General features: G+C 72.5%; 57 protein-coding genes and 1 tRNA gene (2 of these 58 running past the window's edge). 23 read left to right on the plus strand and 35 right to left on the minus strand.

What is annotated here, in order from left to right:
- Together ACFPFQ_RS15205 and ACFPFQ_RS15210 are read right to left on the minus strand one after the other, a co-directional pair.
- Positions 1-769: the 5' portion of a glutathionylspermidine synthase family protein gene (locus ACFPFQ_RS15205; RefSeq protein ID WP_379619107.1), read on the minus strand. The gene continues 398 nt to the left of window position 1, outside the view; only the first 769 of its 1,167 coding nucleotides appear in the window; its start codon is at positions 767-769; its stop codon lies beyond the left edge, outside the window.
- Positions 769-1,452, minus strand: coding sequence for a hypothetical protein (locus tag ACFPFQ_RS15210; RefSeq protein WP_379619109.1), 684 nt, complete (start codon positions 1,450-1,452; stop codon positions 769-771). Before ACFPFQ_RS15210 ends, ACFPFQ_RS15205 begins: the two co-directional genes overlap by 1 nt.
- Positions 1,453-1,628: 176 nt before the next feature.
- Between ACFPFQ_RS15210 and ACFPFQ_RS15215 the strand changes: the two genes are divergently transcribed.
- On the plus strand, positions 1,629-2,945 hold the full coding sequence (locus ACFPFQ_RS15215) for a septum formation family protein (protein ID WP_379619111.1): 1,317 nt from the start codon (positions 1,629-1,631) through the stop codon (positions 2,943-2,945).
- Complete coding sequence (locus ACFPFQ_RS15220; RefSeq protein WP_379619113.1) at positions 2,942-3,301, plus strand: metallopeptidase family protein; 360 nt, start codon at positions 2,942-2,944, stop codon at positions 3,299-3,301. Before ACFPFQ_RS15215 ends, ACFPFQ_RS15220 begins: the two co-directional genes overlap by 4 nt.
- 13 nt (positions 3,302-3,314) lie before the next feature.
- Here the strand turns inward: ACFPFQ_RS15220 and ACFPFQ_RS15225 are convergent, their stop codons facing one another.
- Genes ACFPFQ_RS15225 through ACFPFQ_RS15235 form a run of 3 tightly spaced genes read right to left on the minus strand, consistent with a single transcriptional unit; the run spans position 3,315 to position 5,800 of the window.
- Complete coding sequence (locus ACFPFQ_RS15225; RefSeq protein WP_379619115.1) at positions 3,315-3,953, minus strand: histidine phosphatase family protein; 639 nt, start codon at positions 3,951-3,953, stop codon at positions 3,315-3,317.
- A complete protein-coding gene (gene pheA, locus ACFPFQ_RS15230; RefSeq protein ID WP_379619117.1) occupies positions 3,950-4,903 on the minus strand; it encodes a prephenate dehydratase in 954 nt (317 codons plus the stop codon). The genes ACFPFQ_RS15225 and pheA overlap by 4 nt, the downstream gene beginning before the upstream one ends.
- A gap of 30 nt (positions 4,904-4,933) precedes the next feature.
- Complete coding sequence (locus ACFPFQ_RS15235) at positions 4,934-5,800, minus strand: hypothetical protein (RefSeq protein WP_379619119.1); 867 nt, start codon at positions 5,798-5,800, stop codon at positions 4,934-4,936.
- A gap of 119 nt (positions 5,801-5,919) precedes the next feature.
- Between ACFPFQ_RS15235 and ACFPFQ_RS15240 the strand changes: the two genes are divergently transcribed.
- Positions 5,920-6,726, plus strand: coding sequence for a DUF2470 domain-containing protein (locus ACFPFQ_RS15240; RefSeq protein ID WP_379619121.1), 807 nt, complete (start codon positions 5,920-5,922; stop codon positions 6,724-6,726).
- 6 nt (positions 6,727-6,732) lie between these two features.
- On the opposite strand, the gene ACFPFQ_RS15245 is transcribed toward ACFPFQ_RS15240, so the two are convergent.
- Together ACFPFQ_RS15245 and ACFPFQ_RS15250 are read right to left on the minus strand one after the other, a co-directional pair.
- The gene (locus ACFPFQ_RS15245; RefSeq protein WP_379619123.1) at positions 6,733-7,068 is read right to left on the minus strand and encodes a DUF3817 domain-containing protein; all 336 of its coding nucleotides are present in this window, start codon (positions 7,066-7,068) and stop codon (positions 6,733-6,735) included.
- 10 nt (positions 7,069-7,078) lie between these two features.
- Positions 7,079-7,537, minus strand: a complete 459-nt coding sequence (locus ACFPFQ_RS15250) for a hypothetical protein (RefSeq protein ID WP_379619125.1) — start codon at positions 7,535-7,537, stop codon at positions 7,079-7,081.
- A gap of 24 nt (positions 7,538-7,561) precedes the next feature.
- On the opposite strand from ACFPFQ_RS15250, the gene ACFPFQ_RS15255 reads away from it, so the two are divergent.
- Positions 7,562-8,392 carry a CPBP family intramembrane glutamic endopeptidase gene (locus ACFPFQ_RS15255; protein ID WP_379619127.1) on the plus strand — a complete coding sequence of 277 codons (831 nt, stop codon included), beginning with the start codon at positions 7,562-7,564 and terminating at the stop codon, positions 8,390-8,392.
- Between the two features lie 19 nt (positions 8,393-8,411).
- On the opposite strand, the gene ACFPFQ_RS15260 is transcribed toward ACFPFQ_RS15255, so the two are convergent.
- Both ACFPFQ_RS15260 and ACFPFQ_RS15265 read right to left on the minus strand, forming a co-directional pair.
- Complete coding sequence (locus ACFPFQ_RS15260) at positions 8,412-9,329, minus strand: SDR family NAD(P)-dependent oxidoreductase (RefSeq protein WP_379619129.1); 918 nt, start codon at positions 9,327-9,329, stop codon at positions 8,412-8,414.
- A gap of 136 nt (positions 9,330-9,465) precedes the next feature.
- Positions 9,466-10,407, minus strand: coding sequence for a DUF5926 family protein (locus ACFPFQ_RS15265; protein ID WP_379619131.1), 942 nt, complete (start codon positions 10,405-10,407; stop codon positions 9,466-9,468).
- Between the two features lie 34 nt (positions 10,408-10,441).
- On the opposite strand from ACFPFQ_RS15265, the gene ACFPFQ_RS15270 reads away from it, so the two are divergent.
- Positions 10,442-11,632, plus strand: a complete 1,191-nt coding sequence (locus tag ACFPFQ_RS15270; RefSeq protein WP_379619270.1) for a cytochrome P450 — start codon at positions 10,442-10,444, stop codon at positions 11,630-11,632.
- Between the two features lie 78 nt (positions 11,633-11,710).
- On the opposite strand, the gene ACFPFQ_RS15275 is transcribed toward ACFPFQ_RS15270, so the two are convergent.
- From ACFPFQ_RS15275 to ACFPFQ_RS15335, 13 genes are all read right to left on the minus strand, one after another.
- A complete protein-coding gene (locus tag ACFPFQ_RS15275; protein WP_379619133.1) occupies positions 11,711-12,619 on the minus strand; it encodes a DUF4328 domain-containing protein in 909 nt (302 codons plus the stop codon).
- Positions 12,620-12,671: 52 nt separating this feature from the next.
- Entirely contained in the window at positions 12,672-13,007 is a 336-nt protein-coding gene (locus tag ACFPFQ_RS15280; protein WP_379619135.1) for a rhodanese-like domain-containing protein, read from the minus strand.
- Positions 13,008-13,099: 92 nt separating this feature from the next.
- Entirely contained in the window at positions 13,100-14,743 is a 1,644-nt protein-coding gene (locus ACFPFQ_RS15285; protein ID WP_379619137.1) for a cation acetate symporter, read from the minus strand.
- Positions 14,740-15,072, minus strand: a complete 333-nt coding sequence (locus ACFPFQ_RS15290; RefSeq protein WP_379619139.1) for a DUF485 domain-containing protein — start codon at positions 15,070-15,072, stop codon at positions 14,740-14,742. The genes ACFPFQ_RS15285 and ACFPFQ_RS15290 overlap by 4 nt, the downstream gene beginning before the upstream one ends.
- Positions 15,073-15,329: 257 nt before the next feature.
- Entirely contained in the window at positions 15,330-17,048 is a 1,719-nt protein-coding gene (locus ACFPFQ_RS15295; RefSeq protein ID WP_379619272.1) for a cation acetate symporter, read from the minus strand.
- 86 nt (positions 17,049-17,134) lie between these two features.
- The gene (locus ACFPFQ_RS15300; protein ID WP_379619141.1) at positions 17,135-18,919 is read right to left on the minus strand and encodes a cation acetate symporter; all 1,785 of its coding nucleotides are present in this window, start codon (positions 18,917-18,919) and stop codon (positions 17,135-17,137) included.
- Positions 18,920-18,939: 20 nt separating this feature from the next.
- Complete coding sequence (locus ACFPFQ_RS15305; protein WP_379619143.1) at positions 18,940-20,532, minus strand: hypothetical protein; 1,593 nt, start codon at positions 20,530-20,532, stop codon at positions 18,940-18,942.
- A 37-nt stretch (positions 20,533-20,569) separates the two neighbouring features.
- Positions 20,570-21,442: a LytR/AlgR family response regulator transcription factor gene (locus tag ACFPFQ_RS15310; protein ID WP_379619274.1), complete on the minus strand. Its 873-nt coding sequence runs from the start codon at positions 21,440-21,442 to the stop codon at positions 20,570-20,572.
- A 135-nt stretch (positions 21,443-21,577) separates the two neighbouring features.
- A complete protein-coding gene (locus tag ACFPFQ_RS15315; protein ID WP_379619145.1) occupies positions 21,578-22,456 on the minus strand; it encodes a S49 family peptidase in 879 nt (292 codons plus the stop codon).
- Positions 22,457-22,709: 253 nt separating this feature from the next.
- Positions 22,710-23,915, minus strand: a complete 1,206-nt coding sequence (locus ACFPFQ_RS15320) for a sensor histidine kinase (RefSeq protein WP_379619147.1) — start codon at positions 23,913-23,915, stop codon at positions 22,710-22,712.
- An 8-nt stretch (positions 23,916-23,923) separates the two neighbouring features.
- Entirely contained in the window at positions 23,924-24,799 is an 876-nt protein-coding gene (locus ACFPFQ_RS15325) for an Fpg/Nei family DNA glycosylase (RefSeq protein WP_379619149.1), read from the minus strand.
- 11 nt (positions 24,800-24,810) lie between these two features.
- The gene (locus ACFPFQ_RS15330) at positions 24,811-25,251 is read right to left on the minus strand and encodes a hypothetical protein (protein WP_379619151.1); all 441 of its coding nucleotides are present in this window, start codon (positions 25,249-25,251) and stop codon (positions 24,811-24,813) included.
- 65 nt (positions 25,252-25,316) lie between these two features.
- Complete coding sequence (locus ACFPFQ_RS15335) at positions 25,317-26,537, minus strand: cytochrome P450 (RefSeq protein ID WP_379619153.1); 1,221 nt, start codon at positions 26,535-26,537, stop codon at positions 25,317-25,319.
- Between the two features lie 167 nt (positions 26,538-26,704).
- Between ACFPFQ_RS15335 and ACFPFQ_RS15340 the strand changes: the two genes are divergently transcribed.
- The 3 genes from ACFPFQ_RS15340 to ACFPFQ_RS15350 are packed head-to-tail and all read left to right on the plus strand — an operon-like array spanning position 26,705 to position 30,830.
- On the plus strand, positions 26,705-27,235 hold the full coding sequence (locus ACFPFQ_RS15340) for a MarR family winged helix-turn-helix transcriptional regulator (RefSeq protein ID WP_379619155.1): 531 nt from the start codon (positions 26,705-26,707) through the stop codon (positions 27,233-27,235).
- Positions 27,235-30,033 (plus strand): MFS transporter, encoded by a 2,799-nt coding sequence (locus tag ACFPFQ_RS15345; RefSeq protein WP_379619157.1) that lies wholly within the window; start codon positions 27,235-27,237, stop codon positions 30,031-30,033. The genes ACFPFQ_RS15340 and ACFPFQ_RS15345 overlap by 1 nt, the downstream gene beginning before the upstream one ends.
- Positions 30,030-30,830, plus strand: a complete 801-nt coding sequence (locus ACFPFQ_RS15350; RefSeq protein WP_379619159.1) for a YceI family protein — start codon at positions 30,030-30,032, stop codon at positions 30,828-30,830. The genes ACFPFQ_RS15345 and ACFPFQ_RS15350 overlap by 4 nt, the downstream gene beginning before the upstream one ends.
- Positions 30,831-30,856: 26 nt before the next feature.
- Here ACFPFQ_RS15350 and ACFPFQ_RS15355 read toward each other — a convergent pair whose 3' ends face one another.
- The 6 genes from ACFPFQ_RS15355 to ACFPFQ_RS15380 form a co-directional block, all read right to left on the minus strand.
- Positions 30,857-31,393 carry a methylated-DNA--[protein]-cysteine S-methyltransferase gene (locus ACFPFQ_RS15355; protein ID WP_379619161.1) on the minus strand — a complete coding sequence of 179 codons (537 nt, stop codon included), beginning with the start codon at positions 31,391-31,393 and terminating at the stop codon, positions 30,857-30,859.
- Positions 31,394-31,442: 49 nt separating this feature from the next.
- Entirely contained in the window at positions 31,443-32,069 is a 627-nt protein-coding gene (locus ACFPFQ_RS15360; protein WP_379619162.1) for a TetR/AcrR family transcriptional regulator, read from the minus strand.
- Between the two features lie 92 nt (positions 32,070-32,161).
- Positions 32,162-32,803 (minus strand): TetR/AcrR family transcriptional regulator, encoded by a 642-nt coding sequence (locus ACFPFQ_RS15365; RefSeq protein ID WP_379619163.1) that lies wholly within the window; start codon positions 32,801-32,803, stop codon positions 32,162-32,164.
- A 110-nt stretch (positions 32,804-32,913) separates the two neighbouring features.
- Entirely contained in the window at positions 32,914-34,707 is a 1,794-nt protein-coding gene (locus ACFPFQ_RS15370) for a gamma-glutamyltransferase family protein (protein ID WP_379619165.1), read from the minus strand.
- A 74-nt stretch (positions 34,708-34,781) separates the two neighbouring features.
- Positions 34,782-36,086 carry a UDP-glucose dehydrogenase family protein gene (locus ACFPFQ_RS15375; protein WP_379619167.1) on the minus strand — a complete coding sequence of 435 codons (1,305 nt, stop codon included), beginning with the start codon at positions 36,084-36,086 and terminating at the stop codon, positions 34,782-34,784.
- A 72-nt stretch (positions 36,087-36,158) separates the two neighbouring features.
- Complete coding sequence (locus tag ACFPFQ_RS15380; RefSeq protein ID WP_379619169.1) at positions 36,159-37,859, minus strand: TM0106 family RecB-like putative nuclease; 1,701 nt, start codon at positions 37,857-37,859, stop codon at positions 36,159-36,161.
- Between the two features lie 162 nt (positions 37,860-38,021).
- Between ACFPFQ_RS15380 and ACFPFQ_RS15385 the strand changes: the two genes are divergently transcribed.
- Genes ACFPFQ_RS15385 through ACFPFQ_RS15405 form a run of 5 tightly spaced genes read left to right on the plus strand, consistent with a single transcriptional unit; the run spans position 38,022 to position 41,537 of the window.
- Positions 38,022-38,552 (plus strand): DUF6474 family protein, encoded by a 531-nt coding sequence (locus tag ACFPFQ_RS15385; protein ID WP_379619171.1) that lies wholly within the window; start codon positions 38,022-38,024, stop codon positions 38,550-38,552.
- Between the two features lie 52 nt (positions 38,553-38,604).
- Positions 38,605-39,150, plus strand: a complete 546-nt coding sequence (locus ACFPFQ_RS15390) for a hypothetical protein (RefSeq protein WP_379619173.1) — start codon at positions 38,605-38,607, stop codon at positions 39,148-39,150.
- Between the two features lie 56 nt (positions 39,151-39,206).
- On the plus strand, positions 39,207-39,968 hold the full coding sequence (locus ACFPFQ_RS15395) for a YcnI family protein (RefSeq protein ID WP_379619175.1): 762 nt from the start codon (positions 39,207-39,209) through the stop codon (positions 39,966-39,968).
- Positions 39,968-40,513 carry a copper resistance CopC family protein gene (locus ACFPFQ_RS15400; protein ID WP_379619177.1) on the plus strand — a complete coding sequence of 182 codons (546 nt, stop codon included), beginning with the start codon at positions 39,968-39,970 and terminating at the stop codon, positions 40,511-40,513. Before ACFPFQ_RS15395 ends, ACFPFQ_RS15400 begins: the two co-directional genes overlap by 1 nt.
- Positions 40,514-40,538: 25 nt before the next feature.
- Complete coding sequence (locus ACFPFQ_RS15405) at positions 40,539-41,537, plus strand: copper resistance D family protein (protein ID WP_379619179.1); 999 nt, start codon at positions 40,539-40,541, stop codon at positions 41,535-41,537.
- 4 nt (positions 41,538-41,541) lie between these two features.
- On the opposite strand, the gene ACFPFQ_RS15410 is transcribed toward ACFPFQ_RS15405, so the two are convergent.
- From ACFPFQ_RS15410 to ACFPFQ_RS15420, 3 genes are read right to left on the minus strand one after another with little or no spacing between them, the layout of a single operon-like run.
- Complete coding sequence (locus tag ACFPFQ_RS15410) at positions 41,542-42,939, minus strand: dihydrolipoyl dehydrogenase family protein (RefSeq protein WP_379619180.1); 1,398 nt, start codon at positions 42,937-42,939, stop codon at positions 41,542-41,544.
- Positions 42,936-43,592: an NAD(P)H-binding protein gene (locus ACFPFQ_RS15415; RefSeq protein ID WP_379619182.1), complete on the minus strand. Its 657-nt coding sequence runs from the start codon at positions 43,590-43,592 to the stop codon at positions 42,936-42,938. Before ACFPFQ_RS15415 ends, ACFPFQ_RS15410 begins: the two co-directional genes overlap by 4 nt.
- 19 nt (positions 43,593-43,611) lie before the next feature.
- Positions 43,612-44,064 carry a DUF4442 domain-containing protein gene (locus tag ACFPFQ_RS15420; protein ID WP_379619184.1) on the minus strand — a complete coding sequence of 151 codons (453 nt, stop codon included), beginning with the start codon at positions 44,062-44,064 and terminating at the stop codon, positions 43,612-43,614.
- Between the two features lie 129 nt (positions 44,065-44,193).
- On the opposite strand from ACFPFQ_RS15420, the gene ACFPFQ_RS15425 reads away from it, so the two are divergent.
- The 4 genes from ACFPFQ_RS15425 to ACFPFQ_RS15440 all read left to right on the plus strand — a co-directional run bounded on the left by ACFPFQ_RS15425 (position 44,194) and on the right by ACFPFQ_RS15440 (position 47,863).
- Positions 44,194-45,222 carry an NAD(P)-dependent alcohol dehydrogenase gene (locus ACFPFQ_RS15425; RefSeq protein WP_379619186.1) on the plus strand — a complete coding sequence of 343 codons (1,029 nt, stop codon included), beginning with the start codon at positions 44,194-44,196 and terminating at the stop codon, positions 45,220-45,222.
- Positions 45,223-45,258: 36 nt separating this feature from the next.
- A complete protein-coding gene (locus ACFPFQ_RS15430; RefSeq protein ID WP_379619188.1) occupies positions 45,259-46,323 on the plus strand; it encodes an amidohydrolase family protein in 1,065 nt (354 codons plus the stop codon).
- On the plus strand, positions 46,320-47,006 hold the full coding sequence (locus ACFPFQ_RS15435) for an iron-sulfur cluster assembly protein (RefSeq protein ID WP_379619190.1): 687 nt from the start codon (positions 46,320-46,322) through the stop codon (positions 47,004-47,006). Before ACFPFQ_RS15430 ends, ACFPFQ_RS15435 begins: the two co-directional genes overlap by 4 nt.
- A gap of 155 nt (positions 47,007-47,161) precedes the next feature.
- A complete protein-coding gene (locus ACFPFQ_RS15440) occupies positions 47,162-47,863 on the plus strand; it encodes a haloacid dehalogenase type II (protein ID WP_379619192.1) in 702 nt (233 codons plus the stop codon).
- Here the strand turns inward: ACFPFQ_RS15440 and ACFPFQ_RS15445 are convergent.
- Entirely contained in the window at positions 47,826-48,560 is a 735-nt protein-coding gene (locus ACFPFQ_RS15445; RefSeq protein ID WP_379619194.1) for a class I SAM-dependent methyltransferase, read from the minus strand. The genes ACFPFQ_RS15440 and ACFPFQ_RS15445 overlap by 38 nt on opposite strands.
- Before the next feature lie 65 nt (positions 48,561-48,625).
- On the minus strand, positions 48,626-49,747 hold the full coding sequence (locus ACFPFQ_RS15450; RefSeq protein ID WP_379619196.1) for a 5-methyltetrahydropteroyltriglutamate--homocysteine S-methyltransferase: 1,122 nt from the start codon (positions 49,745-49,747) through the stop codon (positions 48,626-48,628).
- Between the two features lie 49 nt (positions 49,748-49,796).
- Between ACFPFQ_RS15450 and ACFPFQ_RS15455 the strand changes: the two genes are divergently transcribed.
- The gene (locus tag ACFPFQ_RS15455; protein WP_379619197.1) at positions 49,797-50,633 is read left to right on the plus strand and encodes an LLM class F420-dependent oxidoreductase; all 837 of its coding nucleotides are present in this window, start codon (positions 49,797-49,799) and stop codon (positions 50,631-50,633) included.
- Positions 50,634-50,709: 76 nt separating this feature from the next.
- Here ACFPFQ_RS15455 and ACFPFQ_RS15460 read toward each other — a convergent pair whose 3' ends face one another.
- A complete protein-coding gene (locus tag ACFPFQ_RS15460; RefSeq protein WP_379619199.1) occupies positions 50,710-51,501 on the minus strand; it encodes an IclR family transcriptional regulator in 792 nt (263 codons plus the stop codon).
- 86 nt (positions 51,502-51,587) lie between these two features.
- On the opposite strand from ACFPFQ_RS15460, the gene ACFPFQ_RS15465 reads away from it, so the two are divergent.
- Together ACFPFQ_RS15465 and ACFPFQ_RS15470 are read left to right on the plus strand one after the other, a co-directional pair.
- The gene (locus ACFPFQ_RS15465) at positions 51,588-51,830 is read left to right on the plus strand and encodes a DUF2630 family protein (protein ID WP_379619201.1); all 243 of its coding nucleotides are present in this window, start codon (positions 51,588-51,590) and stop codon (positions 51,828-51,830) included.
- Between the two features lie 198 nt (positions 51,831-52,028).
- Entirely contained in the window at positions 52,029-52,649 is a 621-nt protein-coding gene (locus tag ACFPFQ_RS15470) for a uridine kinase (protein WP_379619203.1), read from the plus strand.
- Between the two features lie 75 nt (positions 52,650-52,724).
- On the opposite strand, the gene ACFPFQ_RS15475 is transcribed toward ACFPFQ_RS15470, so the two are convergent.
- A tRNA-Leu gene (locus ACFPFQ_RS15475) sits at positions 52,725-52,807 on the minus strand.
- A gap of 141 nt (positions 52,808-52,948) precedes the next feature.
- Between ACFPFQ_RS15475 and ACFPFQ_RS15480 the strand changes: the two genes are divergently transcribed.
- The 3 genes from ACFPFQ_RS15480 to ACFPFQ_RS15490 all read left to right on the plus strand — a co-directional run.
- Entirely contained in the window at positions 52,949-54,199 is a 1,251-nt protein-coding gene (locus ACFPFQ_RS15480) for a DUF3662 and FHA domain-containing protein (protein ID WP_379619276.1), read from the plus strand.
- 35 nt (positions 54,200-54,234) lie between these two features.
- Positions 54,235-54,690 (plus strand): FHA domain-containing protein FhaB/FipA, encoded by a 456-nt coding sequence (locus ACFPFQ_RS15485; RefSeq protein ID WP_379619205.1) that lies wholly within the window; start codon positions 54,235-54,237, stop codon positions 54,688-54,690.
- A gap of 67 nt (positions 54,691-54,757) precedes the next feature.
- Positions 54,758-56,108, plus strand: the 5' portion of a protein-coding gene (locus tag ACFPFQ_RS15490) for a PP2C family protein-serine/threonine phosphatase (protein ID WP_379619207.1). The gene runs 8 nt beyond the window's last position; 1,351 of the gene's 1,359 nt are visible here — the first part of the coding sequence; its start codon is at positions 54,758-54,760; its stop codon lies beyond the right edge, outside the window.

Genomic DNA, 56,108 nt, shown 5'->3' on the forward strand with positions numbered 1-56,108 from the left:
TCTGGGGCTGGCTGCGCAGCACGTGCTTGCCGAAGTCCTCGGTGAGCACCCACTCCCACGGGTACAGCTTGAAGATCGTGGCCATCATCGACTCCTCGAGGTCGACGAAGCGGTCGAGAGCGGAATCCCAGCCGATGTCCTCGATCGTGAGCCCGATGGTGTTGAGGCCGGCCTCGGCCGCGGTCTCCTGCAGGTACCCGACGGTGACGTGGTCCTCACCGCTGGTGTCGGCGCCCGACCAGGTGAAGTACACCTCGTCGCTCGGCAGCCGGGACTTGATCAGGCCCCAGCGCTCCACGAGCTTCTCGTGCAGCGAGTTCCACTGGTCGTCGTCGGGGTGGGTGTCCTTGAGCCAGTTCCACTGCAGGATCGATGCTTCCAGCAGCGTGGTGGGCGTGTCGGCGTTGTACTCGAGCAGCTTCGCCGGCCCCGTGGCGTCGTAGCGCAGGTCGAAGCGGCCGTAGATGTGCGGATCACTGCGCTTCCACGATGCCGCGACGCCCTCCCAGGCGTATTCCGGGATCGCGAAGTCGCGGTACCGCTCGAGGGTGACGACCTGCTCGACGGCCTCCAGGCACATCGAGTGCATCACCTCGACGTCGGCTTCCAGCGAGAGGATCTCGTCCATCGAGAAGACGTAGTGCACCGACTCGTCCCAGTACGGGCGCGGCCCGCCGCCCTGGCCCCGCCCGGGCGTGCCGTAGACGAGGCCCTGCTCCTCGACGGTGGCCTCCCACCCGGGCCGCGGGGTGCCCCTGTGCCGTTCCATCAGCTGCCGCTGCTCTTGGAGCCGCCGCTGCTGGAGCTGCTGCCGCCGCTGCTGGTGACGCCGAGCCCGCCGCGCGAGACGCTGCTGCTGCCCGCGCTGGTGCCGCTCGACGAGCCGCCGGTGCTGCCGACCTTGCTGCTGCCGCCGGAGCCGTCGACCGTGCGGGTGCCCGACGACGTGCTGATCCGGGTGCCGCTCTTGGGCACGACGGTGGTGCCGCCGATGGCGGGCTGACCGAGCGAGCCACTGCCACCGTAGTTGTAGTAGTACTGGCGGCCGCCGCCACCGAGGAAGATCGGGTAGAAGCCGCCGCCGCCGTAGTAGTGCGTGCTCGCGGCGGGCGCGGGCGTGGCGCAGTTGGCGTCGTCGACCACGACCTTGGTCTCCTCGTCGACGCACTGCGCGTTGACGGAGGTGTCGGGCCGTGACACGGCGTAGCCGACCGCGATGACCGCGACGACCCCGACCGTGACACCGGCGCCGATCAGGATCCGCTTGCGCTTCTTGCGCGACCGGGCCGCGGACTCGTCGGCCTCCCGCTGCTCCTCCTCGACGCGACGAGCTGCCTGTTCACGGGCTCGCGCCTCGGCGAGAGTGGGCTCGCGCGGCGTCGTGGACCCGTCCTGGAACTGCATCCGCCCCGGTTCGGGTCGACCGTTGCCGGTCCCGTCGTTCTCCGCCACGGTGCCCCCTCGCCTCCGCCTACCCGCCGCTCGCAGGTCCACCCCGCGCGCGAACCGTACCGGCCCGCCGCCGACCGGCCAACGCTGGACGTTCGCAGCACGACGACGACCGATGGTCGCGCAGAAACCCCCAGAAGGCTGATCTTGCCGTGAGTAACGGCATGATGACGGCCGACATGGACCGACTCCTCACAGCGCCCAGGCCAGCCGAGCGCGGCGTCGACGGACCCGGCGGGCCCGGCAACGCCCAGCACGGCCACCGGCACGGGGCTCCCTCGCTGCTCCCGCCGTCGTCCCCGTTCCGTGCCGCAGGCGGCTCCGACCGCCCGCAGCCCGGCCGTTCCCGGCCGGAGCCACGCCCGGTTCGGCGCGTCGTCATGGGCGTGCTCATCGGCGCGCTGACGATGCTGGGTGTCGCCACCCTGGACACGTTCGCGGGCGCCACGGTGCCCGTCCTCGGCACGTTGGCCTCGCTGCCGGCCCCCGCCGGTGGTCGCAATGTCGTCGAGGTGCCGGCCCCGCCCGCCACGCCGGGCACCTGCCTGAACTGGAGCCGTCCGGACGCCGCCGACGCCGTCGTCGTCGACTGCGCCGCGCCGCACCTGTTCGAGCAGATGGGGTCCATCACGCTGGTCGACCAGCCGACGCTGCCCGACGACCGCCAGTGGCGCCAGCTCGTCAACGAGCGCTGCAACCCGGTCGTGGTCAAGTACCTGGGCGGCAAGTACGACCCCGACGGCAAGCTGCGCGTCGGCGCGCTGAAGCCGTCGGCCGCGAAGTGGGCGGAAGGCGACCGGGAGCTCCGGTGCGGCGTGCAGAGCTCGTCCCACTCCGGTGCGCTCTACCCGATGGCGGGCAAGGCCGCCGACAGCGACCAGTCGTCGGTCCAGCAGCCCGGCACCTGCCTGGCGATCGACGGCCGCACACCCGGCGACCCCGTCAGCTGCTCCGGCCCCCACGCCGTCGAGACGGTCGGCATCGTCGACACCGCGGCCAAGTTCCCCGACGCGTTCCCCGCAGTCGGCGACCAGGACGCGTACCTGCAGCCGGAGTGCACGAAGCTCGCGGCCGAGTACGCGGGCAGCGCCGATGTGATCGCGGCGAAGAAGCTCACCGTCTACTGGGACAACCTCACCGAGGAGTCCTGGAAGGCCGGCACCCGCAAGGTCAACTGCAACCTGGCGGCCCTGCTGCCCGACCGCAGTGGCTTCGCGCCCGTCACCGGCTCGGTGCGCGGCGACGTCGTCGTCGGTGAGAAGCCGGCGCCGCCGGCCACCAACACGCCCGAGCCTGGAGCTCCGGCCCCGCCCACGTCGGCCAACCCGACTCCGGAGCCGTCCGCGGAGCCCACGAAGCCGCCGTCCGACTCGAACGCACCCGCCACACCGACGAAGCCGCCCACGGGTGGCACGCCGCCCGGCGGTGGTGCGCCGTCGGCCACACCCACCCCCGCCGGTGGCATCGGCTCCATCCCGCTGCCCGGTGGTGGGTGACCGTCACCGCCACACCGATCACCCGGCGCCGGTTCGAGGAACTCGTCGCCGACGCGCTCGACTCGATCCCGCCCGAGCTCACGGCGGCGATGGACAACGTCGTGGTGCTGGTGGAGAACCGCAACGACGACGACCCCGAACTGCTCGGGCTCTACGAGGGTGTGGCGCTCACGGAGCGCACGTCGTCCTACGGCGGGGTGCTACCGGACCGGATCACGATCTACCAGGACGCCATCGTCGACATGTGCGAGGACGAGGACGAGGTCGTGCGTGAGGTCGCCGTGACCGTGGTGCACGAGGTGGCCCACCACTTCGGCATCGACGAGCACACGCTGCACGAGCTCGGCTGGGGCTGACCTCACCCTCGGGTCAGGCCGGACCGATCGGGTCGCCTGCCGGGGCGTCGCGGTCGGTGGACGGCGCCGGATCCCAGTGCTCCAGCACCCAGCCCGACGGCTCCGCACGCAGGATGACGAGCGCCGTGTTGTCCAGGTACTGGCCCGGCACCGTGTTGTCGAGCATCGCGACGGCAGCCAGCCGGATGGCGGCACCGTGGCTGGCGACCACCACGGTGTCGGTGGCGCCCTCCACCAGCTTCTCGACCGCGGGGATGAACCGCTCGTGCAGCTCGCGCGCCGACTCGCCGCCCGGCATCCGAGCATCCAGATCACCGTTGCGCCAGGCGTCGGAGACCCCGACGAACAGATCCCGGGCCGATTCGACGCTGGCGCCCTCGTGATCGCCGATGAAGACCTCGTGCACGTCGTCGATGACGACGACGTCAAGGCCGTGCGCAGCGGCGATCGGTGCCGCCGTCTGCTGGGCGCGCGTGGCCCGGGACGCGTACACGGCCGTGACGGGCTCGCCTGCCAGCCTCCTGCCCAGCGCGGCGGCCTGGGACAGGCCGTTCGCGTTGAGCGGCGCACCGGGGGGCCGGGAGTCCAGCGCGTGCGTGACGTTGGCATCGGTCTGACCGTGCCGGGCGAGCACCAGCCGCACCGCCGTCACGCGACGCTCCCGCTGCGCAGCGCGGCCAGCCACTCCTGGGCCGCGGCGAACCCGGCCGGATCCGATTCGCCGAGAGGGACGGCCGGACCGGCCGCCGACTCCGTGACGGTGCCGGCGGCCTTTCCGGCACGCGGGAACGAGCCGAGGAACCGGACCCGGCTGCTGCGCCGGTGCAACGCGGCGAGCGCCTCACCCATCGCCGGCTCCGCGACGTGACCGGTGCAGTCGAGGTGGAACCAGTACTCGGCGTGCACGTCCTTGATCGGGCGCGACTCGATGCGGGTGATGTCGATGCCGCGCACCGCCAGCTCGGTGAGCAGGCCCAGCAGCGCCCCCGGCCGGTTCTGCGTGGTGACGGCGATGGTGGTGCGATCGTTGCCCGTGGGGGCCGGCGGCGGGCCGGGCGGCGCCACGAGGGCGAAGCGGGTGACGGCGCCGGGGTTGTCGGCGATGTCGTCGGTGAGCACGTCGAGCCCGTGCTGCTCGGCGGCGATCGGCGCGGCCACCGCGGCGTCGAACTCACCGCGCGCCACCTGAGCGGCGGCCTCGGCCGTGGACGTGGACAGCAGCACCTCGGCATCCGGCAGGTGCGCGGCGATCCAGCCGCGGGTCTGCGCGATGCCGTGGGTGTGTGAGGCGACCGTGCGGATCCCGGCCGCCGTGGTGCCCGGTCGCACCATGAGCGCGAACCGGACGGCGACCAGCGCCTCGCGGATGATCACCAGCGGCGGGTCGCTCAGCAGGCCGTCGAGCACCGCGGGCACGGCACCCTCGACGCTGTTCTCGATCGGGACGCAACCGGCGGCCACGGAACCGTCACGGACGGCGGCGAGCACGGCCGGACTGCCCGCGCAGGGCACGAGCTCGGCACCGGACGCCTCGGGGAGCGACAGCAACGCCTGCTCGGTGAACGTGGCGTGCGGCCCGAGGAACGCGATTCGGGTGGGCACGGGACCGACACTAGTGCGGGGACCCGACGATCAGGCGAGCAGGCCGAGCTCGGCCAGCTGGGCCGCCGGCAGCGGTTCGGGATCCGAGCCGCACCGCGGGACCAGCGCGCGCACCTTCTCCACCGCGTCCGGGGTCAGCGCCGCGAGCTCCTTGGCGAGCACGGCACCGTCGGTGACCGCGAGCGCGCCCTGGACGTCACCGCCCGCCAGCGCCCGGGAGACGGCGATGAGCAGGTTGAGGATCCCGTGCCTGCGGTCGGTGCGCACGAGATCACGCAGCCCGAGCGCGGTGAAGCCGCGGCCCGTCTCGACCACTACGCGCAGGAACGACTCGACGTCGGCCGCCTCGGGCACATCCGACGCGCGGAGCCCGCCGCAGCGCAGCTTCGGCGAGCAGCCGTGATCGGCGACGCGGCGCACGGCCTCGAGCCACGCCGCGGTGCCTTCGGGGTCGTCACGCTCGGGGCGCCGCGGCTCGACGACCGCGACGACGTCCTCTGGCACGAACTCCGAGACGCGCTCGAGCCAGACCGCATCGACGTCCGGTGGCGCGGCGGTCTCGACCGTTCGCGGCGTCAGCAGGCTGGAGCGCGACATGGCGGTGGACAGCGCCTTCGGCACCGCCCCGAGGCCGGTGTCGACCACGAGTGCGAGGTCGACCGGACGCGCCGGCACCGACCGAGCGAGCTCCGCGATCACCGCGGCCAGCCGGGACACGGGGCACACGAGCTGACCGACCAGCCCGCCGTAGCGCCCGTCGCGGGCGCCGAGGTAGCGGGTGACGACGGCGTCGACGCCCGGGGCGGTGGAACGGGGCTGCAGCAGGCTCGTGTCGTCGACGAGCTGGGCGAACAGCGGAGGAATGGCCCAAGGTTGCGCACCAGCCGCCGTCGTCACGGTCCGCAACGCTAACGGTAGGTGACTCATCACTCCAAAACGGCTGATCGGAAGCGGGTTGCTGGACACGTCAACGACCAAGCTATAGCTTAGGCTCACCTAACCTGGAGGTGACTTCGTTGGGTTCGACCCGCCCCCGGCGCCCGCCCGCTCCTGCCGACGCCGACCGAGCCCGCAGCATCGCTGCGCGCGGCGGCACGGCGTCGCTCGTCGGCACTGGCGTCCCTCCGACGGCCCCGCTGGTGCACCACGTGCGCGCCGACGGATCCGCCGTGCTCCTGCTGTCCGACGACGAGCCCGTGCTCGACCTCGTACGCGCGGGCGGTGGTGCCGGCTGCGCCGTGATGGTGGAGCTCACCGACCGCGCACCCGTCGACCTGCGGGAGCCGATCCGCGCGCTGCTGTGGATCACCGGAACGCTGCGCGAGCCGCACCCGGTGTGCGCCCGCCGCATCGCGCTCGGTGTCGCGGAGGCGCATCCGCATCCCGCGCTGCTCGATCTCGGCCACGGCGCCACCCTCGTGCGGCTCGACCCGGGCTCCGCCGTGCTGTCGGACGCGGAAGGCACCGCCGCACTCGCACCGGTCGACCTCGCGGCCGCGGCACCGGACCCGTTCTGCCGCTACGAGGAGCGCTGGCTCTCCCACCTGGAGGACACCCACCCGGAGGTGTTCACCGCGCTGGGCCGCCACCTCCCGCATGCGCTGCGCGACGAGCAGGGAGCCCGGATCCGCCCGCTCGGCGTCGACCGCTTCGGGCTGCGCCTGCGCGTGGAGGCGCCGACCCGCGACCACGACGTCCGGCTGGCCTGGCAGCAGGAGGCCACGACGGTGGAGGAGCTGCGCGCGCAGCTGGGGCTGCTGGTGGGCTGCCCCTTCCAGGGCGCGGCCGAGCAGCCGGCGCGCGCGCTCGGCGACGGGACCTGAGAGCGGCTACGAGGCTGCGGGCGGCGGCGCGAGCTTCGCGAACTGCCCCCGCACCTTCGCCGTGACCTTGCGCTCGGCGACGAACGACGCCACCGGGATGGTGCCGGCGATCAGGATGACCAGCGCCTCGAGCGGCTTGAACCGGCACCGCTCGGCCAGCAGCAGCGTGCACACGATGTAGATCATGTACAGGAAGCCGTGTGCCACGCCGACGACGGCGACGAGCTGCGGCTGCCCGAAGAAGTACTTGAGCGGCATGGCCACGAACACCAGCACGAGCAGCCCGACGCCGGTGACGTAGGCGGCGACGCGGTAGTTGCGCAGCAGTGTCTCGGTCTGCACGGGGCGCCCTTCAGTCGTCGGGGTACCGGGCGGCGAGCAGCGCCAGCATCCGGTTGTAGGCGGCCAGCTCGGGATCGTCCTCGTCGGTGATCACCGGGCGGGTCGAGGCAGGGCGGGGCCCGAACGGCGACGGGCCGGTGGCGGCCGGGCGCGGCTCGGGTGCGGGTTCGACGGCAACCGGCTCGGCGGCGTCCGGGACCACCTCCGCCGCGGGCTCCAGGCCCGCGTCGACGCCGTCCGGACCCGCCGTCACCTGGCGGATCTCCATGCGCAGCATCCGCCACCACATACCGGCGAAGAACAGGGCGAACAGCGGCCACTGCAGGCCGTAGCCCACGTTGAGGGCGCTGCCCATCGCGGACCCGGCACGCTGCCACTGCCACACGGCGAGCCAGGCACAGGTGGCCATCGCGCCGAGCGTGAGCAGGTGCCACATGATCCAACGCGGGGAGAGGACCAGCCGTAGCACGAGGCCAGCGTACGCCCAGCGGTAATGTCGGCGATCGTGTCCCGGCCCGTCCCGATCGTCCTCCGGAGCTGGCTGTCGCCCACGTCACCCGGCACCGTCGTGATCACCGACCCGCGGGCCCGCCGGCTCGTCGGCACCGAGGTGCTCGTGGTGCTGACCGTGACGCTCGGGCTCTCGGCACTGCGCAGCGCGCTGAGCCTGCTCGACGCGGTGCTGCAGCCGGTGCCGCTGGCCCAGCAGCAGGTCACCCTGAACGCGCCCGGCGCGCAGGCCGACCTCGTCGACCTCGCCGTGCAGCTCACGCGCGTCCTGCAGCTCGTCGCCTGGGGCGGGCTCGGCGCCTACCTGCTGATCCGCGCCGGCTTCGCCCTGCGCGCCATGGGGCTCGACGCCCGCAGACCGTGGCGCGACGCGCTCGGCTCGGCCGGGCTGGCCGCGCTCATCGGCATCCCCGGGCTCGGCGTCTACCTGGTGGCGCGCGCGATCGGGGTCAGCGTCACGATCGCCCCGTCCACGCTCGGGGACACGTGGTGGCGGTTGCCAGTACTGGTGGCATCGGCCGCGGCCAACGCGTGGGCCGAGGAGCTGGTGATGATCGCCTACCTGCTCACGCGGCTGCGCCAGCTGGGCTGGTCGGAGAACCGCGCCGTGTTCGCGCAGGCGCTGCTGCGCGGCAGCTACCACCTCTACCAGGGGCTCGGCGGCTTCTTCGGCAACATCGCCATGGGGCTGGTGTTCGGCCGCGTCTGGCAGCGCACCAACCGGCTGTGGGCGCTCGTCGGCGCGCACGCGCTCATCGACATCGTCGCCTTCACAGGGTACGCGCTGCTGGCGGGCCGGGTGGGGTGGCTCTGAGCCACCCCACCCGCTTCGCTCAGTGCTCGGCCAGGATCTGGTAGCGCATCTTCGCCATCATGTTCTCGGCCCCCGCCTGGATGCCCGACGCCGTGAACAGCTCGTCGAACCGGCCCGGCAGATCCTCGGGGTCCCAGCGCTTCCCGTCGTTCTTGATCTCCGCGACGCTGGTGAACGGCTGGAAGATCTCGACGCTGTCACCCTGCACACCGAACACCTTGCCGCTGACGTGCGCCGAGGCGTCCGAGCAGAGGAACGCCACGAGCGGCGCCACGTTCTCGGGAGCGAAGAAGTCGAACTCGCCGCGGGCGATCGAGGCGTCGCGCTGGTCGCGGAACTCCTGGGGCATGAGGTCGAGCGTCATGCGGGTGAGCGCGGTCGGGGCGATCGCGTTGCTGGTGATGCCACCGCGGGCACCCTCCATCGCGACGATCGTGGAGAACGCGGCGATCCCGGCCTTGGCGGCGCCGTAGTTGCTCTGGCCGAAGTTGCCCAGCAGCCCGGACGTGGACGCGGTGTGCACCACGTGCCCGGGGCGCTTGGCGTCCTTCCAGTACTGCACGGCGGCCCGCGTGGGCAGGAAGTGCCCGCGCAGGTGCACGCGCACCACGGCGTCCCAGTCGTCGTCGGTCATCTTCGCGATGGTGCGGTCGCGCAGGATGCCGGCGTTGTTGACCAGGGCGTCGAGCTGCCCGAACTCGCTCACCGCTGCCGCGACCAGCGAGTCGGCCACCGCGGAGTCGGCGACATCACCGCTGGCCGCCACGGCCCGGCCGCCGCCCGCGATGATCTCCTTGGCCACCGACTCGCCCGCGTCCGGATCGAACTCGGCCACCACGACCGCCGCACCCTGTGCCGCGCACTCGAGTGCCTCACCGCGTCCGATGCCGCGCCCGGCGCCCGTGACGATGACCACCTTGCCATCGAGAAGTCCCATGCTCCGGAGCATATGACCCGTCAGTAACCGACAGACGTGGAGCTGGTCACACCCGGCCGGACCAGCTGACGCACACCGTCAGTGGCCGGCGCACACCGTTGACGGTGTGCGCGACCACCTGATGGTGTGCGTCAGGTCAGCGGAGGGTGACCTGCTTGCCGGCGAGCGCGTCGCGGGCCCGGCGCTCGGCGTCGGTCAGCGGGGCCTCGTCGGCCAGCGCGGCGTCGAGGCGCGTGGCGAACGCCGCGGCCGGCGCGGTCCACTCCTTCGAGTGCAGCTCGCGGTCGAGGTCCCAGACGGGTACGAGCAGCCCGTGCGCCCGGAACGACCCCGCGTAGCGGGCCTCCTCGGTGAGCGCGAGCTCCCCGCGGGCCTGCAGCCGGGCGAGGGCGGCCTGCAGCTTCTCCTCGGGCTCCGGGCGGACCCAGCGCAGGTGCGCCTTCGTGCCGGTGTCCACCCAGTAGGCGGACCGGACGCCCTCGGCGACCACCGGTTCGGTCGGGAGGATGACGGCGTTGGCGCGCTCCAGGCTGGCCGCCACCTCGGGCGACGGGCCTGCGCCGCTCTCGTCGACGGGGATCCACCACGCGAAGTCGCTGTGCATCGTGAGATCCAGCGACGCCGCCGGATCCAGCACGTCCTGCAGGCGCGTCAGCTCACCGGCGACGCCGGGGCCCACCACCTGCAGCGACTCGCCCGGCTCCGCCTCCTGCGCCCAGCGCAGCGCGCGGGCCAGATCGGCCGACAGATCACCGGAACGGGTCTGCACCTGCAGCCCGAGCAGGATCTCGCCATCGGCCCGGACCACGGCGGCGGCCGCCCCGGGCAGCACGGTGGCGAGCGTGACCGGGCGCTCCCCCTGCGTGCGCAACGGCAGCGGGGCGGTGGCCGACGGGAGGAACTCGCGCATCGCGACGAGATCGCACTCCGCGGCCAGTCCCTCGAACGGCCGGGTGACGATCACGTCGTCGCCCGCGCCGTGACAGGCCTTGTAGCGCTTGCCGGAGCCGCAGGGGCAGGGACGGCGCGGGTTCTCGCCTGCGGGGGCTGCCGCGCGCTCACGTGTCTTCTTTGCCATGGTTCCGCCGAGGTTAGCGGTCCGACGGGGCAGGATTGCGGGGGTGTCCCGTAGCGATGCGTGGTTCGACCCGTCCGATCCCGGCTTCCTGATCGACCCGTACCCGCATTTCGCGTCGCTGCGGGCGCTCGGGCCGGTGCACGCCCATCCGCAACTGGGTCCGGTGGCCGTCACGCATGCGGCGTGTTCGGAGCTGCTGCGCGGCCGCGATCTGGGCCGCATCTGGGTCGACGCCGAGCCGGCCGCCGACTTCCCGGCGTTCAACCTGCTGCACCGCAACTCGCTGCTGGAGCGCGAGGGGCCGACGCACGCCAGGCTGCGGGCGCTGGTGGCAGGTGCCTTCAACCGCGGCCACACGGCCCGGCTGGAGCCGTGGGTGCGCACGGTGGCCGACGGGCTCGTCGCCCGCCTGGCGGAGCGGATCCGCGACGAGGGCAGCGCCGACCTGATCGCCGATGTCGCCGCCGCGCTGCCCGTCGAGGTGATCGCGGAGTTGCTGGGCGTTCCCGAGCCGGGCCGCTCGGCGCTGCGCGGCTGGTCCAACGCGATCGTCACGATGTACGAGCCTGACCCCGGCGCCGAGCGGCGGGCCGCCGCGGAACGCGCCGCCGCCGAGTTCGTGGCGGAGCTGCGCGAGCTCACCGCGTACCGGCGCGCGCATCCCGGCGACGACCTCGTCACCGGGCTGCTCGCCGCCGACCTCGACGCCGACGAGCTCGTCGGCACGGCAGCGTTGCTGCTGATGGCGGGTCACGAGGCCACCGTCAACGTCATCGGCAACGGCACGCTCGCCCTGCTGCACCACCCCGACCAGTGGAAGCGGCTCGTCAGCGACCCGGGGCTGGACGCCACGGCCGTCGAGGAGCTGATCCGCTTCGACCCGCCGCTGCAGCTGTTCGAGCGCACCGCGATCGTCGACACCGCCGTGGCGGGGTTCCCGGTACCAGCCGGCACGAAGGTCGCCGCGCTGCTCGGCGCCGCGGCGCACGATCCGCAGGCCTTCGACGGCCCGGACGTGCTCGACGTCGGGCGTACCCGCAACCCGCACCTCGGGTTCGGGCTGGGCGCGCACTACTGCCTCGGCGCCCCGCTGGCCCGGCTGGAGGTGGCCGCCACCCTCGACGCGCTGCGCAGGCACCTCCCCGACCTCCAGCTCGCGGCCGAACCGCCACGCCGTCCCGACTTCGTGATGCGGGGCCTGCGCGAGCTCCGCGTGACGGCCTGACGCCGACTGACCGCGCCAACGCGACAGCCACCGCGCCGACGTCAAGACGTTGGCGCGGTGGCCACCGGGTTGGCGCGGTCAGGCGGCGGGCGCCGCGATCCGCACGAGCAGCTCCCGGCGCACCGCACGCGCCGGGCCCAGCAGGTTGGTCAGCCGCACCAGCAGCAGGGCCGTGACGGCAGCGGTGGCCGACGCGACCAGGTCCAGCACCGCGTGCAGGACGACACCATCGGCACGGGCCTGCACGCCGGTGCGCAGCGACCACAGCACGACGACGGCGGCGAGCACCCCACCGACGGCCCACAGCGCCCACCAGGCCAGGAGCAGCCGGGAGGGACGCGGGCGCTGCCGGGGCGCGCGCCGCAGGGCGGTGTGCTCGATCTCGGCCAGCACGGAGCCTGCCATCACCAGGTTCCAGCCGGGGACCAGCCAGCCCAGCACGATGCTGCGCACCCGGCGGGCGGGACGGACCGCGGCATCGGCGGCCGCCGCCCGCGACGCGCGCACCGTCCAGATGACGATGAGCAGTCCGGCGAGCCCGCCCAGCACCGGAGCGATGGTGCCGGCGGCCGACACCAGCGCATCGGACGCGGCGACGACACCGGCAGACAGCGCCCCGTCGCGGCTCAGCAGCAGCAGGATGTAGCGCCACACCTCGGCGCCGCCCGCGATGAACGTGACGGCGGTGGTGGCCCACAGCAGCGGCACCACGGTGGCCAGCAGTGAGCGCGCGGCCTGCAACGGGCTGCGGCCCGCAGGCTCCGGCTCGGCATCGGCCACCCACGGGCCGGGGGTGAACCCCCAGCGCGGGATGAAGCGGTAGCGCGGCGCGCCCGTGTAGGGGACCCGGATCGGCGCCGGCACCGGCGGGGTGGCCGACGGCGGTGGCTCGGCCACCCAGCGCAGGGTGGCCAGGTAGCGACCGCAGTGGGGGCAGAACGGCCCGCCGGACGGCACGGCGCGCATGCCGCAGCGCGGGCACGTCATGGGCACTGCTGTCGTCGGCACTGCTGCGGGTGGCGGGGCCATGGGGGCCGGATCAGATCACGGTGGGCGCGACGCCGTCGTGCTCGCCGACCAGCGGGCGGCCCAGCGCCTCCCAGGACTGCATGCCCCCGTCGACGTTGATGACGGAGTGGCCCTGCTGGCCGAGGAACGCCACGACCCGCCCGGAACGGCCGCCGGAGCGGCAGATCACGTACAGCGGATCGGCGTCGGGGAGCTCGCCGATGCGGGCGGTGAGCTCGCTCATCGGGATGTGGTGGGCGTCGGGCGCGTGCCCGGCCGCCCATTCGTCGTTCTCACGCACGTCGAGCAGCGTGGCGTCGGTGGGGAGATCCGCCACCTGGACGGCGTTGGCGCCGGGACCGGTCATGCCCCAATCCTGCCACGCGGGGGCGTCACGGCCCGGTGAACGCCGGCAGCGCCGGTCGACGGGATCGTCGACCGGCGCTGCGATGGCGGTGCTCAGCGAGCGGTGGGGGCCTGGGTCACGGCCTTCTCGGATCCGGCGCCGGTCAGCGACCGGACCTCCATCTCCGCGTACTTGGCGATGTCGACCTTGCGGTTGGCGCCGATGTAGGTGCCGATGACACCGAGCAGGAACGACGCCGGGATCGAGATCAGGCCCGGGTTGTCGAGCGGGAACAGGTGGAAGTCGACGCCCTGGAGCATCGACGCGCTGCGCCCGGTGGCCGCGCTGACCGGCTTGCCCGACACCGCGGGCGAGAAGATGATCATGATCAGGCAGATGCCCAGCCCACCGTAGATGCTGAACAGCGCCCCGGTGGTGTTGAACTTCTTCCAGAACAGCGTGTACAGGATCGTCGGCAGGTTGGCCGACGCCGCCACCGCGAACGCCAGCGCCACGAGGAACGCCACGTTCTGCCCGTTGGCGAGGATGCCGCCCGCGATGGCGACCACGCCGATCACCAGCGCGGTGGTGCGGGCTACCCGCACCTCGGCGTCCGGGGTGGCACGCCCCTTCTTGATGACGTTGGCGTACACGTCGTGCGCGAAGGACGCCGACGCCGTGATCGTCAGCCCGGCGACGACGGCGAGGATCGTGGCGAACGCGACGGCCGAGATCAGGCCCAGCAGGACTTCACCGCCGAGCTGGTAGGCCAGCAGCGGCGCCGCGTTGTTCTGGTTGGCCGCCGTGATCGTGCCCTTCGGCAGCAGCGCGGCGGCGCCGTACCCGAGGATCAGCGTGAACAGGTAGAACAGGCCGATCAGCCAGATCGCCCACACCACGGAACGGCGGGCCTCGGTGGCCGTGGGCACCGTGTAGAACCGCATCAGGATGTGCGGCAGGCCCGCGGTGCCCAGCACGAGCGCGAGTCCGAGCGAGACGAAGTCGACGGGGTTCGTGTACTGCAGCCCCGGCGCCAGCACCGCGTCGCCCTTGGGGCTGGCCGCCGCGGCCTGCCCGAGCAGGTCCGACACGTTGAAGCCGACGATGCCGAGCACCCACGCGGTCATGACCGCGGCCCCGATGATCAGCAGGATCGCCTTGATGATCTGGACGTACGTGGTGCCCTTCATGCCGCCGACGAGCACGTAGACGATCATCAGGATGCCGACGACCGCGATCACGATGCCCTGGCCGAGCTGGTTGGTGGCGGGGATCTGCAACAGCAGCGCGATCAACCCGCCCGCCCCGGCCATCTGCGCGAGCAGGTAGAAGAACGACACCACCAGCGTCGATGTCGCGGCGGCGGCGCGCACGGGCCGCTGCCGCATCCGGAACGCCAGCACGTCACCCATCGTGAACTTGCCGGTGTTGCGCAGCAGCTCCGCCACCAGCAGCAGCGCGACGAGCCACGCGACGAGGAAGCCGATCGAGTACAGGAAGCCGTCGTAGCCGTTCAGCGCGATCGCGCCCGCGATGCCGAGGAACGACGCCGCCGACAGGTAGTCACCGGCGATCGCGACGCCGTTCTGCGGACCGGTGAACGACCGGCCGGCAGCGTAGTAGTCCGACGCCGTGCGGTTGGTGCGGCTGGCGCGGTAGACGAAGATCAGGGTGAAGCCCACGAAGACGGCGAAGATACCGACGTTGAGGCCGATGTTGCCGACGGCGGCGGCGGGCGCCTGGGCGAGTGTGTTCACGCCGCACCCTCGATGTGCTCACGCAGCCGCTTGGCGGCCGGATCGATGTGCTTGGTGGCGTACCGCACGTAGATCGTGGTGATCAGGAACGTCGACACGAACTGCAGCAGGCCGATGATCAGGCCCACGTTGATGTTGCCGGTGATCTTGATCGCCATGAAGGCGGGCGCGTAGGACGCCAGCAGTACGTAGACCAGGTACCAGATCAGGAACGCCGCGCTCATCGGGAAGACGAAGCGCCGCAACCGGCGGCGCAGGTCGACGAACTCCGGGCTGCGTTGTATCTCCTGGTAGATCGTTCCTGTCGAGTGCTCGCCCGTGGTACTCACGGCGTCCTCCCCGTTCAATGTCCTTGTGCGCACTGCGCTTCGCAGCACCCTTGTCGGGCTCCACTACTGAAGCGAACGACGGCGGGCCGGTGCAGCTACTCCGATCGGACACTCGATCCGAAGTCCACCCGTTCGTGGTATCGCCTCCTCGGCGCGCCACCCGACTGCCGCACCCACCTGGGGCACGGTGCGCGACCGCGGCCCACGATTCCGGTGGACGACCCCGAACGGGAACGTCGAGCCACCCGAACGTGTGCTCACTCGGTGGAGCGACGCATCCGATCGGCGAGCCGATCGCGGCTGAGCCCGAGCCGCTCCGGCGCGTGCAGCCGCAGCATCACCTGATCGGCGTCGGCCGGGCGGCGCTTGCTCGTCAACTTGCTCACCAGCACCATCGTCAGGAACGCCGCCGGCACGCTGACCAGCGCAGGCCGGTAGAGCAGCACGCCGACCCATCCGGTGCCGCCCCAGCCCGCGAGGCTGACGGCCACCGCGCCCGCCGACAGCGTGCCGCCCGTGAGCACGCCCGCGATCGCGCCGGGAGCGGTGAGCCCGCGCCACCAGATGCCCAGCACCAGCAGCGGGCAGAACGTGGACGCGGCGACCGCGAACACGAGCGCGACGGCCTCGGAGAAGTCGAGCCTCGTGACCAGCAGCGACAACGCGAGCGGAACGGCACCGGCGATCACCGCGGCGATCCGGAAGTCACGGACGCGGCCGGTGCCCAGCACATCGGTGGACAGCACTCCGGCGATGCTCACCACCAGGCCCGACGAGGTGGACAGGAAGGCCGCCCAGGCGCCGGCCGCCACCACCGCACCCAGCAGCGCGCCGGCCCAGCCGCTGCCCAGCACGGCCGACGGCAGCAGCAGCACGGCCGCGTCCGTGTCCCCGGTGACCAGCAGTTGCGGGGTGTAGAGCCGCGACAGCGCCCCGAGCAGCGTGACGACCATGTAGAACCCGCCGAGCAGTGCCAGCACCACCACGGCGGTGCGACGGGCCGCGCGACCGTCCGGGTTGGTGTAGAAGCGCACCAGCACGTGGGGCAGGCCCATCGTGCCCAGGAACGTCGCGATGATCAGCGAGTAGGTGCCGAGCAGGCCGTAGTCGCGGCCCTCGGGGAACGGCGTCAACCAGTCGGAGTCGTTGACCGGCGCACCGACCACCACCGGAACGGCCGAGCCGCCGTTGAACTCGAGCACCGCATCCGTTCCCGCGGTGTGCCGCCCGACGTCCCAGCGCAGCGCACCGCCGGTGAGCTGCTGCCCGTCGACCTCGCCGGTGGCCGAGAGCAGTACCGGCACGTTGACCTGCAGCACCACCGGCGTCTCGATGCGCACCCGGGTGTGCGACGGGAACTCCGGCGGCGCGTCGTGCTCGAACGTGCGGCGGTCGCCGAGGAAGAAGATCAACGCGACGGCCGCGGGCAGCGCGAGCACGGTGAGCTTGAGCCAGTACTGGAAGGCCTGCACGAACGTGATCGAGCGCATGCCGCCGAGCACGACGGTGGCGACGACCACGACCGCAGCGGCGACCGCGCCCGTCCACCACGGCAGCGCGGTGACCGTGGCGACCGTGAGCCCGGCGCCCTGGAGCTGCGGCAGCAGGTAGAGCCAACCGATGATCACCACGAAGACCGTGCAGACCTTGCGCAGCGCCGGTGAGCGCAGCCGGGCCTCCGCGAAGTCGGGCACCGTGTAGGCGCCGGAGCGGCGCAGCGGCGCGGCCACGAACAGCACCAGCGCGAGGTATCCCGCCGTGTAGCCGACCGGGTACCACAGCGCGTCCACGCCATCGCGCAGGATCAGGCCGGCGATCCCCAGGAACGACGCCGCCGAGAGGTACTCGCCCGAGATCGCTCCCGCGTTCGCGGCGGGACGCACGGTGCGCGACGCCACGAGGAAGTCCGACGTGCTGCGGGCGATGCGCACGCCGATCGACCCGATGACGGCCGAGAGCAGGGCGACGAGAGCCATCGCACCGAGTGCGAGCGCTCCCGTCGTCGTCACGCGACCACTATGTCAACTCGGCCCACCACGGGACACCGCCCGCGACGGGGAGCTCATCGATCCAGCCGATCGGGATTGCGGGCATTGGAGTTGACCCGATTGGACGCCTGCCTGCTCGGCGTGAGCCGATCGTGGCTCAGCCCGAGCCGCTCCGGCGCGTGCAGGCGCAGCAGCGCACCCTCGACCCCGTCCGGGACCCGGGCCCGGGTGAGCTTGCTGACCAGGACCATCGTCAGGAACGCCACCGGAACCGTGGCCGCGGCGGGGCGGTAGAGCAGCACACCCACCCAGTCGGCGGGCACCTCCGCGAACATGCTGACGCCGGTTGCTCCCATCGAGAGCAGCCCGCCGACGACGACACCGGCGACCGCACCCGGCGCCGTCAGCCCGCGCCACCAGATGCCCAGCACCAGCAGCGGGCAGAACGTGGACGCCGCCACCGCGAACACCAGCGGCACGGTCAGCGAGAAGTCCAGCCGGGAGACGCACAGCGCGAGCACCAGCGGCACGACGGTGGCCAGCACCGCCGCCAGCCGGAAGTCCTTCCACCGCCCGCCCAGCACGTCGGTGAACAGCACGCCCGCCAGGCTCACGACCAGCCCCGATGACGTCGACAGGAACGCCGCGGCGGCCCCGGCGGCAACGAGCCCGCCGACGAGCCAGCCCAGCCAGCCCTGCCCCAGCGCCGCCGTGGGGACGAGCAGCACGGCGGCATCGGTGTTGCCGCTGGCCAGCAGCTGCGGCACGTACAGCCGCGACATCGCGCCCAGCAGCGTCACGAGCATGTAGAAGGCGCCGATCATGCCCAGTACCGCCACCGTGGTGCGGCGGGCCGCACGGCCGTCGGCGTTGGTGTAGAAGCGCACCAGCACGTGGGGCAGGCCCATCGTGCCCAGGAACCCGGCGATGAGGATCGAGTAGATCTCCAGGAGCTGGTTGCCCTTGTTGCCCGACATCGGTTCGAGCCAGGCACGGTCGGTGGCAGGGGTACCGACCACCGAGGGCACGACGGCGCCCTTGGCGAACGTCAGCGTGGTGCCTGCGGCAACCTCATGGGTTCCCGGCTGCCACGTGACCGGACCCGACACGGGAACGGAGTCGATCACGCCGGCGGCCTCGAACGGGACCGGCTCGGCCACCTCGAGCACCACCGGCGTCCGGATCTGGACCTTCGTGGTGTCGCGGAACTGTGGCCCGACCGGGCGGTCGAAGGTGCTGGCGTCGGAGAGGAACAGGCCGAGCACGACAACGGCGGGAACGGCCAGCGCCGTCAGCTTCAGCCAGAACTGGAATGCCTGCACGAACGTGATCGAGCGCATCCCGCCACCGACGACCGTCAGCAGCACGACCACGCCGGCCCCGGCGACCCCGGTCCAGGCGGGCAGCGCCGTCAACGTGGTGAGTGCGAGCCCCGCCCCCTGCAGCTGCGGGAGCAGGTAGAGCCAGCCGATCAGCAGGACGACGGCGGTGCAGATGCGCCGCAGCACCGGCGAGGCGAGCCGCGCCTCGGCGAAGTCCGGCACCGTGTAGGCGCCCGATCGGCGCAGCGGCGCCGCCACGAACAACAACAGCGCGAGATAGCCCGCGACGAAGGCCACCGGGTACCAGAGCGCGTCGGCGCCCTCGCGGAGGATGAGTCCCGCGATGCCGAGGAACGACGCGGCCGAGAGGTACTCCCCCGAGATGGCGCTCGCGTTGGCCACCGAGCCGACGGTGCGCGACGCCACCAGGAAGTCCGACGTGCTGCGCGCCACCCGGACCCCGAGCGAGCCGATCACCGCGGAGACGATGCCGACGAGCGCGATGGCGACGAGCGCGACGATGGCTCCGGTGCTCAACCCCTGGTCCTGCGCATGTTCTAGTCCTGCACGTGGTCGGCGAAGTTCTGCTCCACCCGCTCGGCCGTGCGCGTGTGCCACCAGCCCAGGCCCAGCAGGAACGGGTACACCAGCACGCCGAGGATGAGCCAGGGCAGGCGCAGGCCCAGCACGCTGATCCGGCCGATCTCCGGCACGAGCGCGAACAGCACCGGGAGCACGCCGAGCGTGAGCCCCGCGAAGACCGCGAACCGCAGCGCCACCGTCAGCTGGGATCCGATCAGGTTGCTGCGCAGCAGCTCACCGACGCCGGTGCCCTCCTGGATGTCGACGACCGTGCGCACCGGCCGGGCGACCCCCTTGCGCTCGGCCAGCACCACCCGCACCCGCTTGTTGGGCAGGTCGTCGTCGTTCTCGTCGTCGGTATCGGCGGATCCATCGGTGCTGCGGCCATCGGTGCTGCGGCCATCGGGCCGGTCGTCGAACAGCGCGCCCGGGGTGGCCGAGCGCTGCTCCGGAACCGACACCGTGCCCGGCGGGGGCGTGCTGACCGGCGGGTAGGGCGCCGTGGCCGTGACCGAAGCCGACCAGATCACCTCGCCGACATCGGCAGGCGGTGCCTGCGGGCGCGGCGGGAACGTGGGGTGCGACGGCGGGGCGAAGGCCTGCTGCCCGTAGCCGGGCTGGGGCTGGGGCGACTGGGGCTGGGGCGACTGGGGCTGGGGCGGAGCGGGCGGGGCCGACCGGGTAGCCGCCGCGGCCTGCTCGACCGGTGCGGCCGGGGGCTGCTGCTGTTGGGCGGGCTGCTGCTGGGCGGGCTGCTCCTGGGGCCGCGGTGGGGCGCTCGGAGCGGATACGGCAGCCTGGGGCGGCGCGCCCTGGTCGGCGACCGAACGGGCGGGCGCAGCACGTTCCACGAGACCGTCGGGGACGCCCTCGTCGGGCTGCCCCTGATCCACGGGGAGCGGGCCGGTGGGCTGCACCCGTGCGGGCAGCGACGGCAGTAGCGGGATCGGGTGCGGGCCGGACGGCTGCGGCCGCCACACCGGCGGCGGGAGCTGATGCGGACCGGACACCTGCGCGGGCGGCCCGGCCTGGTGCGGCCCGGTCGGCTGCTGGAGCCCGACCGGAGCCGGCGTCGCCGGAGGCGGGGAAGCAGGAGGTGGCGTGACCGGAGGGGGCGTGACCGGGGGCAGGGAGAGCAGCCGGGCGGCGGCGGACCCCGACGGCGGCGCCGGACGCGCGGGAACGGCCGGACGCTCCTGCGGCCCACCGTTCTGATCGGGGCGCTGCGGACCGGACCAGGCAGCACTCTGGCCGGGCCGATCGGTGCGCAACCGCCGGGGCGGCGGCTGCACGGGAGACCCGATCGGTGGCGGCAGGGCACCGCCCGGCCCGTCGCTGCGGCGTTGTTGTTGCTGCTGAGCGGCCCCGTTGCGGCCGGAGGCATCGCGCCGGGCGTGCCGGCCACCCGATCCGGAGCTCTTGGCCGCGATACGGCGCTGGATCTCCTGCTGGAGCCAGTCGGTGGCGGGCTCCGCGGTCGCGTCATCGGGGCCGCGGCCGTGTTCAGGACCCGAGTCCCCCGGCTCGGGTGTCACCGACGGCGGCGCGCCGTCGGTGAACGTGCTCACCGAACTCCCTCGCTACGGCGAGGTTGACGGGAAGGGATCATCGCTGGCTCCATGCCTGCTTCGTGGCGCGCACCAGGCGGTCCTTGAGCTCCCGCGTGTGGCGGCGACTCACCGGCAGCTCCGCGCAGTCGGGGCCGTTGCCGACCCGCACGACGTAGCCCGATCCGGACAGCCGCAGCTCGGTGACCAGCGGCAGCGACACCAGGAACGAGCGGTGGATGCGCACGAAGCCGGCGTCGCGCCAGCGGTCCTCGAGCACCGACAGCGGGATGCGGACCAGGTGGCTGCCCTCGTGGGTGTGCAGCCGGGCGTAGTCGCCCTGAGCCTCCACGTAGCGCACCGCCGAGCGCGGGACGAGCTTCGTGGTGCCCGCCAGCTCGACGGGGATGACCTCGTCCTCGTTGCCCTCCTCGCGCGGCGCCTCGACGGCACCGGCTGCCTTGGAGGCCAGGATGCGGTCGATGGAGGCGGCGAGCCGCTCGGCGCGCAGCGGCTTGAGCAGGTAGTCGACGGCACCCACCTCGTACGCGTCGACAGCGCGGTCGTCGTGGGCGGTGACGAAGACGACCGAGGGCGGCACCGCCATCGAGGAGAAGACGCGCGCCAGCTCGAGACCATCGAGGCCGGGCATCCGGATGTCGAGGAAGACGACCTCGACATCGGTGCGCTCGGCCACGCGCGTGCCCGTCATCGGGTTGGCCATCCCCCGGTTGGGCTGCCCGGCGGTGGCGGCCTCGCGCACCCCCTGCCGGCTGTTCAGGATGCGCAGCGCGTCGGTGGCGTCGGACGCCTTCAGCACGAGCCCGACGCGGGAATCCTCACCCAGCAGGTAGGCCAGTTCTTCGAGAGCCGGTTCCTCGTCATCCACCGCAAGGACGACCAGGCCTCCGGAGCTGTCGTTGCTGTCCACGATCTCCTCATCCTGCGTGTCCGGTGCTCGCGCCGGATCCGGGACGATCACGCCCGGCTCCGTCGACCATGGTGACGGCCAATCCGTGTGAGTGCCAGAGGCCAACACCAATCGAGTTCACTCGATCACACCGCGCTACAAACCGTACCTTGCCCACGTTGCCCGGATCTCGGCCGCCTGCGTCACCCCCAAAAGGAGATCAGCGCTGGTAGCACCCTGTGCTGCCGGCGCGCCGCCCAGACCGAGGCGGGCGAGGAGCGGCTTGCGGCCCTCCACGGACACCTGTTCGGCATCGGGAAACCTTTCGGTGAGGACCGAGCGCGCCGTGCCCAGCCCATCGATGAGGCCGAGCTCGACGGCCTTCGCTCCGGTCCACACCTCGCCGGTGAACAGCTCCGCCCCGGCCTTCAGCTTGTCGCCCCGCCGCTCCGTGACCCAGTGCTGGAACATCTCGTGGAGCTGGTCCTGCAGGCCGCGCAGCCAGGCGACGTCCTCGGGCTTCTCCGGCAGGAACGGGTCGAGCCGCGCCTTGGACGTTCCTGCCGTGTAGAGGCGCCGCTGGACGCCGAACCGCTCGATCAGCCCGTCGAGCCCGAAGCCCTGGCTGACCACTCCGATGGAGCCCACCAGCGACGTCGGGTGGGCGAAGATCTCGTCGGCCGCGCACGCCAGCCAGTACCCGCCCGAGGCGGCGACGTCCTCGCAGAACGCGAGCACCGGCACGCCCTTGTCCTCGGCGAGCCCGCGGATCCGATCGGCCACGAGCGCCGACTGGGTGGGGGAACCGCCCGGCGAGTTGATCTGGAGCGCGACGGCGGCGAGGCGCTCCGGCGCGAACGCGCGCACGAGCGTCTTCTCCAGCGCAGCCGCGTTGATCACCGAACGCGGCAGCGGACCGGTCGCGGCACTGATCACGCCGTGCAGCCGGACCACGGAGACGACCGCCTTCTCCCGCTCCCCCAGCCGTCCGGGTAGGCGGGACGTCAGACTCTCGGGGAGACGGAGCGCTTCCATGCCGCCACGCTACGCGGCCACCCCACCCCCCAGCAGGCTGAAGCGCACCCACGAGCCGCCCCACCCACCCGTCCACACCGCCGATTTCGCCGATCGAGCACGCCGATTTCGCCGATCCGACACGGTGTGTGGGCCGATCCAGCACGCGTCGCACGGTCACGCCGTGTCGAAACCGCACACTCGCCGTGTCGAGACGGCCAATCAGCGTGTCGAGATCGCGAAATCAGCGTGTTGGAATTGCGAAATCGGGGGGTCAGACGCGGATGCCCGCCCGGAACTTCGGAACGCGGAGGGTGATCTTCATGCCGGCTCCGAGCGCCGTATCGACGACCAGGCCGAAGTCGTCGCCGAAGGTGGAGCGCATCCGGTCGTCGACGTTGCCGAGGCCGACGTGGGCGCCGGAGAGGTGGGCGTCGTCGAGGTCCTCGGTGAGCCGCGCGGGGTCCATGCCGATGCCGTCGTCCTCGACGATGATCACGCACTCGGCCCCGGCGTTCTCGGCCGTGATGGTGATCGTGCCGCCGTTGGGCTTGCTCGCCAGGCCGTGCCGCACGGCGTTCTCGACGAGCGGCTGCAGCGCCAGGAACGGCAGGACGACCGACAGCACCTCGGGCGCGATCTGCAGCTTGATGTTGAGCCGGTTGCCGAACCGCGCCTTCTCCAACGCGATGTAGCGCTCGATGTTGGTGAGCTCGTCCTGCAGCGTGGTGTAGTCGCCCGCCGTGCGGAACGAGTACCGGGTGAAGTCGGCGAACTCGATCAGCAGCTCGCGGGCGCGCACCGGGTCGGTGCGGATGAACGACGCGATGGTGGTGAGCGCGTTGTAGACGAAGTGCGGCGAGATCTGCGCGCGCAGGGCCCGCACCTCGGCCCGGTTGAGGCGGGCGCGCGACTCGTCGAGCTCGGCGAGCTCCAGCTGGCTCGAGACGTAGCGCGCGACCTCGGCGGTGGCCCGCAGCAGCACCGGCCCCGCCGTGGACGTGGTGAGCGCTGCCAGGGTGCCGACGATGGCCCCGTCGGTCTCCAGCGGCACCACGACGATGCCGCGCACCTCGCAGTTGGGGTGATCGCACGAGATCGACGTGTGCGACGCCACCTGCTGGCGTCCGGTGGACATCACCAGCTCCGCCAGCGACCGGACGTCGGGTTCGTGCTGGTCGGCGTCGCCGTCCCAGCCGAGCGTGAGCCCCCGGTTGTCGGTCATCGCGATGGCGCAGGTGTCGAGCAGTTGCCGCAGGTAGGGCAGCGCGAACGAGGCCGAGGTGTGGGACAGGCCCTCGCGCAGCGCCGGTGCGGCGAGCGCGACGGTGTGCAGGGTGGCGAAGGTGGCCTTCTCCAACGGCGTGGCGAACGTGTTGCGCCGGTTGCGCAGCACCAGCACGACCACGAGCACGATCATCAGCACGATGACGGCGATCGCGACGATCAGCACGGTTGGGGAACCGATCAGGTCTCCCACGTCAGCTCCTACCTCACCAGCCTGGAGAGCCGCCGATCGGCAAGTGGCTTGCCGCCGGTCTGGCAGCCGGGACAGTACTGGAACGACTTGTTCGCGAAGGAGACCTCCCGCACGGTGTCGCCGCAGACCGGGCAGGGCAGCCCGGTGCGTGCGTGTACGCGCAGCCCGGAGCGCTTCTCACCCTTCAGCTCGGCCGCCTTCTGCCCCACCGAACGCTCGACGGCGTCGGTGAGGATCGAGCGCAGCGCGTCGTAGAGCGCGTCGACCTGCTCGGGTTTCAGCCGCCCCGACGCCGCGTAGGGCGACAGCTTGGCGGTGTGCAGGATCTCGTCGCTGTAGGCGTTGCCGACGCCGGCGAGCACCGTCTGTTCCACGAGCAACGTCTTGATGCGCTCGCCGTGCCCCGCGAGCAGCTCGCCGAACTCGGCGCGGGAAAGCGCGAGCGCGTCGGGACCCAGCCGCGCGATGCCGGGCACCTGCTGCGGATCGGGCACCAGGTAGACGGCGAGGCGCTTCTGCGTGCCGGCCTCGGTGAGGTCGAAGCCCGGCCCACCTACGTGATCGAGGTGCACCCGAAGCTCCAGCGGCCCGCGTCCCGGTTTCGGCGGGGTGGTGCCCGCCGTGTCGTGCCACCGCAGCCAGCCGGCCCGGGACAGGTGCGTGATCAGGTGCAGCGGGTCGTCGGGCCGGTCGAGGAACTCGACGGACAGGAACTTCCCGTAGCGCGCCGCCCCGGTGACGACGCGCCCGACCAGCGCCGCGACCGGCGGGTCGAAGGTCTTGACCGCGCTCATCGACGCGACGTCGACGCGCGCCACCGGCCGGTAGAGCGCGTGCTCGCGCAGGTGGTGGGCGAGGGCTTCGATCTCGGGTAGTTCGGGCACGGGGCGCCTGCCTAGTTCACCGGCTGCAGCGGGCTGTCGGCGTGGCCGGGGGTGCCCTGGGTGCGCAGCCTGCGGACGACGATGCGGAGCTCCTCCTTGGCCGACGAGCCGCCGCGGACGAGTCCGGTCCAGCGCTCCGCCGGCAGGTCGTAGCTGCCAGCGGTCTCCGCGACGACCGTCCATGGCCTGCGCAGCCACCAGCGGACCGGGAAGAACGCCACGATGGCCACGCCGATCACCCACAGGTACCAGGGCACGTGGACGAGCTTGGGCGCCCACAAGAAGATGATGACCCAGAACACGAACAGGGCCGAGAGGATCAGCACGGCAGCGCCACGGCCGCCGTCGACGTCGTGCTCGAAGTCATCACCCGTGGCCGGCAGCGACCACTCGATGTTGCGGCGCACCGACCACTCCCGCGAGTCGACGCCGATGACCGTCTTCGTGCGCATCGTCCCTGCCGTTGTCGGGGGCCACTACCTCCTCCAACTTTCCCACATCGGAGGCCGTTGCGGGGTCACCAGCGCAGCGGTAGTCGGGTGACCCCGTTGATGAAGTTGGAGGTGAGCCGCTTCGACTCCCCGTCGAGCTCGACCGGCGGCAGCGCGAGGAACTCGGTGAAGAAGGCCCGCATCTGCAGCCGGGCGAACGCGGCCCCCATGCACAGGTGCGGCCCCTGGCCGAACGCCAGGTGGTCGTTGGGCGTGCGGGCGGGGTCGAACCGGAACGGGTCGGGGAAGCGGCGCTCGTCGTGGTTGGCCGAGACGTGGTAGACGACGACCTTGTCACCTGCGGCGATCGGCTGCCCGGCGAGCACGAGGTCGCGGGTCGCGGTGCGCCGGAACGTCAGCACCGGCGGGTGGACGCGCAGCATCTCCTCGATCGCCGATGGCAGCAGGTCCGGCTCGGCGCGCAGCCGCCGGTAGGCGTCCGGATTCTGCAGCAGCGTCAGCACCCCGCCCGGCAGCGCGCTGCGCACCGTGTCGTTGCCCGCGATCACGAGCAGGAAGAAGAACATCTCGAGCTCGGTGTCGGTGAGCCGCTCGCCGTCGACCTCGGCCGCGACGAGCGCCGTCATGACGTCGTCGGCAGGCTCCCGCCGCTTGCGCTCGGCGAGCTCGTGGGCGTAGCCGAACATGTCGGCGAGCATCGCGGGCGAGCGCGGGTTGACGGGGCGGCCGTCGGCGTCCGTGACGACCGTCGCGTGCTCGGGGTCCTGGTAGCCGATCACGCGATTGGTCCACTCCAGCAGCAGCGCCCGATCGGCGACGGGGACGCCGAGCAGGTCGGAGAGGTTCTGCAGCGGCAGGTCGTCGGTGACGTCGCGCGGGAGGTCGCAGCGGCCGCCGGCCCCGGCGAGCAGTGCCGCGGCGCGCTCCTGGATCGTCGCGGCGAACCGTTCGAGCCGGCGCCGGGTGAACGCCCCGGTCACGAGCGTGCGCAGGCGGACCTGCTCGGGCGGGTCCATGTTGAGGATCATCCGGCGGATGAACGGCAGGTCGGCGGCGTCGGGATCGCGGATCTGGGTGGCCCCGAGCGACGAGGAGTAGTCGGCGGGGCTGCGCAGCACGTGCCGCACGTCGTCGTAGCGGGTGACGGCCCAGAACCCGGGCCCGGCGGGCCAGATGCCGACCTCGTGCTCGTCCTGCCAGCTCACCGGGGCGGTGTCGCGCAGCACGCGCAGGTCGTCGTGGGGCACGGCGCGGGCGAAGACGCGCGGATCGAAGACGTCGGGCACGGCCTGTGCCTACCCGGTCACGGGCTGATCGTCGAGCCCGGGAAAGTTCCCGACGGTGGTCGGGATCACGTCGAACCGGCCGGAACCGAGTTGCCGATCTACGTTTCGCAGGTCCATGCTTGAGCCACGCAAGTCGTTGCGTGCTACAAGCAAAGCAAAGGTAAAGTATGACCGCGCCGGCCGAACGGGTGGACCTCGCCGATGGCGAGCTCTCCTGCACGGGACTCGACCGGGCCACCCTCGCCGGGGGTGACCCGGAGCTCGCCGACCACGTCGGCCGCGAGCTCATGCGCCTGGTCCGGGTCGTCACCCGGCTCAAGGGACGCGAGGACATCGCCGTTGCGGCTGTCCTCACCCAGCTGGTCGACAAGGGACCGCTGCGGGTCGGTGAGATCGCCGCTGCCGTCGGCACCGATCCGTCCACCGTGAGCCGACAGGTCACCGCGCTGGTCGAGGCGGGATTCGCCGAGCGCCGGCCGGACCCCGACGACGGGCGGGCCCACCGCCTCGTCGCCACCGAGGCAGGCGTCGACCGGTGCGCGTCAGGACGTCGCAGGCGCGGTGAGCTCATCACGTCCGTGCTCCAGGGCTGGCCGCCGGAAGCCCGGCGGCAGGTCGCCCAGCTGCTCGGACAGCTCGCCGACGGCATGCAGGAATGGGACAGGCGGGACGACCGCCGTCCAGGAGGAGAGAACTGATGTCCACCGAAGTCGTCCCCGAGATCGGTGGCGCCCCCACCAAGCAGGGCGCTGCGCCGCCCAAGGGTGAGCTGAGCCATCGTCAGGTGCTGACGATCCTGGGTGGCCTCGCCCTCGGGATGTTCCTGGCCGCGCTCGACCAGACCGTCGTCTCGACGGCCATCCGCACCATCGCCGACGACCTGGGCGGGCTGTCCCTGCAGGCGTGGGCCACCACGGCGTTCCTCATCACCGGCACGATCAGCACGCCGCTGTACGGGAAGCTGTCGGACATCTACGGCCGCAAGCCGTTCTTCCTGCTCGCCATCGGGATCTTCATCGTCGGCTCGATCCTCTGCGTGTTCGCCACGTCGATGTACGAGCTCGCCGCGTTCCGCGCGGTGCAGGGCCTCGGCGCCGGCGGCCTGTTCTCACTGGCGCTGACGATCCTGGGCGACATCGTGCCGCCGCGGGAACGCGCCAGGTACCAGGGCTACATCCTCGCGGTGTTCGGCACCTCGAGCGTCATCGGCCCGGTCATCGGCGGCGTGCTCTCGGGCCAGGCCGACATCCTGGGCATCGACGGCTGGCGTTGGATCTTCCTGGTCAACGTGCCGCTCGGCGCGATCGCGCTGATCGTCGTCGCCCGCGTGCTGAACGTGCCGCACACCTCACGCCCGCACCGCATCGACTGGCCAGGAGCGGTCACCCTCGCGATCTTCCTGGTGCCGCTGCTGATCGTGGCCGAGCAGGGCCGCGAATGGGGCTGGGGCTCCACCGACGCCATCGTCTGCTACATCATCGGCGCCGTCGGGCTCGTGCTCTTCCTGCTCGCCGAGCGCTTCTACGGTGACGACGCGCTGCTGCCGCTGCACCTGTTCCGCAACCGCACGTTCACGCTGACCAGCCTCTCGGGCATCGTCATCGGCATGGGCATGTTCGGCGGGCTCGCCCTGCTGCCCCAGTTCCTGCAGATCGTGCACGGGGCCACCCCGACCGAGGCCGGCCTGCTGATGCTGCCGCTCGTCGCCGGGATCATGGTCGCGTCCATCGTCTCCGGCCAGGTCACGTCCCGCACCGGGCACTACAAGATCTTCCCGGTCGTCGGCACCGCACTGATGGTCGGCGCGGCGCTGCTGCTGCACTTCCAGCTCACCGTCGAGATCCCGCTGTGGGAGTTCGACCTCTACATGCTGATGTTCGGCCTCGGCCTCGGTTGCTGCATGCAGACGCTGGTGCTCGCCGTGCAGAACGCCGTGCCGCCGCGCGACATGGGCGTCGCCACCGCGTCGTCCACGTTCTTCCGGCAGCTCGGCGGCACGCTCGGCACGGCCGTCTTCCTGTCGATCGTGTTCTCCACCGTCACCGACAAGATCGCCGACCAGTTCCGCACGGCGGCCACCACGCCGAAGTTCCAGGCCGCACTGGCCGACCCGGCCGTGCGAGCGAACCCGGTGAACCAGCCGGTGCTCGCAGCCCTGTCGGGTGGCGGTGACGGCGGCGCGTCCAACGTGCTGGCCGACTCCTCGTTCCTGCAGCGCATCGACGCGCGGCTGGCCCACCCGTTCCTCGCCGGGTTCACCGACTCGATGACGCTGACGTTCATCATCGTGGCCGCGGTACTGGCGATCGCGTTCATCGTGGTGCTGTTCGTCAAGGAGCTCCCGCTGCGCACCATGTCCGGCGCGCAGGCCAGGGCACAGGAGGACCAGGAGATCGCCGATCGGGCGATCGCGAACGCGGCGCTGTCCGAGGCGCCGCTCGCCGGATCCACGCTGCCGGCCGAGGCGGCCACGGCCGAACTGCAGTCGGCCGCCGGCGATCCCGGCCCCGGACGGCACGCCCTGGGCCCGTTCGAGCCGAGCCACCCCGCGGTCGCGACCAACGGCAACGGCAACGGCAACGGCAACGGGCACCTGCCCGCCGTCAACGGGATCAGTGAACCCAGTCCGATCAGCACCCTCAAGGAGGCCGCCGTGGCAGCCGGACTCCCGGAGCCTTCCGGGTCCCTCACCAGCGGACCCGCCATCCAGGGCACCGTCGCCCGGGGTGACGGTGTCGGGCTCGCCCAGGTCGTGGTCACGGTCGCCGACCCGACCGGCCGGCAGGAGGCCCGCACCACCACCGACCACGAGGGCCGGTACGGCGTGGCACTGCGCGCGGGGGGCACCTACCTCGTCGTCGCCGCGTCGGGCACCTACCAGCCGCACGCCGCGCTCGTCGCGGTCGCCGACACGGCCGCCCGTCACGACGTCATGCTCACCGGCACCAGCGGGGTGCGCGGCGTGGTCCACACGCCCGACCCGGCCGGTGGCACGCGTGTCGTCGGCGCGGTCGCCATCACGCTGATCGACGCCCGCGGTGACGTCGCCGCCACCGGCGTTGCGGGCCCGGACGGCCGCTACGTCCTGGCCGGCGTTCCCGACGGCGCCTACACGCTGACGGCGGCCGGAGCCGGCTACCAGCCCGTCGCGGTCAGCGTCGTGCTCGGCCTCGACACCACCGTCGAGCGCGATCTGGAGCTGCCGCGCCGGTCGCGGCTGCTCGGCACGGTCCTCGCCGCGAGCAACGGCCGCGCCGTCGAGGAGGCGATCGCGACGCTCGTCGACGCGAACGGCACCGTCGTCGCGTCCACGGTGACCGGCCCGGACGGCTCGTTCGTCTTCGAGGACCTCGCCGAGGGCAGCTACACGCTGACCGCGAGCGGCTACGCCCCGGTGGCGCAGGTCGTGCAGGTGGCAGCGGGCGCGCAGGCCTCGGCGCTGGTGGAGCTCGGTTCCACCGCGACGTCGCAGCCCGTTGCCGAGGCGTTCCGGTGACCGCCGTCGCCGGCCTGCTGTCCACCCCGGACGGCTGGCCGGTTCCCGGTGGCACGCTCACAGCGGTCGACATGACCGGGGTGCAGCGCGGGCGCACTGCCAGCAACACCGACGGGCGCTTCGCACTCGACGACCTGCCCGCAGGGCTGTACACGTTGATCGTCGCGGCGGCGGGGCACGACCCGCTCGCCCGCACCGTGACGGTCGGCAGCGGCCCGGTCACCGACCTCGGCGTGCTCGAACTGCCCCGGGCCGGCGGCGCCGTGCTGCCGGCACCGGGCACGTGGACGATCGACCCGGTCCACTCGAGCATCCGGGCCACGGCATTGCACCTCGGGATGAGCCGCGTGCACGGCAGGCTCGGCTCGTTCAGCGGGCAGGTGCAGGTGGCCGATCCGCTGGAGCACAGCTCCGTGGAGGTGCTCATCGATCCGAGCGCCGTGGCCACCGACGACGCGATGCGCGACGAGCACCTGCGCAGCGCCGACTTCCTCGACGTGCTGGCCTACCCGGAGATCCGCTACAAGAGCGAGGGGCTGCGCCGCACCGACGCCACCCACTGGGTGGTCGACGGGGTGCTCACGCTCAAGGACGTGAGCGCGCACGTGCCGCTGCAGGTGCTCTACCGCGGTACCGGGCCCGACCCGTGGGGCGGGGTGCGGGCGGGGTTCACGGCCACCGCGGAGGTCTCGCGCGACGACTTCGCGATCCGCTGGAACCAGTCGGTGCTCGCCGGGCTGCTCGTGGTGGGTCGCACGCTGCGGATCGACATCGACATCGAGGCCGTCCGCTCGTAGCCGCTGGCTGGCGCCGGCGGGCGTGCTCAGTCCAGCCCGAAGTCCAGGGCCGGGGTGAGCACGCCCTCCAGCCCGAGCAGCCATTCCTTCGTCGGGCGGCCGCCGCCGAACCCGCCCAGCCCGTCCGAGGCCATGACGCGGTGGCACGGCACCACCACCGGGATCGGGTTGGACCCCATGATCGAGCCGACCCCGCGCGCCGCGGTGTAGGCCTTGCCCAGCCCGCTGCGCTCGGCGAGCTCGCCGTAGGTGACGACCGCGCCGTAGCCGACCGTCTCGTACAGCGACGCCAGCACGCGCCGCTGCGACCCGGCGCTGGTCAGCCGCCAGTCCAGCGGTACGTCGAACGTGGTGCGCCTGCCGGCGAAGTACTCCGCGAGCTCGGCGGCCACCGCGTCGGTGGCGGCACCCTGCTCCAGCGGCTCACCCAGCTTGGCCGCGGCCTTCTCCGCCGCCTCCGGATGATCACCGAAGGCGACCAGCGCCAGCCCGATGTCGGTGACGCCGATCGTCAGCGCACCGATCGGTGCGGGAGCGGGAACGACGGTCCAGGTGAATGCCACGGTCCCATTCTGGCCCCCCGGCACGGGCGAACCCAGCGGAAATCGGACATCATCCCTGCTCGGACACGGTCGGGAAGAGGTCGGCGGCGAGGTGCCGGTTGGTCCAGTCCGCCCAGTCGGCCGCAGCCCAGGAGTGCTCGACGACGAGCAGTCCGAAGGCCTCCGCCGAGAGCAGCGTCGCCATGATCTCGGTGGCCCGCGCCACCGTGATCTGCAGGGTGAAGCCCGGTTTCTCGGCCAGCTCGTCGATGGCGGCAGCATGCTGCGCCAGCGCCGCTGCGCGCGTGCGCACCAGCAGGTCGGCGGGCTCCGGGTCGGCTGCGGCGGCACGCAGGACGGCGGCGAGCGGGTGCTGGCGCTCCAGCACGACGGCAGCCTGCGCGACGTAGCGCGCGAGCGCGACCGTCCCGTCGGGCTCTCCGGCCAGCTGCTCGAGCCACCCGGACGGATGATCCTCGGCCGCACCGGCCAGCGCGCCCTCCAGAACCGCCGCCTTGCTGCCGAAGGAGAGGTAGAGCGTCTGCACGGCCACCCCCGCCGCCTTGGCGAGTCCGGCCATCGTCGTGTCGAGGTAGCCGCTCTCGACGAACAGCGGCGCCGCGGCGTCGGTGATCCGCCGCCGCGTGGCTGCCGTGCGATCGGCGCGCGCGGACCGGGCCCGCGTTGTCGTAGCCACAATCCCTCCGTGTCATCGCGTACTGGAACGTCATTACAGCTTGTGATTCCAGCTCCATGTTCCAGCAACACTATCCACCAGTGATCTTGGTGTCACGCCGGACCCTGGCCCCGGGCGAGCGCATGGTCGAACACCACACGCAGGTCTGCCTTGGCCCGCCGCCACCGGGCCTCCGGTTCCTCGGGCGGCAGCGCCACCCGCGTCAGCAGCAGGCCCCGCACCGTGTCCATCGCCGTGAAGACGGCATGCCGCACGGCAGTGCGCTGCCCGCCGGGCCCGAACAACGTCCTGGCGTACTCGACGATGGTCGCGTTGGTCTCCTGCTCCACCAGCACCACCTTGCGCTGCAGCTCCGGGTCGGTGCGCGCGGCCACCCACAGCTCGACGACGGCTGCGAACAGCGGCCCCTGGTGCACCGACCACAGCAGCTCGAGCCCGGCGTCCACCGGATCCGCGGCAGCCCTGGCCGCCTCGAGCCGCGGCAGGAGCTCCGCGGTGCGGGTGGCCGCGATGTGGCTCACCGCCGCCGCGACCATGTCGGCCTTCGACGCGAAGTGGTGCGCCAGCGCGCCGCGGGTGACCCCTGCCCGCTCCACCACCCGGACGGTGGTGGTGCCGGCGTACCCGTCCTCCTGGAGGCAACGCACCGTGGCGTCCAGGATCCGCCGGCGCATCGCGGCGCTGCGCTGCTCCTGGGTGCGGCGCACCGGCTTGCCGTCCTGCACTGGCTGCACGCGCGCAGCATAGCCCCGCTTACCGGCAGGGATGCCGGTAAGTCCGCTACCGCGCTGGCCGAACGCCCACTGGTTCCGGTTGGATCATGAACCAGTGGGCGTTCGGCCGGCTAGAACGCGACGGCCGAGCCCACCCCGCTGCGGGTGTCGGCCGCCGCCCGCAGCAGGCGGCCGTCGCCGCGGCCCACCGCGGACATCCGGCCGAGCGACCACGCACCGGCCGTGGTCACCACGTGGCCGCGGCGGCGCAGCTCGTCGAGGTTCGCCGTCCCCAGCCGGGACTCCGCCACGAGCCCACCCGGCTCCCACCCGCGCGGCGCGAACGAGGACGGGAACGACAGGGAGTGCCACGTCGGGGCGTCGATGGCGGCCTGCAGGTCCAGCCCGCCGACGGTGTGCGCGAGCCAGAAGCACAGCTGCCACTGGTCCTGCTGGTCGCCGCCCGGGGTCCCGAAGGCGAGGCGCGGCTCGCCGTCGAACAGTGCCAGCGACGGGCTCAACGTGGTGCGCGGCCGCCGCCCCGGCGTGAGCGTGGACGGCAGCCCGTCCTCGAGCCAGAACATCTGCGCGCGCGTGCCCAGGCAGAAGCCCAGCTTCGGGATCGTGGGCGAGGACTGCAGCCAGCCGCCCGACGGCGTCGCCGACACCATGTTGCCCGCGGCGTCGACGACGTCGACGTGCACGGTGTCGCCGCGCGTCACGCCCTCGCGGTCGACTGTCGGCTCCCCCGTGCCCATGGCCGTCGAGGTCGCGTCCCCGGCGTCGGTCGCCGGGAGTCTCGTCGCGTAGGACGCAAGCCGCGGATCGCGATCCCCCGGCGTCCCCGGGCGCAGCTGCAGCGACGCGGTGTCGCCGATCAACGCTCGGCGGCGCTCCGCGTAGTCGCGCGACACGAGCTCGTCGAGCGGGACGGGCGCGCTGTCGCCGTACCAGGCCTCCCGGTCGGCGAAGGCCAGCTTCGCCGCCTCGACGGCCCGGTGCACCGTGTCGGCCGTCGCGACACCGTCGGTATACAGAAGGTCCGCGTCGCGCAGCAGCTGCAGCGTCTGGATCAGCACCGGGCCCTGCGACCACGCCGGCACCTTGGCCACCGACCAGCCCCCACCGACGTCGACGGTCAGCGCCTCCTCGTAGGTCGCCGACCAGACGGCCATGTCGTCGGCGGTGAGCAGGCCGGCATGGTCGCGCCCCGACTCGTCGCGCACCGGCGTGCGGCAGAACGCGTCGATCTCCTCGGCGACGAACCCCCGGTACCACGCATCGCGGGCGGCGTCGATCTGCGCGACGCGGTCGCTGCCGGCCGCCGCCGCCACCGCCAGCAACCGCTGCCAGGTGGCGGCCAGCGCCGGGAGGCGATGCGTCGACGACGGCACGGCGCCGCCGGGCAGCCATGTCTGCGCCGAGCTCGGCCAGTGCTCGCGGAAGTGGTCGGCGACGGCACCGATCGTCAGCGGCACGCGCGGGACCAGCGGAAACCCGCCGGCCGCGTACCCGAGCGCCGGTTCGAGCACATCGGCCAGCGTCATGGTGCCGTGGTCGCGCAGCAGCGTCAGCCAGCCGTCCCACGCGCCCGGCACGGTGGCCGCGAGCAGCCCGGTGCCGGGCACGATCTCCAGGCCGAGGTCATCACGCAGCGCCGCGGCGGTGGCCCGGGCCGGCGCGACACCCTGTCCGCACAGCACCCGCGGTCTCGGATCGGCGGCCGTCACGAACACCGCGGGCACCTCGCCACCCGGCCCGCACAGGTGCGGCTCCACCACCTGCAGCACGAAACCGGCGGCGACGGCAGCGTCGAACGCGTTGCCGCCGCGCGCGAGCACCGCCATCGCGGTGGCCGTGCCGAGGTGGTGCGTGCTGGAGGCAGCGCCGTGCGCGCCCCGCTTCTCATGGGTGATGGGCGCCATCGCCCGATCATCGCCCGCTGGCGCCGGCTTCACCAGATTTGTATGCGGTATTCCACATGCGGTATGCCGGAACGTCAGCGGCGACCGACACCGACCCAGGAGATCCGCGCCCGCCGCAGCACGTCGGCATCCAACAGGTTGCGGGTGTCGACCACCACCCGGCAGGCCATCTCCCCGGCGATCCCGGCCCAGTCCAGCGAGCGGAACTGCGGCCACTCCGTCAACACCACCAGCGCCGCGGCGTCCTTCGCCGCCAGCAGCGCGTCGCTCACCACCGTGACGTCGTCGGTGACACCGGGCACCGCCACCGGACACCCCGGGTCGAAGCCCGTCAGCTCCGCACCCTCGACGCGTAGCAACGCCGCCACCGCCAGCGCGGGCGAATCCCGCAGATCGTCCGTGCCGGCCTTGAACGTCAGTCCCAGCAGCCCGATCCGCAGGCCCGCCAGCGACCCACCCACGGCGTCGCGGACCTTGTCGACCATCAGCACGCGCTGCCGCTCGTTGGTCGCGATGCTCGCCGAGACGATCGGCAGCTCCCGACCTGCCGCCGCCGCCACCTGCACCAGCGCGTTCGTGTCCTTCGGCAGGCAGGACCCGCCCCAGCCGGGGCCCGGCTTCAGGAACGCCTGCCCGATCCGCCGGTCGTACCCCATGCCCTCCGTGACGGCGCCGACGTCGGCGCCCAGCACGTCGCACAGCTCGGCCAGCGCGTTGACGTAGGAGAGCTTCATCGCCAGGAAGCAGTTCGCGGCGTACTTGACCATCTCCGCGCTCGCCGCATCCGTCAGCACCGTCGGCGCACCCAGCTTCGAGTAGAGCGCCGCCACCCGCTCCGCCGCGTCCTGCGCGTCGCACCCCACCACGATCCGGTCCGGATGCAGGAAGTCGTGCACCGCGCTGCCCTCGCGCAGGAACTCCGGGTTGCTCACCACCGCCACGTCACGCCGGTTGAGCAGCCCCAACGTCGCGGCCGCCGTGCCCACCGGCACCGTCGACTTGTTCACCACCACGCACCCCGACGGCAGCAGTGACCGGACCTCGGCGGCCACCGCCTCCACGGCCGACAGGTCCGCCGCACCACCGGCACCCATCGGCGTCGGCACGCACAGGAACATCACCTCGACCGGCAGCTCGTCCGGCCGCGAGATCGCCTCCCGCGCGCCCACCACGAACTCCAGCCGCCCGGCGGCCATCCCCTCCACCACGAGCTCGACGAGCCCGGGTTCGAGGATGTCGACCTCGCCCCGGCGCAGGCGTTCGATCTTGGCGGTATCGATGTCGGCACACACCACGCGATGTCCCAACGAGGCCAGACACGCACCGGTCGTGAGACCGACGTAACCAGTACCGACCACGGCAATGCGACGGGCGAACATCCGTGAAGGATGCTCCGAACGGGTGAACGTGAGCTGGCCCCGCGGGAGCCGCCGCGTGAACCTCGCGGCAGCTCAGAGCGACGCGGCGAGCGGCACCTTCGTGATGGCCGGAGAGGTCATCCAGCTGCGCAGCGCCTGCGTGGCCGCGACGTCGTCGGCGTTGTAGGTGAGGAGTCGCTCACGCTGGGTGTGGTCGGGTGGGGCACCGTCCATACCGACCGCATCGCGGTACCAGCGCATGGAGTTCTCCCCGCTCGCCTCGGGATCCTGCCAGGTGAAACCGGCCGACGGGGCCACCCGCTTGAGGCCCTTGCCGTGCGCGCAGAGGAACCACTCGTCGACCACCGCGAACAGATCGACCCAGCTGGGCTCGGCGATGAACCGCTCGATCTCGGCCAGCGGTGGGATGCCCGGCATACCGGCGAAGCGCTGGGCCGACGCGAGCAGCCAGCGGTTCTCGGCCTGCTCGTTGTAGCAGTAGGCGGCGAACGTGCGGCCCGTGGCGGCGGCCCGGGACCGGACGCCCGAGAGCCACGTCCAGAACTCGCCGAAGGAGCGGCCCTCGTCGGCGGTGGGCACCGGATCCCAGGTGGCGAAGGCGCGATAGCCCTCGGGCTCGTCGCCCGGACGGCTGCCGCCGGGATGGGTGAGCAGCACCCCCCACATGTAGGCGCCGGACTCACCGAAGCTCTCCATGTCGATGTCGACCTCGACGTCGGCGCGCAGGACCTCCACGCGCGGCACCCGGCGCACCACGGACAGCCCCCGCTGCCAGGCCCTGGCCAGCGCGACGGTGTCGGCGAACGGGGAGGGTGTGGGGATCGGCGACTCACCTGCGGGATCGAGCGCGGCCAGCGCGGCGACCGTGGTGATGCCCGACTCGCGCAGCGCGACGGCCATCTCGCCCCGCACCACGAGGCTGACGTCCTGCGCGCTGGTGAGAACGGACTCGCAGGTGGGCCACCACGGGCAGTGGCGGCACTCGTTGACGCGCGACGGCTCGGCCAGTGCCGGGGCACCGGTGGCCGCGGCGGTGGCGACGGCGGTGCGATCGGCGAAGCGGGCGTCGTACTCGGTGAGCGTGGAGCGGGCGCCGGGCCAGTGGCCCGCACGCAGGTCGTGCCAGACGACGACGTCGGCGTCCATCCCGATGACCCCGCCGTGGTGGGCGTGGCGCACTTCGTCGGACGGCGCCCAGCCGGCGGCCCGCAGCATGCGGTGCAGATGCGCCAGCCGCAGCAGATCCCGCGGCTGGGACCGCACCTTGCGCGTGGGATCGGGCAGGCTGCGACGCGGCCACGGCTCGAGCACGGCGGAGGTGACGGCGCCCTCACCGGGATCGGTGATGCGGTGGCGCACCACGATGACCGGGATGTAGCCGCCGCCCGGCAGCCGGACCAGCAGCTCCGCACCACCCCGGCGCCCGGCGCCATCGGCATCGGGGAGCACCGCGCCCCAGATCAGCGGGGCCTCGGCGGCGACGGCAGCCGCGGTGGCCGCGATCCGCTCGCGGGACGGGAGCTCGCCGGGAACGGCCGCCCAACCCGGGCCGGTGGCCGCGGCGAGCTGCACCCCGAGCTGGACGCGGTGCTCGACGGCATCGGCCCGCCGCTGCTCGAGCGCCGGATCGGGCAGCGCGCGCGGCGCCGCGGCCGCGGTGGGATCGTGATCGAGGTGGATGCGGCGCCGGCAGCGGGTGAGCGCGCCGGCATCGAGGGACACGCCGGCCCGGGGATGGTGCACACCGGGAGGCCGGTTCTCGATCGCGGTCACACCGTCGAGGGTAATGACCGGCACCGACAGCCTCCGCGCACAACACCCCTCGCCGCACCCCGCACCCCCGATCGGTGCGTCTGACCGGGTACGACCCCGCGGTACGCCCTAAGCTGCGATCCATCCGGCGGAGATCGCTCCGGCCGGCGGGGAGGGTGCGCGATGGGGCTGCGGAAACGGTCCGGGTCGAAGAGCGGCACGGCAGACGGTGGTGGAGCAGCGCTGGCGAGCGTCGCGGCCACCGGTGCCACCAAGGGCCGCAAGCCGCTGACGGCGTCGAGCGCGAAGCGCATGATCGGTGTAGGGCGCACCGTGCTGCCGCTGCTCGCCCCCTACGCGTTGGTCGCGGCCGGGGCCGTCCGGGCCCGCTGGGACTCCTACCAGGCCGACCGGCTCGGCGTCGCCACCGACCAGCTCTCGTCCTTCCGCGGACCCGGCGGGGTGCTGCACGCGCGCCTGTCACGGATCGCCGAGGCGCTGGAGCAGCTGGATCCGGTGGCGGAGGCCCACTCCACGGGTGCCGCGCGCAAGTTCGCCCTCGACACCCGTCCCCGCATCGCCGAGCTGTCGATCGCGGTGCGCGCCGCCGAGCAGATGCCCGGCCAGCGCAGGCGCGCCGCTTACCGCGCCATCGGTCGGGAGCTCGACCGCATCGAATCCGCCCTGCTCACGCACCTCGGGGTCACCACCTGACGGGACACCCCGTTCTGGTCCCCCTCCCGCGCAGCGGCTACCGTCTGTGTCCATGACGGGCGGTTCGGGTGGGCGCGCGCCACGCGTCCGGCTCCTGCGGGGCGCCGCGCTGGCGGCCCTGTCCGCGCTGCTCACCGCCGTCGGTCACGTCGCGGGCGGCGGCACGCTTCCCGACCTCGCCGTGCTGGTCGTGCTGCTCCCGATGCTGGCGGCCGTCTTCGTCTCGGTCGCGCAACGGTGCCGCAGCACGATCTCCATGATCGCCACGCTGGGCGCGGGCCAGCTCGCTCTCCACGAGTTCATGACGCTGCTGCACCCGGCCCATGCCGGTGCGGCGGGCAGCGTCCCCTCTGGCGCCACGATGCTCGGCATGCACGCTGCGGTGACGCTGGCCGTCGCCGTGGCGCTGCAGCACGCCGATCGCGCCACCGCCGCGGTCGGCGCCGCCGTGCGCAGGCTGGTGCCGCGCAGGCTCGCGCCGCTGCCTGCCGATCGGCCGCTGCACACGCTCGTCGAACCCGGCCCCGGGCTCGTCGCCCGGATCGCCAGGGTCCTGTCCGTCGCGGACGCCCGCCGCGGACCTCCGGTGGGGTGCTGACCAGCCCTCACACCCCTCACCGTCCCCCGAACGGGGACGTCACCGGAGAGATCTTCATGAACCGATCCCCACGCCGTACGGTGCTGCGCGCCGCCACGGTGCTCGCCGTCGCCGCCGCCACCGTGCTGGTGGCCGCCACGCCCGCGCTCGCCCACGTCACCGCACAGGCGGGCGACGCGAAGAAGGGCGGCTACGCCGTCGTCACGTTCCGCGTCCCGAACGAGTCCGACACCGCCGGAACGGTCGGGCTGACCGTGACGCTGCCGACCGACAAGCCCCTGACCTCGGTGCGCACCACGCCCATCGCGGGCTGGACCGCCACCACGAAGCAGGTCGCGCTCAACCCGCCGGTCCAGTCCGGCGGCCGCACCATCACCCAGACCATCGGGTCCATCACCTGGACGGCCAACCCCGGCACCCGCATCGGCCCCGGTCAGTACCTCGACTTCCCGGTCTCGGTCGGCCCGATGCCCACCGACACCGACTCGATCTCGCTGCCGGCCAGCCAGACCTACGACGACGGGAAGGTCGTGGACTGGAACCAGCCGGCCGTCGCGGGCGGTGCGGAACCCGCGCACCCAGCACCGGTGGTGAAGCTGACCGCCGCCGACGCGGCAGGCGGCCACGGCGGCATGGCGACCACGAGCACCCCGCCCGCGGCCGACGCCACCGACATGACGGCACGCTGGCTCGGCATCGGCGGCCTGCTCGTCGGGGCCGTCGGGCTCGCGCTGGGTGGCGGCGCGATCCTGCGTAGCAGGCGGTCGACGGCAGGCGGCCGGACCGAGCAGCCTGCCGAACCGGAGAAGGTGGGCTGATGCGACACGCCGCGCGCCGGGTACTGGTGCTGGGCACGCTCGCCGTGCTGGCGCTGCTGCTCGGTTCGGCGCCCGCATGGGCGCACAGCCAGCTGGAGCGCAGCGACCCGGCCGCGGGCACGAGCCTCGCCAGCGGGCCGAAGCAGGTGTCGCTCACCTTCAACGAGGCCGTGCAGCCCGGTTTCACCGCCATCACGGTGGTGGGCCCGGACAAGCTGGACTACCACAGCGGCACGATCAGCGAGGTGGACGACACCATCGCGGTGGGCGTCCAGCCGCTGGGACCGGCCGGGACCTACCAGATCGGCTACCGCATCGTCTCCGCCGACGGGCATCCCGTCTCCGGGAGCGTCGCGTTCACGCTGACGGCGGCCGGGCCCGGCTCGCCGGCGGCAGTGCCGGCCGGCAACGTGTCGGACCCGGCGTCGACCCCGGGTTCGGCACCGCCCGATGGTGGCGGGCCGCCGGTGTGGCCGTGGATCGTCGGCGCGGTCGTGCTGGTGGCGGGCGGCGTCGTCGTCGCGCTCCGGCTCGGCCGCTCGTGATGGTCACCCCTTTTCGCCGGTGCGGATGAGCCGGCCCGCTGCGAGCACCGGATGGCGGGACCTGCGGGTACCCGCCGCCTGGTCGGTGCTCGCAGCGGGTGCGGCCGTCGTCGCCGCGTCACTGGCCGGCTCGCTCACCGGGGGCGCCCCAGCCATCCTGCTCGGCGCGATCGTCGCCAGGGCCGGGATGGACGCCGCGGCCGTGGCGTGCGTCGGGCTCGGCCTGCTCGGGGTGCTGCTGCCCCCGGACGGCACGCTGCGCGGCGGGGCCGGTCGGGAGCTGCCCGTCGTGCAGAGCCGCGCCGACCGCGCGCTGGTGGCGGTCTCCGGAGCCTGGTTGGCGCTCGTCGTGCTCGATCTCGGGCTCCGCGCCGCCGCCGCGTACGGCCGCCCGCTCACCTCGCTGAGCGGCAACGAGATCGTCCTGTTCGCCACCGCGGTGGAGGCAGGTCGCGGGCTGCTGCTGACCGCGGGCTGCACGGCGGTGGTGCTGGGCTGCGCCATCGTCCGGGTCCGGAACCCGCACCGCATGCAGGTGCGGATCCCGCTGGTGGCGGCACTGCTCGGGACGTTGACCCCCGCACTGACCGGACATTCGGGAACCGACCCGGACCACCAGCTCGCGGTGGTCACCGTGGCGCTGCACGCGGGCGCCGCGGCGGTGTGGGTCGGTGGGCTCGGCGCCATGCTCGTGCTCATCGCCGGCAGGCGCGCGCTCCTGGACGCCGCGCTGCCGCGGTTCTCCCGCCTCGCCACGGTCTGCCTCGTCGCGGTGGCCGTGACCGGGGTGCTCAACGCGGCGCTGCGGCTCTCGTCGTGGGCCGCGCTGTTCGGTTCGGGGTACGGCGTACTCGTGCTGGCCAAGGTGGTCTGCCTCGGGCTCGCGGCAGGGCTGGGCGGGCTGGCCCGGCAGCGGCTCGCGGCCCGACGGACACCGGTGCTGCGGTGGGCGGTCTACGAGGTGGCCGTGATGGCGGTGGCCATCGGACTGGCCGCCGCACTCACCCAGACCGCGTTCTCCTGATCCGTCAGGTGCGGTGGGCCTCCAGCAGCCGCAGCCAGATCTCGCTCATCGTCGGGTACGCGGGCACGGCGTGCCAGAGCCGGTGCAGGGGCACCTCTCCCACGACGGCGACGGTGGCGGCGTGCAGCAGCTCGGCCACGTCCTGGCCGACGAACGTCACGCCCACCAGCAGGCCGCGTGACTCGTCCACCACCATCCGGGCGGCGCCGCCGTAGCTGTCGGCCTGCAGCGACGAGCCGGCGACGGCGAACGGGATGTCCACCACCCGCACGTCCAGCCCGGCGGCTCGGGCCTGCTCCTCGGTGCGGCCGACGAACGCCACCTCCGGGTCGGTGAACACGACCTGCGGCACCGCGGCGTGATCGGCCGTGGCCGCGTGTTCGCCCCACGGCCCGGTGTCGACCGCGGCGCCGGTGGCCCTGGCCCCGACGGCCGCTCCGGCGATCCGCGCGTCGTACTTGCCCTGATGGGTCAGCGGCGCGCGGCCGGTGACGTCGCCCGCGGCGTAGAGCCACTGCCCGTCGACGCCGTCGACGAGCCCGGAGTCGTCGACCGTCAGCGTCTCGCCGGGCTCCAGCCCGACCGTGTCGAGGCCGACGTCGGCGGTGTTGGGCCTGCGGCCGGTGGCCACGAGCAGCTCGTCCACCACGATCGTCTCGCCGCCCGGCAGGTGCAGCGCGATGCCCGCGCCGTCCGCGGCCACGCGGTCGAGTTGCGTGTCGAGCCGGACGTCGACGCCCTCGGCCCGCAGCGCCGCGGCCACCCGCTCACCCGCGACGGGCTCCATGGCCGCGAGCAGCCGGGGCCCGTGCTGCACGAGCACGACCTCGGACCCGAGCCTGCGGAAGGCCTGCGCCAGCTCGCACCCGACCACGCCCCCGCCGAGCACGCCCAGCCGCGGCGGTGCCTCCTTGGCCGACGTCGCCTCGCGCGAGCTCCAGGTCCGGACCGTGTCGAGCCCGTCAACCGGAGGCCGCACCGGCACGCTGCCCGTGCAGACGACCACCGCGTGGCGGGCCGTGAGCGTCTCACCGCCCTGGATCGCGACGGTGCGCTCGCCGGTGATCCGGGCGTACCCGCGCAGCACCGTGAGCCCCGCACCCTCGGCCCAGGCGACCTGGCTCGCGTCATCCCAGTTGTGGGTGAAGGAGTCGCGGCGGGCGAACACGGCCGCCGGGTCGAACGTGGCCGTGGTGCCGGGCAACCGGCGCACGGCGGCCACCGCGTGCCCCGTGCGCAGCAGCGCCTTCGACGGCATGCAGGCCCAGTAGGAGCACTCGCCACCGAGCAGTTCGGCCTCGACGATGGCGACCTCCAGGCCGGCCTTCGCGGCGTAGTCGGCGGCGTTCTCCCCCACCGCACCGGCACCGATGACGATCACGTCGAACTCGCGACCTGTCATACCAGGGCCGCCACGGCCGCCACCACGTCGACGTCGCCCTCGAACAGCTCGAGCACCGCTCCCGCGGTGGCAGGCGCGTCCAGCAGCGCCACGAGGACCGCCGCGGTGTCGTCACGGGTGACGGCACCCCTGGCACCGGAGGCGGGGACGAGCCGCACCCGCCCGGTGCCGGGGTCGTCGGAGAGGCTCCCCGGGCGCACGATCGTCCAGTCGAGATCGCTGGCGCGGATCGCGTCCTCGGCCGCCTTCTTGGCCGCCAGGTACGCCGCCCAGACCTCGTCGGTGCCCGCCGCGGGCGGCGCATCCACGTTGATGGACGACACCAGCAGGTAGCGGCGCACGCCGGCCAGCGCGGCCGCTTCGGCGAGCAGCACCGCTGCCGCGCGGTCGACCGAGTCCTTGCGGCCCGCGCTGCTGCCCGGGCCGGCGCCGGCGGCGAACACGACGGCGTCGGCACCCTCGAGGTGGGCGGCGAGCTCGGCAGCGGTCGCCGACTCCAGGTCGAGCACCGCGGGCGTGGCGCCCGCACGCTCCAGGTCCTCCCGATGGGCGGGGTTGCGGATCACCCCGGTGACCGCGTCACCCCGCTCGGCCAGCAGCGACGTCAGCCGCAGTCCGATCTGCCCGTGCCCGCCCGCGATCACCACATGCATGCCGGCGACGGTACGGCTCCTACCTGTTGGGGCGCAGCGTCCACACCACCGTCATCCGGGTGGTTTCGCGATCATCGGCGTCGGTGATCGTGACGGTGACCGTGAACTCGGGACGCGTGCCGGCGTCGAGCTCGGCGAGCACGTCGGCGGCCGGCCGGTCGAGCACCGCGACGGCCGTGAGCGGGCCCTTCGCCAGCCGGACGTAACCGATCTCCGAGCGCACCACCAGGGGGGTCGCGCGCTCCATGACGGTGCCGAACGCCGCGAGCCCGACGGCGCCCGACGCCGTCTCGCCCAGCCCGAAGATCATCGCGGCGTGCGGCCCGCCGACATGGTTGTGCAGGTCGGCGGCATCGGGGAGGTGCGCGACCGCTCGCTCGGCCGTCGTCTCGCCGAACGTGATGCCCACCGACTTCACCCACGGCACCGTCTGCCCCATCGCCGCGCCGACCCAGCTCGTGTCCACCGTCATGCGCCGAAGGCTACTCGTCAGTAGCACTCAATCACGCCGATTCTCACTCCGCGGAATCGAGGGGGTGGTGACTACTGGGCCCCCGCACTGAAATCGAGGGTGACACCGACGTTTGCAGGAGGTATGCCGGTGAAAGCTGTCCGCGTACACGCGTACCACGAAGATCCGAAGATCGACGACATCCCGGAGCCCACCATCACGGGGCCGCTCGACGTGATCGTGAAGATCGGTGGCGCCGGTGTGTGCCGCACCGACCTGCACATCATCAACGGCGACTGGGCCGAGGCCCAGAACCCGCAGCTCCCCTACGTGATCGGCCACGAGAACGCCGGCTGGGTGCACGAGATCGGTGCCGGCGTCACCAACGTCGCCGTCGGCGACACCGTGATCCTGCACCCGCAGCCCAGCTGTGGGCTCTGCCTGGCCTGCCGGCGCGGCCGTGACATGCAGTGCGAGAACGCCTTCTTCCCCGGCCTGTCGAACAACGACGGCGGTATGGCCGAGTACCTGCGCACCACGGCACGCGCGTGCATCAAGCTCGACCCGAGCACCAACCCCGCCGACGTCGCCGCGCTCGCCGACGCCGGCATCACCGCCTACCACGCTGTGCGCAAGGCGGTGCCCGATCTCTTCCCCGGCACCACCGCCGTCGTGCAGGGCGTGGGCGGCCTCGGCCACATCGCGGTCCAGGCGCTCGCGGCGATCACGGGCACGCGCATCGTCGTCGTCGACCGCAACCCCGACGCGCTGGCGCTGGCCAAGCAGATCGGTGCGGACGAGACCGTGCTGGCCGACGGCACGCACATCGATGCCGTGCTGGACCTGACCAACGGCAAGGGCGGCGACGTGGTGTTCGACTTCGTCGCCGAGCAGGGCGCCGAGCTCGACGCGTGGAAGATGACTGCCCCGGCCGGGTCGCAGTACATCCTCGGTTACGGCGGCGAGTTCCGGGCCCCGACGCTCGATTTCGTCGGCGGCGAGAAGAACGTCATCGGCAACATCGTCGGCACCTACCCCGACCTCGTGGAACTGATGGTGCTGGCCCAGGCCGGCAAGGTCACGCTGCACACCAAGCAGTACCCGCTCGACGCCGCGCTCGACGCGCTCCACGATCTCGATGCCGGTCGCGTCCGCGGCCGCGCAATTCTTGTTCCATAACTGATTCCCGACGACGCGAAAGGTAGCCACCACCACATGTACGAAAAAGATGGCGAGAAGTACTTCATCGTCGATTCCCACAGCCACTTCTGGGACGCGAGCCGGGAGAACTGGAAGCCCGGCGCCGAGCAGTACGCCAAGGGCTGGATCGACTGCTTCTACGGCTACCACCAGCTCGGCCCGCCCGAGACCCACTGGGACTACGAGCACTACCTGAAGGTGTCGCCCGAGGACTTCGAGCGCGACATGTTCGAGGAGGGCCACGTCGACCACGCGATCTTCCAGTCGACGTACCTGCGCGAGTGGTACACCACGGGCTTCAACACGATCGACCAGAACGCGGCGCTGCTGGAGAAGTGGGGCAACCGCCTCCTGGTGAACGGGCGCTTCGACCCGCGTGAGGGTGACGCGGGCATCAAGCAGCTCGAAGAGGACCACAAGAAGTACAACTTCAAGGGCGTCAAGCTCTACACCGCGGAGTGGAACAACGGTTCCCGCGGCTACAAGCTGTCGGACCCGGAGTCCTACCGCTTCCTGGAGAAGGCTCAGGAACTGGGCATCAAGAACGTCCACGTCCACAAGGGCCCGACCATCTGGCCGCTGGACAAGGACGCGTTCGACGTCGCCGACGTCGACCACGCTGCCACCGACTTCCAGGACCTCAACTTCATCGTCGAGCACGTGGGCCTCCCGCGCATCGAGGACTTCTGCTTCATGGCGGTGCAGGAGCCCAACGTCTACGCGGGCCTCTCGGTCGTCATCGGCGGTCTGATGCACGCACGGCCGAAGTTCTTCGCCAAGGTCATCGGCGAGCTGATGTTCTGGGTCGGCGAGGACAAGATGCTCTACGGCGGCGACTACAACATCTGGGTGCCCAAGTGGCAGGTCGAGGGCTTCGTCGACTGGCAGATGCCCGACGACGACGCGTTCACCGACTACGCCAAGCTCACCACCGCCACCAAGAAGAAGATCCTCGGCCTCAACGCGGCGCGGCTCTACGACATCCCGGTGCCGGCCGAGCTGCAGCTGGACACGTCGGCAGGCGAGGCCGGCGCGCCCGGTCACGAGCTGGTCGACGACACCGCGGGGGCGTCGGCGTGAGTTCGCGCCTGCACCGCGAGGTGTGGGCCGCGCTGGGGACGGTGCTCGATCCGGAACTGGACGAGCCCATCACGGACCTCGACTTCGTCGAGTCGAGCACCGTCTCCGCCGAAGGCGTGGCCACCGTCGTGCTGCGCCTTCCGACGTTCTTCTGCGCGCCGAACTTCTCGTTCCTGATGGTCGCCGACGCCTACGACGCGGTGTCGGAGATCGACGGGATCACGCGCGCGGATGTGACGCTGGCCGACCACCACGCCTCCGATGAGATCAACGGCGGCGTCGCGGCCCAGTCCGGGTTCGTCGGGACCTTCGAGGGGCTTGCGGTCGCGGAACTCGACGAGCTGCGGGCGCAGTTCTTCCGCAAGGCGGCGCTGGCCGGGCAGGACAAGATCGCCCGGCCGCTCGTCGACGACGGTGCGAGCCCGGCGGAGCTGGCGAACACCTCGCTGGGTGATCTGCCGCCTTCGGCCGAGCTGGACCGGATGAAGAAGCGCCGGGCCGCGCTCGGGCTGCCCAACGGGTACGACGCTCCGTTGCTGATCGACGGCGACGGCAACCGCATCACCGAAGCCCAGGTGCCGCTGCACCTGCGGCGGGCGCGGTTGCAGCGCGTCGGGATCGAGACGAACGGCGAGTTCTGCAAGAGCCTGTTGCAGACCCGCTACCCGGCGGCGGCGCACTGAGAAGCGGCGCCCTGACCGGATCGCACTGACGGAGGGTCACACCCCGGGACCCTCCGCATCTCAGCAAGGTGGCCTTCCTGACGTCCAACGTCAGGAAGGCCACCTTGCTGGCGTTCGGGCCGGCTACCGGGAGTGAACGTTCTAGGCTCGGTCCCGTGGACGTGCGCGCGCTGGTCTTCGATGTCTTCGGCACGGTGGTGGACTGGCACACGGGCGTCACCCGCGAGGCGTTGCGGCTGCTCGGTCCCGACGTCGACGGACCCGGCCTGGCCACCGCGTGGCGCGGGCAGTACTACCCGGCCATGAACCGCGTCCGCCGCGGCGAGCTGCCCTGGACGTCGCTCGACGCCCTGCACCGCGCCGCGCTCGACGAGCTGCTGCCCGGCTTCGGCGCCGGGGCCGCCGATGACGCCACCCGCGCCGAGCTGGTGCTCGCCTGGCACCGCCTGGACCCCTGGCCCGACTCCGTCGCGGGCCTGACCAGGCTGAGGGAGCACCGGCCGATCGCCACGCTGTCCAACGGCAACGTGTCGCTGCTGGTCGACATGGCCCGCCACGGCGGCCTGCCGTGGGACGCCGTGCTCTCCGCGGAGCTGTTCGGGCACTACAAGCCCGATGCCGAGGTCTACGACGGCGCCGCGCGCCTGCTCGGCCTCGACCCGGCGCAGGTCCTGATGGTCGCCGCGCACGTCGACGACCTGGCCGCGGCCCGGTCACGCGGCCTGCGCACCGCCTACGTCCACCGGCCGCAGGAAGCGGGGCCGGCCGGGCCGCCGCCACCCGCCACCGATCCTGCCGCCGATCTCAACGTCGGATCGCTCACGGAGCTGGCTGACCTGCTGGCGGCCGGGCGATGAGCACGCGGAACAGGTTCTCCAGGCGGTAGGCCCCTCCCGGGGTCCGCCGCCCGGCGAGCCGGTCCAGCACGGCCGCCCGCACCGCGGCGGGACCGGCCGCGCGGGCAGCCGTTCTCCCGATCGCCGTGCCGAACAGCGGGCCGATCAGCTCGTCCTCGTCCGGGTAGTCGAACGGGCAGATCACCTCGGTGACACCGACGACCTCCAGCCCGGCCAGACCGACGACCTGGCGCAGCCGGTCCGGGTCGGTCAGGGGCGGCGGTCCTTCGGGTGCGCGGCGTGGGGGCAGCAACGGCGCCAGAGCCTCGCCGAACGCCCGCACGTCGCACTCCTGCTCGGCGCCCCACACCGTGATCGCCACGGTGGCGCCTGCCGCTCCGGCGGCCTGCAGCACCACCACCGGGTTGCGGACGTGCGGCAGCAGCTGCATGGCCACCACCACGTCGAACGGGCCGTGCGGCGGGTCGTGCGCGTCACCGACCGCGAAGGCGCCCTCCGGGACGGCGGCAGCGGCTACGGCGACGGCACCGGGGTCGACGTCGATCCCGGTGACGGCGGCGCCGAGCCCTGCAGCGCGCCGCGCGAACTCGCCGGGACCGCAGCCCAGGTCGAGCACGGTGGTACCGGCCCCGACGCCCGCGGCGTCGAGAACGGCGTCGTACAACGGTGTGCCCCAACCGGCAGGTCCCTCGCTCACCCCCGGACGCTACCGGGACAGCGGCGTGGACGGCGCTGTCCTGCGGAGCGGGGCTGTCCGAACGATCAGCCCCACACGTCCTGCGCCACCTCGACGATGAGCGCCAGCTTGGCGGCCTGCTCGTCGCGGGTCAGCGAGTTGCCCTCCACCGTGGAGGAGAACCCGCACTGCGGGGACAGGCACAGCTGGTCGAGCGGCACGAACTTCGCGGCCTCGTCGATGCGCCGCTTGAGCGTGTCGGCGTCCTCCAGCTCCCCGCGCTTGGTGGTGACGAGTCCGAGGACCACCTGCTTGCCCGGCGGCACGAACCGCAGCGGCTCGAAGCCGCCGGAGCGCTCGTCGTCGAACTCGCAGAAGAAGCCGTCGACGGCCAGCTCCCCGAACAGCGCCTCGGCCACGAAGTCGTACCCGCCCTCCGCGGCCCACGACGACCGGAAGTTGCCGCGGCACATGTGGGTGGTGACCCTCATGTCCGCGGGCCGGTCGGCGATCGCCGAGTTGATCTGACGGATGTAGCGCAGGTGCTGGTGGTCGGCGTCGTCACCGCGGGCGGCGAGCTGGGCGCGCTGCTGCGGGTCGTTGAGGTAGGCCAGGCTGGTGTCGTCGAGCTGCAGGTACCGGCAGCCCAGCTCGGCCAGCGCCGCGACCTCGGCGGCGTAGGCGGCCGAGAGGTCGGTCCAGAACTCCTCGGTGTCGGGGTAGACGCTGCGGTCGAGCGCGGCCAGCCCGGCCCGGTAGTGGACCATGCTCGGCGCCGGGATCGTCAGCTTCGGCACCGCGGTTCCGGTGTCGATCTGAGCGGCGAGGAACCGGAAGTCGTCGGCGAAGATCGGGTGCTCCAGCCCGACGCGGCCGGTGACCGCGAGCCCCGCGGTGGTGAAGTCGTTGCCGCCCGCGGCGTTGCGCATCTGCACGCGGATCTGCTCGTCGGTCCTGGTGATGCCGCCGAGCTGGTAGATGAAGTCCATGTGCCATGACGTGCGCCGGAACTCGCCGTCGGTGACCGTCTGCAGGCCCAACCGCTCCTGCATCGCCACGACCTCGCGGATCGCCGCGTCCTCCACTGCGCGCAGCCCGGGGGCGTCGAGCGTGCCCGCGGCGAAACGTTCACGGGCGGCGAGCAGCTCCGGCGGCCGCAGGAGGCTCCCGACGTGGTCGGCGCGGAACGGCGGCTCGCTTCGTTGCATGCCTGGCAACGTATCCCCGGGCGCCCCCCTCTGTGCAAGGGTGAACCTCGTGCAGCACGGAGTGGTGACGTTCCTGACCGACTACGGCCTCGAGCCGGTTCCGCTCGGGCGGGCCGTCGAGGAACGCGGCTTCGACGCCCTGTTCCTCACCGAGCACACCCACATCCCCACCAGCAGGCTCTCGCCGTGGCCGGGTGGTGCCGAGCTGCCGCGGCGCTACGCGCACACCTACGACCCGTTCGTCGCCCTGTCCGCGATCGCGGCCACCACCCAGCGGATCGCACTGGGCACCGGTGTGTCGCTGGTGGCACAGCACGATCCGATCGTGCTGGCCAAGGCCGTCGCCAGCCTGGACCGGATCGCGGGCGGCCGGTTCGAGCTCGGCATCGGGCCGGGCTGGAACAAGGAGGAGATGGCCGACCACGGCGTCGACCCGGCGTCGCGCACCGCCCGGATGCGCGAGCACGTGCTGGCGATGCAGGCCATCTGGGCCGCGGACGAGGCCGAGTTCCACGGCCGGTTCGTCGACTTCGGCCCGATCTGGTCGTGGCCCAAGCCGACGCGGACACCGCCCGTACTGATCGGCGGTGGCGGTCCCACGGTGCTCGATCGGGTTCTCGAGTACGGCACCGGGTGGATCCCGCTGCGCGTCCCGCTCGACGACATGAGCCCGTTCGCGGCGCGGATCGCCGAGCTGCGCAGCCGGGCTGCCGACGCGGGCCGCCCGCGTCCCGACGTCACCGTCTACGGAGCCGTGCCCAAGCCGGCAGCGCTGGAGTCGTACGCGACGGCGGGTGTGGACCGGGTGCTGTTCGAGCTGCGCGACCAGGACGACACCGCCGCGGCGCTGGCCGAGCTGGACGGCCTGGCCGCCCTGCGCCCCTGAACCGACGTCGCACACCTGCTCCCGTCGTCGCACAGGCTGGACCCCCTGCGAGGACGGGTGAACGTGTGCGAGGTCGCTAGAACTGGGCGTCGGCCGCCGGCCAGTCCTCGTCGCGCAGGAGGCTCGCCCGGTCGGCGGCCTCCCGCACCACCCGCTCGAGCTCCCAGCGCCGGGCGGTGAAGTCGGCGCACGACAGCGTCACCCCGATCGCCCCGCTGACCTCGCCGCCGGCGCCGTACACCGGGGCCGCCACGCCCGCGACGCCGCGCACGTACTCGTCGACCTCGACGGCCGCGCCGTCGGAGCGGATCCGCATCAGCTCCCGGTCGAGCGCGCGGCGGTCCGGCACGGTCTGCGGGGCGAGGCCGGGCAGGCCGGCGCGATCGAGCAGCGCCGCGAGGTGGGTCGGTCGCAGCCAGGCGAGCATCACCTTCCCGGCCGCGGTCGCGTGCGCCGCGGTCGGCTCCCCCGCCCGCATGGCCTCCGGGCTGGGGTGATCGGCACAGGAGTCGACGTGCGCGACCACGATCTCAGCGGCCCGGAACACCGTCAGGTACGCACCGGCCCCGACGCCCGAGTGGATCTCGTGCAGCAGCGCGCGCACGGCCGGGGCGGGCCGCACCTGGTCGGTGAGGCTGCGGTGCAGCTCCGCGACCCGGTAGCCGAGCCCGTAGCCCCGCACACCTGGTAGCCGGACGAGGTAGCCCTCCTCCAACAGCGTGCCCAGTGCGCGGTAGACCGTGGGCAGCGGACAGCTCAGCCGCCGGGCGATGGCCTTGGCCGTGACCCCGTCACCGGCGGCCGCCACCGCCTCCACGACACGCAGTGCGCGCGTGATCGAGGAACCGGTGGTGCGCTCCGATGCCACAGGGTCCAGTGTTGAGCAGACAGGTGGTGCGCGCCAGCTCACCGATCGGAGTGTTTGCGCGCAGACAAGACGGCGAGGAGATCGACATGGACGACGGCGAGCTGCACAAGCGGATCGACGAACTGGTGACCGAGGAGCACCGGCTGGAGCGCAGCCACATCGGGCAGGGACTCTCGGATGCGGAGAAGCGCCGGATGGAGGAGCTCGGCGTGCAGCTGGACCGCTACTGGGACCTGCTGCGCCAGCGGGATGCGCGCCGTCGGGCCGGTCTGAACCCCGACACGGCCGCCGAGCGCTCGGCCGATGTGGTCGAGGGTTACCGCCAATGAGTCGCCGGTGAGGGCCCTCTACGCCCGAACCGGCTCGTACAGCCCCGAACGGAGCAGCCGCCGATCGCACGCACGCGGCGGTTCACCGCTTGGGTGCCACGGGCTCCGGACCCGCAACGGGCGCGGGCCGGCACCTCAGGGTGCGCACGGCGACCGTGCCGGGCCGTTCCGGGGCATGCCCAAGGCAGTATCGGGAACGTGCCGATCGTCCCCGTCTCTCCGGAGCGCCTCGTCGAGGTGATCACGTCGCTGGTCACGCAACGCCTCGGCCGGGTGCGGCTCGCCGTCGACGGGCCACCACCCACCCGGCCCGTCGACATCGCCGGTGGCGTGGCCGCCGCGCTGCGCGAACGGGGGCGCGGGGCGGTGGTGGTGGCGGCCGCCGACTTCCTGCGACCCGCCTCGGTGCGACTGGAGTTCGGCCGCGAGGACCCCGACGAGTTCCTCGACGGCTGGCTCGACGCGGCCGCGCTGCGCCGGGAGGTGCTCGCTCCGGCAGCACCGGACGGCAGTGGCCGCGTGCTGCCCCGGCTGTGGGATGCGGCCAGCGACCGGGCGTTCCGGGAGTCCTACGTCGAGATTCCACCCGATGGGGTGGTGTTGGTGGCCGGCGCCCTGCTGCTGGGCAGGGGCCTGCCGTTCGACGTCACGGTCCATCTGCGCATGAACGCCGCTGCCCGCGCCAGGACGCTGCCTGCCGATCAGCAGTGGACGCTGCGGGCCTACACCCGCTATGAACTGGAGAATGATCTCGACTCCGCGGCCGACCTGCTGGTACTGGCCGACCACCCCGACCGGCCAGCGGTCCGGCAGCCGTAGGAGAGGCCCCGAAACAAAGATCCACTCGATCCCGGCGATGTCGCACTGCGACGGGCAGGGATCGAGTGGAGAGTGTGCGCGAGGAGGGAGTTGAACCCTCACGTCCTTTCGGACACACGGACCTGAACCGTGCGCGTCTGCCATTCCGCCACTCGCGCTGACGAAGAAAAACTATCATGGGGTGCGGAGCGGTTTCACGGGGGTCCACATCCCTGACCGATGGCGCCTCCACGCAGCGGGCTAGCACAGATACGATCGGTGCTGTCAGCAACACGCCGATGCGAACGGAGGAAGATCGGTTGGGCCGTGTCGGGAGGTTCGAACGCCGTCTACAGGGGATGGTGGGCGACGCCTTCGCGCGGGTCTTCGGTGGCAGCGTCGTACCCCAGGAAGTGGCGCAGGCGTTGCTCAGGGAAGCCGAGGACCACATCGAGGAGCTCGCCGGAGGGCGCCTGTTGGCGCCCAACCGGTACACCGTGCTCCTTGGTCCTTCCGATATCGAACGCATGGCCGGTGACCAGGCACAGATCATCGACTCGCTCTCTGCCTATATCACCGAACAACTCGCCGACCAGGGATGGGACGCCTACGGCGAGGTCGTAGTCTTTCTGGAGCGCTCCGATGCGCTGCACACGGGACAGTTCCGCACCCGCTCGTCCGTGGACCCCGACGCTTCCCGCCGGGACGCCATCCGAGCACGCGACGCAGGAGAAGCACCCATGAGCCAGCAACCGGGCCACCCCGAGGAGAACGGGCAGTACGGCTACGACCGTGGCGCCCCCGGATACGGGCAGCAGACGTATGCCCCTCCGTCCTACGACCAGCGCCAGGGGGGGTACGAGCAGCAGGGCGAGCAGCCGCCGCAGGGCGGCTACCCGCCCCAGGGCGGCTACCCGCAGCAGCCCGGCTACGGGCAGCAGCAGCCCGGCTACGGCGAGCAGGGCTACGGCCAGCAGCAGCCCGGGTACGGCCAGCAGCCCGGCTACGACCAGGGCCAGCAGCCGGGCTACGGCCAGCAGCCCGGCTATGGCCAGCAGCCCGGGTACGGCCAGCAGCCCGGCTACGACCAGCAGGGCTACCAGCAGGGCCAGCAGGCCTACGCCCAGCCCGGTTACGGCCAGCCCGGTTACGCGCCCGGCTACGACGCCGGCGGCTACCAGCAGCCCGGTTACGGCCAGCAGCCCTACGACCAGGGCTACGACGCCGGCTACGACCAGCAGGGCTACCAGCAGCCCGGTGGCGGCTACGGCGGCTACCAGCAGGGTGGCAAGGCCTCGCTGAGCCTCGACGACGGCTCGGGTCGCACCTACGACCTGACGCCCGGCAGCCACGTCATCGGCCGCGGCCAGGACTCGGCGTTCCGTCTCCCGGACACCGGCGTCTCGCGCCGGCACCTGGAGATCAGCTGGGACGGCCAGACCGCCACGCTCTCGGACCTGGGTTCCACCAACGGCACCACCGTCAACGGCAACCCGGTGCAGACCTGGCAGCTCGGTGACGGCGACGTCATCCGGGTGGGACACTCCAGCCTCGTCTTCCGCACGCAGTAACCAGCGCGACATCACGAGAACGGAGTTCGCCGCGAGTGCCCGAGTTGGTGCTGCAGCTGACCAGGGCGGGCTTCCTGGCCCTCCTCTGGCTGTTCGTGCTCGTCGCGCTGCGCGTGGTGCGCTCCGATCTGTACGCCGCGTCGGGCCTGCGGGCCCTCGTGCCGGGCGGTCGGGCCGCCCCGCGCACAGGCCGCGGACGCACGCCCCGCCAGCTACTGGTCACCCAGGGCGCGCTGGCGGGAACGAGGATCACGTTGGATGCCCGGCCGATCCTGATCGGCAGGGCCGACGACTCCACCCTCGTGCTCGACGACGACTACGCCTCCACCCGGCATGCACGCATTTCGCAGCAGGGAGAGGAGTGGTACGTCGAGGATCTCGGGTCGACGAACGGCACGTACCTTGATCGGGCTAAGGTCACCGGACCCACCCGGGTACCCCTGGGGGTCCCTGTCCGCATCGGCAAGACGGTGATCGAGCTCCGATCATGAGCCGCCCTCCGCCAGGGCATGGTCGGCCCGACTGCTCTGCCCCTGATCGAAACCGCGGAGTCGCACGATGACGCTTGTCCTGCGCTACTCCGCCCGCAGCGACCGCGGGCTCGTCCGGCAGAACAACCAGGACGCGGTCTACGCCGGTCCTCGGCTGCTGGCGCTCGCCGACGGCATGGGCGGGCACGCGGCCGGTGAGGTCGCGTCGTCACTCGTGATCTCGGCGCTCGCACCCCTCGACGAGGACGATCCCGGTGACGACCTGCTCGCCGAGCTCCGCGAGGCCACGGTCGAGGGCAACGCCGCCATCACCCGGCACGTCGCCGACGCCCCCGATCTGGAGGGCATGGGCACCACGCTCACGGCCATCCTGTTCGCCGGCTCCCGGCTGGGGCTCGTCCACATCGGGGACTCACGCGCCTACCAGCTGCGTGACCAGTCCTTCAGCCAGATCACCAAGGACGACACGTTCGTCCAGTCGTTGATCGACGAGGGCCGCATCACCGAGGAGGAGGCGCACACGCACCCGCAGCGGTCGCTGCTGCTGCGCGCCATCACCGGCCAGGACGTCGACCCCTCGCTGACCATCCGCGAGGCGCGGGCAGGCGATCGCTACCTGCTGTGCTCCGACGGGCTGTCGGGCGTCGTCAGCGACGAGACGCTCGCCGAGACGCTCGCTGCCTACCGCGATCCCCGCGAGTGCGCCGACCGCATGATCGACCTCGCGCTGCGCGGCGGTGGGCCCGACAACATCACCTGCATCGTGGCCGACGTCGTCGACATCGACTTCGGCGAGGACGCCCCGATCATGGGCGGCGCGGTCGGTGACGGCAGCGAGGACGCCCCGCCACCCGACTCGGCGGCGGCCCGCGCCTCGGCCACCACCATGACCAGGGCCACGCCGCAGCGCATCGAGCCGGTGGCCGAGCCGCCCGCCGCGCGGCGGCGCTCCCGGTTGCGCATCGTGCTGGCCGTGATCGCGGTGCTGCTCGTGCTGGCCGCCGCGGTGATCGTCGCGCGCATCCTGGTGCTGCAGGAGTACTACGTCGGCGCCGACGACGCCGGCAAGCAGGTGGTGATCTACCAGGGTGTCCGGGGGTCGGTGCTGGGCGTCGCGCTGCACCAGGTGGCCGAGCCCACCGACGTCAAGCTGTCCGACCTGCCCGAGGCCGCCCGCAACCAGGTGCTGGCCGGGCAGATCGTCGAGATGGGCCTGCCGGGTGCGCGCGCGCTCGTCGAGCGGCTGCGCCACGACATGCTGCCGCCGTGCCCCCCGGCCACCCCGACCGGCACCGCCGCCCCCACGCCCACCCCCGATCCCGCCGCGTCCGGCACCCCGCCGATCCCCGGCGTCCCCCCCGTCGAGAGCACGCCGCTCCCGACCTCCACGCTCACGCCCGGAACGACCTGCCGGTCGG

The organism is Pseudonocardia sp. GCM10023141 (assembly GCF_042653605.1).

What these genes read in the sequence shown, in the direction of transcription:
- ACFPFQ_RS15315 (WP_379619145.1), bottom strand. Translation starts at nt 22,456, where the DNA reads ATGGAAGCGCTCCGTCTCCCCGAGAGTCTGACGTCCCGCCTACCCGGA.
- ACFPFQ_RS15340 (WP_379619155.1), top strand. Translation starts at nt 26,705, where the DNA reads ATGACCGCGCCGGCCGAACGGGTGGACCTCGCCGATGGCGAGCTCTCC.
- ACFPFQ_RS15215 (WP_379619111.1), top strand. Translation starts at nt 1,629, where the DNA reads ATGGACCGACTCCTCACAGCGCCCAGGCCAGCCGAGCGCGGCGTCGAC.
- ACFPFQ_RS15260 (WP_379619129.1), bottom strand. Translation starts at nt 9,329, where the DNA reads ATGGGACTTCTCGATGGCAAGGTGGTCATCGTCACGGGCGCCGGGCGC.
- ACFPFQ_RS15385 (WP_379619171.1), top strand. Translation starts at nt 38,022, where the DNA reads ATGGGGCTGCGGAAACGGTCCGGGTCGAAGAGCGGCACGGCAGACGGT.
- ACFPFQ_RS15405 (WP_379619179.1), top strand. Translation starts at nt 40,539, where the DNA reads ATGAGCCGGCCCGCTGCGAGCACCGGATGGCGGGACCTGCGGGTACCC.
- ACFPFQ_RS15410 (WP_379619180.1), bottom strand. Translation starts at nt 42,939, where the DNA reads ATGACAGGTCGCGAGTTCGACGTGATCGTCATCGGTGCCGGTGCGGTG.
- ACFPFQ_RS15430 (WP_379619188.1), top strand. Translation starts at nt 45,259, where the DNA reads ATGTACGAAAAAGATGGCGAGAAGTACTTCATCGTCGATTCCCACAGC.
- ACFPFQ_RS15415 (WP_379619182.1), bottom strand. Translation starts at nt 43,592, where the DNA reads ATGCATGTGGTGATCGCGGGCGGGCACGGGCAGATCGGACTGCGGCTG.
- ACFPFQ_RS15420 (WP_379619184.1), bottom strand. Translation starts at nt 44,064, where the DNA reads ATGACGGTGGACACGAGCTGGGTCGGCGCGGCGATGGGGCAGACGGTG.
- ACFPFQ_RS15265 (WP_379619131.1), bottom strand. Translation starts at nt 10,407, where the DNA reads ATGGCAAAGAAGACACGTGAGCGCGCGGCAGCCCCCGCAGGCGAGAAC.
- ACFPFQ_RS15400 (WP_379619177.1), top strand. Translation starts at nt 39,968, where the DNA reads ATGCGACACGCCGCGCGCCGGGTACTGGTGCTGGGCACGCTCGCCGTG.
- ACFPFQ_RS15370 (WP_379619165.1), bottom strand. Translation starts at nt 34,707, where the DNA reads ATGGCGCCCATCACCCATGAGAAGCGGGGCGCGCACGGCGCTGCCTCC.
- ACFPFQ_RS15450 (WP_379619196.1), bottom strand. Translation starts at nt 49,747, where the DNA reads ATGCAACGAAGCGAGCCGCCGTTCCGCGCCGACCACGTCGGGAGCCTC.
- ACFPFQ_RS15275 (WP_379619133.1), bottom strand. Translation starts at nt 12,619, where the DNA reads ATGACGTGCCCGCGCTGCGGCATGCGCGCCGTGCCGTCCGGCGGGCCG.
- ACFPFQ_RS15345 (WP_379619157.1), top strand. Translation starts at nt 27,235, where the DNA reads ATGTCCACCGAAGTCGTCCCCGAGATCGGTGGCGCCCCCACCAAGCAG.
- ACFPFQ_RS15255 (WP_379619127.1), top strand. Translation starts at nt 7,562, where the DNA reads ATGTCGGCGATCGTGTCCCGGCCCGTCCCGATCGTCCTCCGGAGCTGG.
- ACFPFQ_RS15465 (WP_379619201.1), top strand. Translation starts at nt 51,588, where the DNA reads ATGGACGACGGCGAGCTGCACAAGCGGATCGACGAACTGGTGACCGAG.
- ACFPFQ_RS15280 (WP_379619135.1), bottom strand. Translation starts at nt 13,007, where the DNA reads ATGACCGGTCCCGGCGCCAACGCCGTCCAGGTGGCGGATCTCCCCACC.
- ACFPFQ_RS15395 (WP_379619175.1), top strand. Translation starts at nt 39,207, where the DNA reads ATGAACCGATCCCCACGCCGTACGGTGCTGCGCGCCGCCACGGTGCTC.
- ACFPFQ_RS15295 (WP_379619272.1), bottom strand. Translation starts at nt 17,048, where the DNA reads ATGGCTCTCGTCGCCCTGCTCTCGGCCGTCATCGGGTCGATCGGCGTG.
- ACFPFQ_RS15330 (WP_379619151.1), bottom strand. Translation starts at nt 25,251, where the DNA reads ATGCGCACGAAGACGGTCATCGGCGTCGACTCGCGGGAGTGGTCGGTG.
- ACFPFQ_RS15375 (WP_379619167.1), bottom strand. Translation starts at nt 36,086, where the DNA reads ATGTTCGCCCGTCGCATTGCCGTGGTCGGTACTGGTTACGTCGGTCTC.
- ACFPFQ_RS15390 (WP_379619173.1), top strand. Translation starts at nt 38,605, where the DNA reads ATGACGGGCGGTTCGGGTGGGCGCGCGCCACGCGTCCGGCTCCTGCGG.